General features: G+C 34.8%; 49 protein-coding genes and 5 pseudogenes (2 of these 54 running past the window's edge). 16 read left to right on the forward strand and 38 right to left on the reverse strand.

The features are described from left to right. A protein-coding gene (locus LD272_RS04865) for a TetR/AcrR family transcriptional regulator (RefSeq protein ID WP_226035469.1) crosses the window boundary here: on the forward strand, positions 1-503 show its 3' portion. 43 nt of this gene lie to the left of the window's left edge; only the last 503 of its 546 coding nucleotides appear in the window; its start codon lies off the left edge, out of view; its stop codon occupies positions 501-503. 380 nt (positions 504-883) lie between these two features. Here LD272_RS04865 and LD272_RS04870 read toward each other — a convergent pair whose 3' ends face one another. Continuing rightward, entirely contained in the window at positions 884-1,270 is a 387-nt protein-coding gene (locus tag LD272_RS04870; protein WP_226035470.1) for an MFS transporter permease, read from the reverse strand. A 128-nt stretch (positions 1,271-1,398) separates the two neighbouring features. Between LD272_RS04870 and LD272_RS04875 the strand changes: the two genes are divergently transcribed. Continuing rightward, positions 1,399-1,986, forward strand: coding sequence for a TetR/AcrR family transcriptional regulator (locus LD272_RS04875; protein ID WP_226035471.1), 588 nt, complete (start codon positions 1,399-1,401; stop codon positions 1,984-1,986). A 472-nt stretch (positions 1,987-2,458) separates the two neighbouring features. Here LD272_RS04875 and betB read toward each other — a convergent pair whose 3' ends face one another. Beyond that, entirely contained in the window at positions 2,459-3,931 is a 1,473-nt protein-coding gene (gene betB, locus LD272_RS04880) for a betaine-aldehyde dehydrogenase (protein WP_226035472.1), read from the reverse strand. A gap of 231 nt (positions 3,932-4,162) precedes the next feature. Continuing rightward, on the reverse strand, positions 4,163-5,848 hold the full coding sequence (betA, locus tag LD272_RS04885; RefSeq protein WP_226035473.1) for a choline dehydrogenase: 1,686 nt from the start codon (positions 5,846-5,848) through the stop codon (positions 4,163-4,165). Positions 5,849-6,397: 549 nt separating this feature from the next. Here betA and LD272_RS04890 point away from each other — a divergent pair. Continuing rightward, a complete protein-coding gene (locus tag LD272_RS04890) occupies positions 6,398-6,907 on the forward strand; it encodes a hypothetical protein (RefSeq protein WP_226035474.1) in 510 nt (169 codons plus the stop codon). 236 nt (positions 6,908-7,143) lie between these two features. On the opposite strand, the gene LD272_RS04895 is transcribed toward LD272_RS04890, so the two are convergent. From LD272_RS04895 to LD272_RS04930, 8 genes are all read right to left on the reverse strand, one after another. Continuing rightward, the gene (locus LD272_RS04895) at positions 7,144-7,929 is read right to left on the reverse strand and encodes a DUF4367 domain-containing protein (protein WP_226035475.1); all 786 of its coding nucleotides are present in this window, start codon (positions 7,927-7,929) and stop codon (positions 7,144-7,146) included. Then, positions 7,926-8,501 carry an RNA polymerase sigma factor gene (locus LD272_RS04900; RefSeq protein WP_226035476.1) on the reverse strand — a complete coding sequence of 192 codons (576 nt, stop codon included), beginning with the start codon at positions 8,499-8,501 and terminating at the stop codon, positions 7,926-7,928. The genes LD272_RS04895 and LD272_RS04900 overlap by 4 nt, the downstream gene beginning before the upstream one ends. A 283-nt stretch (positions 8,502-8,784) precedes the next feature. Further along, on the reverse strand, positions 8,785-9,486 hold the full coding sequence (locus LD272_RS04905) for an Ltp family lipoprotein (protein WP_226035477.1): 702 nt from the start codon (positions 9,484-9,486) through the stop codon (positions 8,785-8,787). Between the two features lie 606 nt (positions 9,487-10,092). Beyond that, entirely contained in the window at positions 10,093-15,141 is a 5,049-nt protein-coding gene (locus LD272_RS04910) for an Ig-like domain-containing protein (protein ID WP_226035478.1), read from the reverse strand. Positions 15,142-15,691: 550 nt separating this feature from the next. Then, the gene (locus tag LD272_RS04915; protein WP_226035479.1) at positions 15,692-16,825 is read right to left on the reverse strand and encodes a response regulator; all 1,134 of its coding nucleotides are present in this window, start codon (positions 16,823-16,825) and stop codon (positions 15,692-15,694) included. After that, the gene (locus LD272_RS04920) at positions 16,800-18,764 is read right to left on the reverse strand and encodes a sensor histidine kinase (RefSeq protein WP_226035480.1); all 1,965 of its coding nucleotides are present in this window, start codon (positions 18,762-18,764) and stop codon (positions 16,800-16,802) included. Before LD272_RS04920 ends, LD272_RS04915 begins: the two co-directional genes overlap by 26 nt. A 343-nt stretch (positions 18,765-19,107) precedes the next feature. Further along, the gene (locus tag LD272_RS04925) at positions 19,108-20,874 is read right to left on the reverse strand and encodes a sensor domain-containing diguanylate cyclase (RefSeq protein WP_226035481.1); all 1,767 of its coding nucleotides are present in this window, start codon (positions 20,872-20,874) and stop codon (positions 19,108-19,110) included. Between the two features lie 266 nt (positions 20,875-21,140). Then, a complete protein-coding gene (locus tag LD272_RS04930; RefSeq protein WP_226035482.1) occupies positions 21,141-22,490 on the reverse strand; it encodes a glycosyltransferase family 2 protein in 1,350 nt (449 codons plus the stop codon). A 188-nt stretch (positions 22,491-22,678) separates the two neighbouring features. Here LD272_RS04930 and LD272_RS04935 point away from each other — a divergent pair. Beyond that, positions 22,679-22,866 (forward strand): annotated as a pseudogene (locus LD272_RS04935) (tyrosine-type recombinase/integrase); the annotation flags it as partial. A 187-nt stretch (positions 22,867-23,053) separates the two neighbouring features. Here LD272_RS04935 and LD272_RS04940 read toward each other — a convergent pair. From LD272_RS04940 to LD272_RS05010, 15 genes are all read right to left on the reverse strand, one after another. Next, positions 23,054-24,550 (reverse strand): glycoside hydrolase family 32 protein, encoded by a 1,497-nt coding sequence (locus tag LD272_RS04940; protein WP_226035526.1) that lies wholly within the window; start codon positions 24,548-24,550, stop codon positions 23,054-23,056. A 273-nt stretch (positions 24,551-24,823) separates the two neighbouring features. Further along, positions 24,824-25,273 (reverse strand): DUF3237 domain-containing protein, encoded by a 450-nt coding sequence (locus tag LD272_RS04945; protein WP_226035483.1) that lies wholly within the window; start codon positions 25,271-25,273, stop codon positions 24,824-24,826. 126 nt (positions 25,274-25,399) lie between these two features. Further along, positions 25,400-26,203, reverse strand: a complete 804-nt coding sequence (locus LD272_RS04950) for an alpha/beta hydrolase (protein ID WP_226035484.1) — start codon at positions 26,201-26,203, stop codon at positions 25,400-25,402. A 164-nt stretch (positions 26,204-26,367) separates the two neighbouring features. Next, on the reverse strand, positions 26,368-26,685 hold the full coding sequence (locus LD272_RS04955; RefSeq protein ID WP_226035485.1) for a hypothetical protein: 318 nt from the start codon (positions 26,683-26,685) through the stop codon (positions 26,368-26,370). Positions 26,686-26,807: 122 nt separating this feature from the next. Further along, a complete protein-coding gene (locus LD272_RS04960) occupies positions 26,808-27,026 on the reverse strand; it encodes a Nif3-like dinuclear metal center hexameric protein (protein WP_226035486.1) in 219 nt (72 codons plus the stop codon). 59 nt (positions 27,027-27,085) lie between these two features. Next, entirely contained in the window at positions 27,086-28,078 is a 993-nt protein-coding gene (locus tag LD272_RS04965; protein ID WP_226035487.1) for a LacI family DNA-binding transcriptional regulator, read from the reverse strand. An 89-nt stretch (positions 28,079-28,167) separates the two neighbouring features. Then, on the reverse strand, positions 28,168-28,998 hold the full coding sequence (locus LD272_RS04970; RefSeq protein ID WP_226035488.1) for a carbohydrate ABC transporter permease: 831 nt from the start codon (positions 28,996-28,998) through the stop codon (positions 28,168-28,170). Then, positions 28,998-29,879 (reverse strand): carbohydrate ABC transporter permease, encoded by an 882-nt coding sequence (locus LD272_RS04975; protein ID WP_226035489.1) that lies wholly within the window; start codon positions 29,877-29,879, stop codon positions 28,998-29,000. The genes LD272_RS04970 and LD272_RS04975 overlap by 1 nt, the downstream gene beginning before the upstream one ends. A 62-nt stretch (positions 29,880-29,941) precedes the next feature. Then, positions 29,942-31,315 carry an ABC transporter substrate-binding protein gene (locus LD272_RS04980; protein WP_226035490.1) on the reverse strand — a complete coding sequence of 458 codons (1,374 nt, stop codon included), beginning with the start codon at positions 31,313-31,315 and terminating at the stop codon, positions 29,942-29,944. 370 nt (positions 31,316-31,685) lie between these two features. Continuing rightward, complete coding sequence (gtfA, locus tag LD272_RS04985) at positions 31,686-33,155, reverse strand: sucrose phosphorylase (protein WP_226035491.1); 1,470 nt, start codon at positions 33,153-33,155, stop codon at positions 31,686-31,688. A gap of 15 nt (positions 33,156-33,170) precedes the next feature. After that, complete coding sequence (locus tag LD272_RS04990) at positions 33,171-34,127, reverse strand: carbohydrate kinase family protein (RefSeq protein WP_226035492.1); 957 nt, start codon at positions 34,125-34,127, stop codon at positions 33,171-33,173. 125 nt (positions 34,128-34,252) lie between these two features. Continuing rightward, entirely contained in the window at positions 34,253-35,065 is an 813-nt protein-coding gene (locus LD272_RS04995) for an alpha/beta hydrolase (RefSeq protein ID WP_226035493.1), read from the reverse strand. A 33-nt stretch (positions 35,066-35,098) separates the two neighbouring features. Continuing rightward, entirely contained in the window at positions 35,099-36,034 is a 936-nt protein-coding gene (locus LD272_RS05000; RefSeq protein ID WP_255639642.1) for an alpha/beta hydrolase, read from the reverse strand. Between the two features lie 138 nt (positions 36,035-36,172). Further along, positions 36,173-37,162 carry a LacI family DNA-binding transcriptional regulator gene (locus tag LD272_RS05005; protein WP_226035494.1) on the reverse strand — a complete coding sequence of 330 codons (990 nt, stop codon included), beginning with the start codon at positions 37,160-37,162 and terminating at the stop codon, positions 36,173-36,175. Between the two features lie 178 nt (positions 37,163-37,340). After that, on the reverse strand, positions 37,341-37,517 hold the full coding sequence (locus tag LD272_RS05010) for a Fic family protein (protein WP_226035495.1): 177 nt from the start codon (positions 37,515-37,517) through the stop codon (positions 37,341-37,343). Between the two features lie 946 nt (positions 37,518-38,463). On the opposite strand from LD272_RS05010, the gene LD272_RS05015 reads away from it, so the two are divergent. The 3 genes from LD272_RS05015 (at position 38,464) to LD272_RS05025 (ending at position 40,559) form a co-directional block, all read left to right on the forward strand. Continuing rightward, complete coding sequence (locus LD272_RS05015) at positions 38,464-38,658, forward strand: hypothetical protein (protein WP_226035496.1); 195 nt, start codon at positions 38,464-38,466, stop codon at positions 38,656-38,658. A gap of 46 nt (positions 38,659-38,704) precedes the next feature. Further along, positions 38,705-38,836, forward strand: a complete 132-nt coding sequence (locus tag LD272_RS21775; RefSeq protein WP_226035497.1) for a TetR-like C-terminal domain-containing protein — start codon at positions 38,705-38,707, stop codon at positions 38,834-38,836. A 211-nt stretch (positions 38,837-39,047) separates the two neighbouring features. Beyond that, a complete protein-coding gene (locus tag LD272_RS05025; protein ID WP_226035498.1) occupies positions 39,048-40,559 on the forward strand; it encodes a phytoene desaturase family protein in 1,512 nt (503 codons plus the stop codon). A 258-nt stretch (positions 40,560-40,817) separates the two neighbouring features. Here LD272_RS05025 and LD272_RS21585 read toward each other — a convergent pair. Together LD272_RS21585 and LD272_RS05035 are read right to left on the reverse strand one after the other, a co-directional pair. Then, positions 40,818-40,925: pseudogene (locus tag LD272_RS21585) on the reverse strand (zinc ribbon domain-containing protein); the annotation flags it as partial. A gap of 543 nt (positions 40,926-41,468) precedes the next feature. Further along, positions 41,469-43,979 carry a FecR family protein gene (locus LD272_RS05035; protein WP_226035499.1) on the reverse strand — a complete coding sequence of 837 codons (2,511 nt, stop codon included), beginning with the start codon at positions 43,977-43,979 and terminating at the stop codon, positions 41,469-41,471. Between the two features lie 414 nt (positions 43,980-44,393). Here LD272_RS05035 and LD272_RS05040 point away from each other — a divergent pair, with 414 nt between their 5' ends. After that, positions 44,394-45,794 carry an alpha/beta fold hydrolase gene (locus tag LD272_RS05040; protein ID WP_226035500.1) on the forward strand — a complete coding sequence of 467 codons (1,401 nt, stop codon included), beginning with the start codon at positions 44,394-44,396 and terminating at the stop codon, positions 45,792-45,794. A 591-nt stretch (positions 45,795-46,385) separates the two neighbouring features. Here LD272_RS05040 and LD272_RS05045 read toward each other — a convergent pair. From LD272_RS05045 to LD272_RS05065, 5 genes and pseudogenes are all read right to left on the reverse strand, one after another. Next, on the reverse strand, positions 46,386-46,748 hold the full coding sequence (locus tag LD272_RS05045) for a DUF2513 domain-containing protein (protein WP_226035501.1): 363 nt from the start codon (positions 46,746-46,748) through the stop codon (positions 46,386-46,388). A 62-nt stretch (positions 46,749-46,810) separates the two neighbouring features. Then, on the reverse strand, positions 46,811-47,032 hold the full coding sequence (locus LD272_RS05050; protein ID WP_226035502.1) for a hypothetical protein: 222 nt from the start codon (positions 47,030-47,032) through the stop codon (positions 46,811-46,813). Positions 47,033-47,081: 49 nt separating this feature from the next. Next, positions 47,082-47,366, reverse strand: coding sequence for a hypothetical protein (locus LD272_RS05055; protein WP_226035503.1), 285 nt, complete (start codon positions 47,364-47,366; stop codon positions 47,082-47,084). A 111-nt stretch (positions 47,367-47,477) separates the two neighbouring features. Further along, positions 47,478-47,738 carry a hypothetical protein gene (locus LD272_RS05060; RefSeq protein ID WP_226035504.1) on the reverse strand — a complete coding sequence of 87 codons (261 nt, stop codon included), beginning with the start codon at positions 47,736-47,738 and terminating at the stop codon, positions 47,478-47,480. A gap of 138 nt (positions 47,739-47,876) precedes the next feature. After that, positions 47,877-48,116 (reverse strand): annotated as a pseudogene (locus LD272_RS05065) (BRO-N domain-containing protein); the annotation flags it as partial. Positions 48,117-48,213: 97 nt separating this feature from the next. Between LD272_RS05065 and LD272_RS05070 the strand changes: the two are divergent. Continuing rightward, positions 48,214-48,378, forward strand: a complete 165-nt coding sequence (locus LD272_RS05070) for a YjzC family protein (protein ID WP_226035505.1) — start codon at positions 48,214-48,216, stop codon at positions 48,376-48,378. A gap of 165 nt (positions 48,379-48,543) precedes the next feature. Here LD272_RS05070 and LD272_RS21380 read toward each other — a convergent pair whose 3' ends face one another. Further along, positions 48,544-48,675 carry a hypothetical protein gene (locus LD272_RS21380; protein WP_255639644.1) on the reverse strand — a complete coding sequence of 44 codons (132 nt, stop codon included), beginning with the start codon at positions 48,673-48,675 and terminating at the stop codon, positions 48,544-48,546. An 80-nt stretch (positions 48,676-48,755) separates the two neighbouring features. Further along, complete coding sequence (locus LD272_RS05075; protein ID WP_369413932.1) at positions 48,756-48,926, reverse strand: XRE family transcriptional regulator; 171 nt, start codon at positions 48,924-48,926, stop codon at positions 48,756-48,758. 164 nt (positions 48,927-49,090) lie between these two features. Between LD272_RS05075 and LD272_RS05080 the strand changes: the two are divergent. The 4 genes and pseudogenes from LD272_RS05080 (at position 49,091) to LD272_RS05095 (ending at position 51,931) form a co-directional block, all read left to right on the forward strand. Then, positions 49,091-49,525, forward strand: a pseudogene (locus tag LD272_RS05080) (helix-turn-helix domain-containing protein). Positions 49,526-49,607: 82 nt separating this feature from the next. Continuing rightward, positions 49,608-49,980: pseudogene (locus LD272_RS21735) on the forward strand (ImmA/IrrE family metallo-endopeptidase). 78 nt (positions 49,981-50,058) lie between these two features. Further along, on the forward strand, positions 50,059-51,498 hold the full coding sequence (locus LD272_RS05090; protein ID WP_226035506.1) for an SNIPE associated domain-containing protein: 1,440 nt from the start codon (positions 50,059-50,061) through the stop codon (positions 51,496-51,498). Between the two features lie 121 nt (positions 51,499-51,619). After that, the gene (locus tag LD272_RS05095; RefSeq protein ID WP_226035507.1) at positions 51,620-51,931 is read left to right on the forward strand and encodes a hypothetical protein; all 312 of its coding nucleotides are present in this window, start codon (positions 51,620-51,622) and stop codon (positions 51,929-51,931) included. A gap of 22 nt (positions 51,932-51,953) precedes the next feature. On the opposite strand, the gene groL is transcribed toward LD272_RS05095, so the two are convergent. Both groL and groES read right to left on the reverse strand, forming a co-directional pair. Then, positions 51,954-53,600, reverse strand: a complete 1,647-nt coding sequence (gene groL, locus LD272_RS05100) for a chaperonin GroEL (protein ID WP_226035508.1) — start codon at positions 53,598-53,600, stop codon at positions 51,954-51,956. 54 nt (positions 53,601-53,654) lie between these two features. Continuing rightward, positions 53,655-53,939: a co-chaperone GroES gene (gene groES / locus LD272_RS05105; RefSeq protein ID WP_226035509.1), complete on the reverse strand. Its 285-nt coding sequence runs from the start codon at positions 53,937-53,939 to the stop codon at positions 53,655-53,657. A 266-nt stretch (positions 53,940-54,205) separates the two neighbouring features. Here groES and LD272_RS05110 point away from each other — a divergent pair, with 266 nt between their 5' ends. After that, the gene (locus LD272_RS05110; RefSeq protein ID WP_226035510.1) at positions 54,206-54,910 is read left to right on the forward strand and encodes a CPBP family intramembrane glutamic endopeptidase; all 705 of its coding nucleotides are present in this window, start codon (positions 54,206-54,208) and stop codon (positions 54,908-54,910) included. A gap of 7 nt (positions 54,911-54,917) precedes the next feature. Continuing rightward, positions 54,918-55,124, forward strand: coding sequence for a YdiK family protein (locus LD272_RS05115; protein ID WP_226035511.1), 207 nt, complete (start codon positions 54,918-54,920; stop codon positions 55,122-55,124). A gap of 56 nt (positions 55,125-55,180) precedes the next feature. Here the strand turns inward: LD272_RS05115 and LD272_RS05120 are convergent, their stop codons facing one another. Next, positions 55,181-55,831 carry a redox-sensing transcriptional repressor Rex gene (locus LD272_RS05120; RefSeq protein ID WP_226035512.1) on the reverse strand — a complete coding sequence of 217 codons (651 nt, stop codon included), beginning with the start codon at positions 55,829-55,831 and terminating at the stop codon, positions 55,181-55,183. Between the two features lie 316 nt (positions 55,832-56,147). Here LD272_RS05120 and LD272_RS05125 point away from each other — a divergent pair, with 316 nt between their 5' ends. Beyond that, positions 56,148-57,671: the 5' portion of an ABC-F family ATP-binding cassette domain-containing protein gene (locus tag LD272_RS05125; RefSeq protein WP_226035513.1), read on the forward strand. It continues 405 nt past the right edge of the window; 1,524 of the gene's 1,929 nt are visible here — the first part of the coding sequence; its start codon is at positions 56,148-56,150; its stop codon lies beyond the right edge, outside the window.

The raw sequence follows: 57,671 nt of genomic DNA on the forward strand, positions 1-57,671 counted from the left end.
GTTTATTGAAGGAAGCTGTTAAGTCATTATTAATTGAATCACAAAATTTACAGGCGTTAACTGTTCAAAAAGTAACAGTAATAGCAGAATTAAATCGTGCTACATTTTACTTACATTATTTAGATATGCACAATTTAATAGAGCATGTAGTTTCTGATATTTTCGACGACCTGTATAAGAAATTGTCACCGTTATTACAACTAGAACCTGTTGATTTAGATGAACAGATGCTTACCTTTTTAGATTATTTTTATCAACATCGAAAATACTTATCAGTGTTATTCGAAGAGAAGGCGTTTCAAAAGAAACTGCATAACTTTATCGTGGATTTCGTTCAAGCAAGGCGCGATCTACAAAAAATAGTAACAGAAAATACTGTTTCAAAGGATATTATCGCATCTTCAATTCTAGGTATTTTAATGTGGTGGATTCGTGATGGAAAACATTATAGCTCTGAATATATTGCACAACAAATGTCGGTATGGATGACTAGGGGACGTTAAGGATGTCTTAACAGTACAATAATATCAGTCGCGTTATTTATCGCTTGATTGCAATGTCTTTAATTGAAGCATAGTGAACCCTTTGATGAAGACACTTCTAGACATTTTAATTGCTGATGAACCAAAGAAATGAAAAAAGAGGCCTCTCAAAAATTTGGATAATTAATGAGAAACCTTCACTAAGAATTTTGTGACCATTGTGACCAATTCACAACTTTTATATCAAGGGTTGGAACAGCTTGTCAATCTAGCTATAACTCCAGATTCTGGCTTTTTCAGATTACAATGATGTCCAGCTTTCATTTTTTGGCAAGCGGAACAATCAGTGACGGCACTCTCCTTGATATACAGGATACACCCAATAAAAAACGAAGCATTCTTTATTTTTCCACATTCTTTAATTGAAACTTATTCAATGCAAAACCAAAGAAAGTAGTCATAAATAGCATACCTACAACCATAATAATGATGCTTCCTGTTAGATATGCTGAATCCATTGTAAATAAAACTTCATTTCTAAACCAGGACTGGAACGGCAACCCTAAACCTAATAAAACTGCAAAGAATAATACTTTCACTTTCCAATCCTTTCCTTTCATCTTTTTAATTGAATTATTGACAAATAGACGCAATAAGCCTAATCCTGCACCTATTGAAAAAAAGATGAGCAAAAACATTTTAATAGCTTCATTTAATATAAACGCCTTCGAAAGCATTCCAGCAGCAATAAAAAGCATAACCCACATAATAATATTCGACTTTTTCACTTAGATCACCTATCTTGTAAATTCCACTCAACAACGTGTTGAGTGGTGTACGTTTAGTATAAGCGCCTGCTATAATGAAAGCAATAAACAGAAGATGTTTAACTGTTGATTGGTCCGGAGGAAATAAGATGACTGCAATTTACGATGAAATGAATGAAAAGACAAAAGAAAAAATTCAAAATAACTTTTTACAATTACTCAAGGAAAAGAATTTCATGAAAGTATCTGTCCAAGATATTTCAATAGCCACGAATATAAACAGGGGAACTTTTTATCTGCATTATCAAGACAAATATGATTTGCTGGACCAAATGGAGGAGAGCTTATTAACTGGACTTGAAATGCATTTAGAGCGCCTCCAACCAGATATTTTATTAGTAGAAGCAGAACAAGGAAATATCTCTATGCATGCGGTTGAAGTATTCCGCTATATTCAAATGAATACAGCATACTTTCAAGTATTTTTAGGGGATAATAACCGCGTTGGCTTCCATAAACGGCTTAAGCTTTTTTTTGTTGATCATTTTATAGAAAAAATGATTAAAAATAAAGACTTTTTTAAAGGCTTGGCAGTTCCTCAAGACTATTTGTCTTCATTTGCTACATCTGCCTTTTTAGGCTTGATCGAACAATGGCTTGACAATGATTTAGCCGAATCTCCAAGTGAAATGGCTGAGATGTATATTCAGATTATCTTTTTCATAAGAAACTTATGATTAAGAAGCCCTGTTAACAATCCATTCATATCATTTAAATTCAAATCACGATCAAAAGGTAATTGCATGCTTAATCCCTTGATACATCAGGTGAAGATTCAGACTTTAGTGGTTCAAAATAAATCAACAGATTTAACAAATGTCACTGTTATTTAGGCGATAAACCAGAAGAATAATCGAACTATATATTTAGCCAACGCAAGACTCGTCCAATAAAGAAAAAAACAGAGAAAACACAATGATCGCATAGTTAGTCAATTTCATAATACTTTGCAATTATGAAATGGATTCAAGTAATAAATAAAAAGAAGCTCACATAGTGCGGACTACACACTTGTGAACTTCTTTTAAAAAAACCAGAAATATAGTAGTATTTCACGCTCATCTTTCTAAAAAACCATTCATATCAAGGTTGGAACGTGCATGTCAATCTAGCTATACCACTTTTATCATTTCTTAATAGTAAATTAGCTTAGAACCAGTTGATAGATTCAGGTTTAAGGTTTTGGAATATATGCTTTGTTTCTGTATATTCTTCAATACCTTGTTTTCCGAGTTCTCGCCCAATACCAGATTGCTTAAATCCACCCCAGGGTGCATGCGGGAAATAAAGGTTGAATTCATTAATCCAAACAGTACCCATGCGCATCCTTGCTACACAACGTTCAGCTTTTACAATATCGTTTGTCCAAACGCCACCAGCAAGTCCGTAGATAGAGTCATTAGCAAGCTTTACTGCTTCCTCTTCTGCACGGAATTTCTCAACCGTGATAACAGGACCAAACGCTTCCTCTTGAACAATGCTCATGTCTGTTGTACAGTCTGTGAAAATAGTTGGTAGGTAGAAAAATCCATTTTGTAGTTCTGGATCTTCTGGACGGCTACCACCAACTGCTATTTTAGCACCTTCTTTAATACCCGTTTCTACATACTTTTCTATTTTTGCAAGTTGCTCTGCTGAAATAAGCGGCCCCATTTGTGTATCTTCGTCAAAACCGCTTCCTAGCTTAAATTTTTTCACTCGCTCAACAAGTGCGTTTACGAACTCATCGTGAATACTTTCTTCCACAATCAGTCTTGTACCAGCAGAACAGATTTGTCCTGCGTGGAAGAATACCCCATTTAATGCTTGGTCTACAGCTACCTCAAAATCAGCATCAGCAAAGATAATGTTAGGGTTTTTCCCACCGAGTTCAAGTGCAAGCTTCTTCACATTAACGCTTGCTGCTTGCATGATTTTCTTCCCAGTAACAATTCCACCTGTAAAGGAAATAAGGTCCACATCAATGTTACTAGATAGCTCTGCACCAACTGTATGACCAGCACCAAGTACTAGGTTAGCAACACCAGCAGGCACTCCTGCCTCTTCCATTAGTTCGAATACTTTGATCGTAGTAAGTGGTGTGATTTCACTTGGCTTCATTATTAAAGTATTTCCAGTTGCAAGAGCTGGAGCTAGTTTCCAAGACGCTTGAAGTAAAGGATAATTCCACGGTGTTATTTGACCACAAACACCAACCGGTTCCCGAACCACCCTACTAATAGAGTTTGGTACTGGTGAGTCAATTAGTTCCCCGCCATCTTTACCCGCAATCTCTGCATAATAACGAAATACTCCAGCGATATCATCCATGTCTCCACGGCTTTCTTCTACTGTTTTGCCAGTATCTAATGATTCTAATCTAGAAAGCTCTTCTTTATCTCTTTCTATTAATTCGGCAATTTTCCTTACGATAGTCCCACGTTCTGTTGCTGAAGTAGAGGACCATTCTCCATTATCAAATGCTGCTCTTGCTGCTGCGATTGCTTTTTTTGTATCTGTTTCATCAGCTTCTGGAACAGTAGCAATAATTTCCTGGTTAAATGGATTAATAATATCACGCGTATTACCTAAGTGCGCATCTACCCATTTACCATTAATGTATTGTTGTTTTTTTAGACTCAAATCCATCAACTCCAATTTTTCGAATAAATTAAGTTCGTTCAAAATTTATTTAATATTCTTAACATGTTAACATCTATGTTTAAGGCTGTCAAAGATACATGCCAACCCAAAAATTTAGAATGGCTTGGGCTATTTTATAGTCAAAAAAGAGAAGACACTCTTTCATAACATGTAAGCTTTGACTAGCAAATACATGTTGAAAGAGTTCTTCTTTTTAAAGAATTATTTGGCTTATGATTTTATTGCGCCTGCGTCGGCTGGATGTACTCCATGACGATAAAAGTCTGCATTAATAGGCTCCATGATTTTACCACCAAGAATGATGTCCGCTGCCTTTTCAGCCAACATCAACACCGGTGCATGAATATTGCCGTTAGTAACATAAGGCATGGCAGACGCATCAGCCACTCGTACATTGTCTAGCCCATGGACCTTCATAGTAAGCGGATCTACAACAGCCATTGGATCTGAAGCTGGACCCATCTTTGCTGTACAACTCGGATGAAGTGCAGTCTCGGCATCTTTCGCCACCCAGTCCAAAATCTCCTCGTCTGTACGAACGGAAGGACCAGGTGAGATTTCTCCTGAATTATAGGGTGCCATAGCTGGCTGAGACATTATTTCACGTGAAACCTTTATCGCTTCCACCCACTCGCGTTTGTCCTGCTCGGTTGAAAGATAGTTGTAGACCATGCTTGGGTACTCTTTAGGATCTTTCGAACGAATCTTTAATGACCCTCTGGCATCAGAGTACATAGGTCCAACGTGTACCTGGAATCCGTGCTTAGTATCCGCTTTTTGTCCATCGTACCTTACCGCTACAGGAAGGAAGTGGAACATCAAATTCGGGTAGTCGACTTCTTCGTTCGAACGAACAAAACCTCCACCTTCAAAATGGTTTGTTGCTGCTGGACCTTTACGTCCGAGCAACCATTGCAAACCGATCCAAGGCATCCGCGCTTTACTTAAGCTAGGCTGCTCTGAAACAGGTTCTGGACAAGAGTATTGGATATAGGTTTCGAGATGATCCTGAAGGTTTTCGCCTACACCTGGAAGATCAACTACTGGTTCGATACCAACAGAGCGTAAGTGTTCAGCATCGCCAACACCTGACAGTTGAAGTAGCTGCGGCGTATTGATTGCACCACCAGCGAGTATAACTTCCCCTGCAGCGACTTGATGAGTCTTCCCGTTTCGTTGATAGGTCACGCCACGTGCTCGGGTACCATTGAAGTCAATACTTGTAACAAAAGCACGAGTTTTTACTGTGAGGTTCTGACGCCCCATATTCGGATGAAGATATGCGCGTGAAGCTGAAAATCTTCTACCTTTATATACATGCTTATCAAACGGACCAAATCCCTCTTGACGAAAACCATTTACATCAGGTGTTCGCGTGTAGCCAGCCTCGACAGCTGAGTTAAAGAAGGCTTGGAATAAAGGATTAGTTGCTGGCCCGCGTTCCAATTTGAGAGGACCATCGTGGCCACGAAACTCATCCTCTGGATCCGCAGCTAACGCATTTTCCATCCGTTTGAAATAAGGAAGACAGTGTGCAAAGTCCCACGTTTCCATACCTGGATCGGCTCCCCAACGTTCATAATCCAATGGATTGCCACGTTGAAAAATCATGCCATTGATTGAGCTCGAACCTCCGAGTACCTTTCCACGGGCATGCTTGATACGTCGTCCATTCATATATGGTTCAGGATCAGATTCGTATTTCCAGTCGTATAAACTTTTCCCAGCAGGGAACGGCAAAGCAGCTGGCATTTGGATTAATAGGTCCCACGCATAATCACTACGTCCTGCCTCTAAAATAAGCACACTGCGTTTCCCATCTGCACTTAGACGGTCGCCTAGTACAGAACCCGCACTACCGCCACCTATAATTACTATATCATATGTTTCTTTCATCTTAAGTACCTCCTTGAATGTTCAAAACTTATTCAGTGATTAAAACTATATTAAAAGCATTCATCAAAAACTCACCTTCAGTGATTGAAATTAGTTAGTAGTTTGATAGTTTTCAATAAAATTTAATGTAATTAAACTAATTCAATGGCTCAGGTTCGCCCTTTGTTAAATTCGTTAAATTTTTATTTAATATATTTAATATATTTAATATACCATAATGTATTTTTTTTGTAAACCGGCGTCTATTTTACATAAATTATAAAATAGAATCGAAGAGATAACGTTAATTTTAATAAGCTACTATTTAAGAAACGCGAACAAAACAGTGTACCAAAATGCGATGGTAAGTAATTTCTTGAAATATGTATCTATGCTTTTTGGGATAAGCCTCGGAGGAGCGCAAACTCTTGTTAGGACTTATTCCTTCCTTTTTTAAAAATTAGTAGATTAAAAAGAATTCTATACCTCACACAACATATATTCCTCTTTATTTGAATCTTTTTTTAAAAAATTACGTCTATCTATTGAAAAATAAAAGGGGGATTACATATGTATCATTTAATTAAGATTATAGTTGTTTCGGTTACGTTGTTATGGGTATTCTGTTACCAACCGGCTAATATTAGTGCCACGGAAATTTCAAAGGAACCAACTCAAGGTGTGCAATCAAAAGATCCTGAAAATGGATATGGGGATATTTCACAAAATAAGATAAATGAGATTAGCATAAAATCTAATCAATACATAATGGACGGGGAAAGTTTTATAAGTTCTAATGGAACAACGGTAAGTGTTAGTGGTAATACACGTTCATTTATCGCTGTAGACATTATAGCGGTTGATGTTTATTTACAAAGGTGGGATAGCAATAAAGGTAGATGGATTGACGTTAAAGCGGTTGGTAATTTTCGCGGATACTATAATGCAGCAATCAGCGGGGGCAAAGATATTGTAGTTGTACCTGGATACTCTTACCGCACAAGGTCCCATCACTGGATAAATGAGAACCAAACTACAGAGAATGAATATAGTTATTCCACTTATATTTATGTTAAATAAATGAAAGTATTAAAGGCTGTTAATATAGAGTAAATCATTTATCGTAGACATTAGATTATCAAAAAACAGCTAAAGATAGAGTATCAGAAATCGATACTCTATCTTTTTTTCTTATATTTGTTATATACCAATGCTTACCATGCATTACCTTTTATAAATAGGGACCTTTTGGAGGTTAATCTGTTTTTTATTTTCGCGATAAAATAAAGGCTATTTAAAAACTTAAAAGAGCACCCTCACAATGATTTAGCAACATTTATTATTTCTTCTTTTGATAGTTGTCCACTAATCGAAAAATAATATGACTGGTCCAGCCAAATCAAACGCGTGGTTCCGTTTTTGTAATTTAAAAAACTAGCTTCCTTACCATTTAATGAAATTTGTTCGACCTGCGTATCGTCTGAATCAGCAGTAACCCCTGAACCGAATGAACCCTCCTCAAATTTCTCATTTATAATAAATTCTCGTTCGTTTCCAGAATAGTTAAGAACAATTTCATTGCTTCCTTCACTGTTTTTCTTTTTAAGTATTGTGACATCTTTTAAGGAAAAAGGTGATGGGATATCTTTTGGTATTCTTACCGGGAACGTTGCAATTGTCTTCGCATCTTCTAGTGACACTTGTTCTGAATCGAATGTTGAATTTTCAACAATAATAAAATCTTCTGATGAAGGAGTATCCTGTTGATCTTCCTGGTTTACATCTGAGGAGAAAAATAAATTCACCACTTTACCCTGAGCCTTTTGAAATATATCTGTTACTTTGCTAAAAGCAGACCCATTGCCAGGAGATAATAAGAGCAAGGAGCTAATAATTAAGAGAACGCAAGCTATCCCGATCCATTTACTGTATGAATGAAAATTTATATTACGTTTTTGTGGTTGTTGATTTCTGACATTACTAAATCTACTCCATGCTTCATCAACGGAGAGTGGGGGTGTTGGAGTATTTTTCAGCTCGTCACGAACAATTTCTCTATAAATCTCATCTTCGCTTTTATACTCTAAGTTTGATCGTTTCATAAGATATCACCATCCTTAAACGCCTTGCTGTCTAGTAATATCTCTCTTAATTTTGACTTACCGCGATGAAGGCGAGATTTGGTAGCACTAATTGTTAAATTTAGAGTTTCCGCAATTTGTTTATCAGAAAAATCATATTCATATTTTAAGAGAAGAGCTTCTCTATATTTTGGTTTTAATTTTACAATACTATTATGTAACAACCTCTTAAGTTCTTTATATTCAATTTCTTCTTCAATTAAATGATAATTACTATTCTCATTTGCCAAGTTTCTATTTAGGTGTTTATCTTCTATGGGGATAGTATTAACTTTTAATTTTCTTAAAAAGTCTATCGCTGTTCTAGTAGCAATAGTCCCTAACCACGCTCCTAGTTTATCAACGTCTTTAATTGTATCCATTCTTTGGAATGCTTTTAGGAATGTTTCTTGCACAATATCCTGTGCTATATATTTATCTTGGACAATAAAGTAGGCAGAGTTATATACTCTTTTGTAAAACATCTCGAATATTAGTTTTTCATTTTCCACTTTTTCATTGTTTCTCTTCCTTTGACCTACATGTTCAAACAAAGGCAATAACCTCCTTAGCCTTTTAATTTGCTGTGCTATTATAACTAATTAAGATGTATTACAATACAACTAGCAGTTATATAAACATTTTATTAACTTGTTCTATTGACCAACACAATTATACCACTTTTTTCCACTCGTTATATTTTAACTTGTAATACAGTTCATAGTTTGACGAAATTTGTTTTACTCCAATAAAAAAGACACCCGATTAGGATGCCTATTTCTTTATTTACTCTACTATTGTCGCTTTTGATAATACAAATACTGCCCATTAAAATTTTTAATATCCAACTTCATCTGCAGCGTAAGTAGCATCTTCATTGCTAAACCCTTCATACTCTAACTGTTCTATTAAACCACTTCTTGAGAAACTTGTGTAATCTAAGTAATCTTGAGCCATTAATACTGCTTGCTCTCGCCAATCAACACTTATTTGGTTTACTGCATAAGTAGCGTCCTCCTCATCATAGCCTTCATATTTTAATTGTTCGATTAGACCACTTTTAGAAAAAGCTGTATAGTCTAAATAGCTTTCAGCTGCACCCACTGCATTTTTTTGTGATAATGTTTCAGCTGGGTCACCCGCCTCTTCTTTGACTTTTTCTTCCTCAGCTGCTTTTTTTTCTGTTTCTTCTTCAGCCGCAGCCTCTTCTTCAGCCTCTTTCTGTGCTTGTTCTTCCTCAGCCTTTTTCCTAGCTTCTTCTTCCTTTTGTTTTTCCTCATCGGCATCTTCTTGTTCAATGTTAGATTCTTCGTCGTCATTAGAATTGGCTTCTGTCTCTTCTGCTTTTGAACTAGAAGAATCTTCAGCTACTGGTGCTCTATCATCTAGTGATAGCGCAACAATAAAAACAATAAATGCACCTAATGAACTTAAAAACATCTTTTTGGCTTTTCCATTTTTTCTAATTAAGCCCACAACTCCCAATACAAGAAGTACAAGAGTTACTAAGAAACTAATAATACCTAAAAACATCCACATAAACACATGACCTCCCTTTTATTGCTTATTTCGGTTAAATACCATTAATTTCCTACTAACTAAATTGATAAATTCCGACAACTTTTAAACAATCTTTCTAAACACTCGACCCTTACCATGTTTATAAGTATCGAGATTTATTCATTAGTTCTTCCCAATCAATTTTTTCTTTATTCTTTTGTTTCTTAATCTGTCTAAGTTCGCTCGTTAGAAGTGCCCATCTTTTCTTTTGCCTTAACATATCTATCTAGTTGTTCGTTTAATTTGTTCAGTAAATTAAGTTTCTTTTGAGCTTGCAGTAAAACAGTTTTCCGTGCAAATCTCACAAAAGCACCCACAAATACTGTTTTATCAGCATTTGTGGGTGCTTTATAGTTTGCATTAATGATGAAATCTGTACTTGACGTCATGCATTAGAGATGAAATTTACAAAGCTACTATTCATAGTTCACAGAGTTTTTTTCAACTCCTCTGTCAATTAGATCATTTAAATTGATAGGCTCATTACAGTGGATTAGTTCAAAAAAGGGTATTGGATATTCCACGTGTAGTAAATCAAACAACTCTCACAATAACTTTTAAATATTTTGCACATGTTAAGAATAATTAATTTTCTCGTCTACGTCGTTGAAAGTAATACATAGATACTCCAAACCCGAACAGTAACAAGCCCATAATCAAATACTTAAACATATTTAATGCAGTAATTGGTAATTGGTTTTCTTCTGTTCCATTCGTGTCTTTTTGTGGTTCTTGGGATATGTCTTGGTCATTCTTATGATCATCAGTTCCACTTGTTGCATCTTGATCCTCTTCATTATTATTATCCAAATCATTTGGATCTGTAGTTGAATCATCCACAATTTCGACTTCAAATAATGTGAACGTACTAAACTTATCTACCGAAAATTTATATCCAGTCGGCGTATCATTCTCATAAATGATCGTTCCTTTTTGAACATCAATCGTTCCATCACTATGCTCGATATACACACGCAAGCGATCTAAATCAAGACCATCATGATAAAATTCTCCTATAGGTAAGATAATATCTGTTTTATACCCAGAATAATTCGTTTCAATTTCTTTTGGTGTACCTACTAATTTTGCAGAAGCACTTCCACTTACTTTATTGACCTCTGCTAGTACAGATTGGTCTGCCATCATTCGTTTTGAAACTTCATTTTTATCTCTTTCATCCCTTAATGGTACGATCCTGAAAAATAACTCCAAACCATTGTCAGCCAATCTCTGAACTTCTGATTGATTAAGAACTATTGTTGCTTGGTCCGTTTTCAATTCTAGAATGCCTTTTAATTTATTAAGGGTATCAGCTGTAACTTCTAGTGCTAGTTCATCTGCGATGTTTGCTTGATCATCTGGTAAATAGACCGAGAATGTGCCTGTAGTAACATCAGGAACCATTTCATTATTCACAATAATTTTGTCAATTTTGTTCACAAGTTGGTTATCGTTTGTGAATAGATTAATTCGCTCAATCGATGGAGTAGGCAACGTATTGTTATTCACTCCCACACTCGCATTCCGTTTGGTCGTTTCACTCATTTTTTTCGAAATGTTTTCTTGTTTGACAATCACCAGAAATGTTTTTTCTAGCTTTTGATTACCCTTTGAAATCGTCGCTGTTAAGATTACTGATTTATCAGATCCATGGCGAGTTGTGGTAGCTTTGTAGCCATCTAATGAAATAACCTTAGACTGGCTTGATGACCATGTTATCTTTGTATCATAAGGTCCTTCAGATAACATAAGGAATTTCAATGTAACACTTTCCCACGTGTCATCTTGACTGAATGTAAAAGCAGTATCTCTTGTTAAGAAACGGGCAACGTCCTTCAATTGATCAGAAATCAATTGATCTGTTGCTAGCTCTAAATTTTCTCTATCTTTTTTTAATTCATCAATACGGTACAATATTTTGTCTAAATCTAGTTCAACTGGCTTCTTTTTTAACTCTTCTTCCAATTTGTTTAGTTCGTTATTGACATCTTTGTAAGCATCATCACTTTCAGAACCACCAGCATCTGTATAAACCTTTTTCGTTTTATTAGTTAGTTTCTTTTCTATCTCAGCTTTATCTAGGGCATCTTTTACAGTTTTTAATAGAAGGTCATCGTAAGCTGATTTCAATTCCTTAAGTGCTGAATCAACTTCACTTTGTGTTGAATTTGGATTATTAATCACACCCTCTGCATTCGAATACTTAATTGAATACTCTTTCCATGTACCCTCGGTGTAGAAATTTGCCTTTAATTTTTTGCTATCAATCATATCTTTTAATTTGATTAAATCTTCCTTATCCACTACGGTAAAAGAATGATGCTTGATGACATCTTCACGATCTGCTTCAGATGCCGTCACAACCACTTCATATTCACCCGGCGCAAGTTTTTCCTCTACTTGATATATCCAAGTGCCATCGGAACCGATGGTTAACTCGTCTTGATCTACAACCCTATCTTCACCATTCGGTCCTATAATAGTAAGTGATGCACTGTCAGCACTTTTATCGGCAGTACCTACTATAGATGGTGTAGTATCATCAGTAATTGCATTTGGATTGGATATTTGCAATGCAAGGCCAAAATCATCGCTTGCTACAAATTCAAAATCCTCTACGGCCGTTCCATTTTCTTCATCACCACTTAGATTGGAGTTTCCGTCTAATTCTCTATAGTCTACTTTCACTTCAATTTCACTTAATAACTCTTCACCTTCGGGTAAGGTAAGTTTTAGCTCCTGAGTCTTCCCATCTAAATCTTCACTAATTCTCTCCACCGCTACAATGTCCATTTCTTTGCCGTCCACCGAAAGAATGAATCCCGAGGTTAGATCTCTTTCCTCATCAGTAAACATAACGTCTTTATCAAACACTACATAGATGTTATTGTGTCCATGATAGTAAGATGCACGTTCTACAACTGGTGCATGTTTTTCAAGCGAATTCCTAGTGACCTCAAGATTAGTTATCGCTTGGTCAACGTCATCTTGAAAAGCAGTTGGATCATTTATTACACTTTCCGCATGCTGGACTGCCTCTTCAAAATCATCCCAACCTAACCGATAATCTTCCTCTACAAATCCATCTACAGCATCATATTCTGCTTGAATATTTTCTTTATTAACAATAAAAAACGTTTCTGATTTTGTAACTGTTCTTGGTCCACCATCATCGTTAGTTGCGGTGACCTCAACAGTATAACCACCATAAGCAAAATCATTTGGGACTGTATATGTCCATTTACCTGATTCTAAATCAGCTTCAACATTTTCAAATCCCGCAACAACCTCATGATCCTGATATTTAATAGTTAATCTCACACTGTCTGCATTAGTGTGAACAGAACCATTAAATCTTGGTGTTCTATCATCAGTATTTCCAATAGTATTAACTATCTGTAACCCAGCACCAAATTCGTCTGTAGCAATAATACTAAACGCCTCATCTGCCGAACCGTTTTGTTCATCACCGTAAAGACTACCGGTTGTTTCATCATAATTAACTTGGACTTTTTTAGCGTCACTATCTAGCTCATGATCTACTGTTAATGTAACTAAATTCCCATTCATAACAGCATCTAGAACCGGATAGTTTGTTCCATCCACCGAAACCGTAAATCCTTCTTCAGGATTTGTAGAATTCGTTAATGTAACCGGTTTATCAAATTCAATAACAATTTCATTTCCACCATGTTCATAGGTGGCAGGTACTGTTTCAATTGGTGCATGTTTTTCAAGCGCTGCTACAGCATCTCTAAGTTCCTGTAATACTTGATCAACTGCTGCTTGTGTCGGCGTTGAAGACTCGTTTCCAATCCTATCAAGTAAATCTTGAGAATTGATTAACTTTGTTTGATATTCAGACCAGCCGTTTTGATAATCCTCTTCATCTGTAACAATTCCCGGTATGTCGTCCTCAATATAATTTTCAAGTTCAGAAGTATCCACCAATGTGAAAATTCTTGTAACTGCATCTGACGTCGCGCCACCCTTAGTAGCAGTCGCTATAATCGTGTAGTCACCCTTGATTAAATTTCCTTGATAATCAATTGTCCAATTCCCATCTTCACCCACAGTTGGTTGCCCATTAAATACTTCCTGATTATTTGGATCATCAATTGACACATTCACAGCTGAATATTCTTTAGTGTCTCCAGTGATCGTTACTAATGTGTTGGCATCATACACTAATGTACCTTCATTCGGTGTTAAGATAGAAAGATTAGACTTTAACCAATCAGCTGCTTCTTCTTGGGTCATCATCCTAATTGTTACATCGGGATCTACTAATTCGCTAGTTTCACCGTTTTCCTTCATTAGACTTATGTTAACGTTTCGGTCGCCACTATACAGCGGATTTTGATAATGGACCATTTGCCCAATAGCATCAACAACATCTTTCACAACTTTATTACTAACCACACGTGCGTTATCAATCCATAAAGTAGCTCCTAGTTTTCCACCATCTGTTTGGTCAAACGAACCAGAAACAAAACGGAATTGGTACTGGCCATCTTCTGGGATTTCTTTTTGCACAGTTGTCCATTTCTTATCTTTACCACGACCATACAAGATCTCTGTATGATTGCCCTCGTCATCAACAATAAAGCCATACACTTCGAAATCATCGTAGTTACTTGTATCATTTGGAACTGTGAAAGCTCGCCAATCAAAGTATAATGCATCTCCAGCTTTCGCTTGAAACGGCGTGCTCCATGCTTCTATGCGAAATACGCTCCCGTATCCAGAGGCATTACTATCGATACTGCCGGACTTAAATCCAAGCTCAAGTCGATTATTACCATTATCATCTATCAAACCTTTTACAAGAGTTCCTTGACTACCACTAAATAATACTTCATTACCTTCTATACTTGCAGCTACACCACTTCTTACAATACCACTATAATCAACATCAGTCTGATACGTGTACTCATCATTCGGACCTGTTGCAGTATATGTCCCATCTCCATTATTAGTAAAATTCCGATAAGAGTTTCCTTTTGTTTTAGTCGCTAAATCCCCTAACCAAATTTGATTGATTGTAGTACCCTTGTTGGTAGGATGTTCACTCGTATCATTAATTGTCCAGTCTTGAACCTCATTACCCTCTAATTCTTTTTCAAAATCCCCATTTTCAAGTGGAGCGGATAAATCGATTTGAAGTGCTGTCCCATCTCCATTATTTGTGGCATTCACAGCAGCTACAGGTACACCATCTAATAAAAATTCTCCATCACTATAAATTAATGTTGATCCATCTAGTTGCACTTGAGAATTCTCTGGAATAAAGAACCTTTCTGATTCCACATGTCCATCAGAAATTTCAAAACGTATATTCCCTTCTGAAAAGACATCTCCCTCACCTGCATTAACCTCAAAATTGGGATCTACTTGTACATCCTCACCTAACACCGGATTATAATCAAAATCCCCACTTGTATCACGATCCACAACATTATCTTGCGCAAAAATAGTCGAACTCCCATAACTTGAAGCAAGTGTGGTGAATATAAGCGTTGCAATAAAAAATAGTTTTGCTAATGAATGAGATCGCTTCATGATTCTTCTACGTTTATGTTTTAGTTTACGACTCTCATTTACCATTTCGATTTCAGAGTGATAACTACTCATCATTTTCCCCCCAGTAAAATAAATAGAAATACATTTAAGTTTAGAAAATCCTAAAAAATTACTAATCTATTAAATTGTTAAATCTTTTTCCTTAAATTCATAAAGATACTATTTGTACCTAATGTTTCCTTCACTTAAATAACTCAGATTAAAATGTTTTTTATTTATTTCTCCCCTCAATAATTTTAATAGACCAGTTAAATAAATTTTTGTTTGATTAAGGTGTTACCTGTCATAGGTATTATCAATAACTTTCCTAGTTACAAATATATAACCAAACTCTCTGCACCTTAAATCATCGTTCTTAAACAAATATTAGAAAAATAAAAAAATTCAAAAAATGTAACTGAGTTTTTTCTCCTTTTTTTCTAATTCTTCTGCTTTTTTCTACATTAATTATATTTATTAGCACTTAACATAGACTTAACATAAGTCTAAATCCCCACAAAACACACATATATTTGGCATATTAAAGTTAGTTTAGATAATTTTGCTCATAAAAAATGTAGTCCTACATAACCATAGGACTACATTTTCAATATATATAGGCTTATTCCAATTTTTTCTGCCAATTTCGATACCAACGTTCAATCATCTTACTCATTGGAGTTACAAGCTCTTCTTGATAAATATACTTGACCTCTTTATAGAATCTCTCAATATCGGCATAGCGATGTTTTAGAGCATACAACTCAAATAGCTCGATCATTATTTGCTGATCATAATCATTTAATTGAAATGCTTCTTCATAATATTGTATCGCTTCATCATAGTGCTTTGATTTTGACAGTAAGCGAGCGATGTCAATTAATCGATTCGTATAACTTTTTTCAAGATAGGCTTGTTCATTACTCGCCCAGTTATAATCCAGATTCTGCATATAGCGTCCCTGTTTTATGTGTAGAGCGTCCATACATACTTTCAAATTATCGGAGGTCACAGTAGGATATCGTTTTAAATGTTGATGCCACTGATCAACGTCAACCACAATTTCTGTGCCTAAACTTAATTGATAGGACTCATCTTGAAATTTAATCACTACATTTAATTGGTGTGTTTGTAATAATTGTCGCAATCGATAAATGGTCATATGTAAGTGAGTAAATGCTTTCTTATCTGGAAAATCCGGCCAAATATAATCAATAATATCAAATTTAGAAATCGGTTTTCGGCGAAAATGCAATAAAAGAGCAAATAACTCTTTTACTTTACCAGAACGCCATTTCAAATCGATATCTTGATTCCCTTTTTGAATAATCAAGTTTCCTAGTAAATGAATCGAAAACATTTCAAGAGATTTTGCCAATGTTTTTTTCTCTTCCACTCTAGTATAGATTCGATTTAATGTGGTTAACATTCGCTCGGGGCGAACTGGTTTAAGCAAATAGTCTAACGCATATTGTTTAAACGCTTCCAACGCATATTCTTGGAAAGCTGTGACAAAGATAATTTCAAGGTGAGGCTGAATGGTTTTCAATTTTTCTGCTAAAACCAATCCATTCATTTCCGGCATTTCAATATCCACAAATGCTACATCCACGTGCTCTGTTTGAGCCCACTGTAAAGCGTCGCTTGGTGATACAAAAGTTGCTAAGTCATTCAGTTCCACTTGCTGACTTTTTTCAAGAATTGTTTTTAGGTGTTCAATCGCCATTCGTTCATCGTCTATCATGAGTAATTTCATTTTGGTATATCCTCCGATCAGGTATTATCACTGAAATCGTTGTTCCTTCTCCTAGTGAACTTTCAATTTGTAATCCCTTCCCGAATAAACGATGCATACGATTTTGAATATTTTGCAATCCAATTCCATCCTCATTGGAAAATGTTTGATCTAATATATCTCGTAACTTTTCATTAGTCATTCCTACTCCATCATCACTCACCTTGATAAGATGACCTTGTGTTAATTTCGTAATACGAATGGAAACTGTACCCCCTTCTTTTTTCATATTTACACCGTGCCTAACCGCGTTTTCGACTAATGGTTGAATTAATAACGGCGGTACAACAAAATCTATATCATCTTCCAACTGAACATCGACCTTTATTCGTTCCTCAAAACGAGCTTTTTCAATAGCAAGATAGGAATAGATGAAACCTAATTCATCTCTGATACTGATCCATTTCTCTTTATTATAAAAATCAAATTTCGCACGCAAATAATCACTCAAGGATAACACTAGCTCATATGCTTGATCTGAACGATGTAATATCATAGATGAAATTACATTTAAAGCATTAAACAAAAAATGCGGTTTAATTTGAGCTTGTAAAAACGCTAATTCATTTTCTCGAACCTGATTAGACTTCTCTGTTAATACTTCTAAAGTGCGAAGTAATTCTTTGGAGAGTTCTTCACTTTTTTTGTAGTACAGCGTATATCGATAGATTAGTAGCGAGGCTATTGCGAGGCTAAAAATCGCCATACACCAAAAAGCGATTACCATATCTGCTTTTATGCCAAAACTATAGAGCATAACATCAAACCAAAATAAAAACACAGCAAATATCGCAACAATAAGCGTAACATGCTCAATTTGTTCCATCCCCTTATCTGGTTTTTTAAAGAACATAAGGAAGACTTTTATCCAAATCGATAAAAACATAGCTACGACAAATAACAAATAAAAATTTAATGAGCTCAAATAAAGATTTAACGGTAAAGTTAATACAAAAATAATGAAAAAACCAAAGATGGCAGAAAGAATAGATTTCATTCGGTTCGACAGAAAAGCATCATTAATTTTATTAACAACATTTAATGCAAATATGACTGATAAAGCATTAAGGATATGGCCAAATCGGAAGGTTGAGTTCAATGTGAGGTCTGGAAACATAACAGTAATAATACGTTCACTATACATACTCCCCATCGCACCAAAGCATAAGCAACTTAGCGCTAACACAAAAGTTGCGGGTTCCATCATACGGTAGTACCTGCTTGTAAAGAACAAAATAAGATAAAATATACCAACCATAAACACTACTAATATCATAGCAAATTCAAACATAATAGTTTGTTGCTGATGGCTTACTAATTTTTGCTGCAAACCAAATAGAAGTGGTTTAGCAATACCACCAACAATATATTCATGATTGGATGCATGGACAATAATTTCAGCCGTTTTAGTATCCATTTCAAAATAAATAATTTCCGAATTATTTCCTGGCACACTATCTTCAAAAGATTTTGAAACATGCCCATCCTCTAAAACTACTTCTCCATTTATGTAGACTTTACTCGCATTACGAATATTTGATTTTTTAAAACCGAAATATACTTCATCAGGAATTTCATTTATTACCATTCGGTAAGTCGCAAAACCTTTATCTTCATACTGATTACCATGAAAATCTCGACTCCAATTTCCTGGAACAAGTGTATAATCTATATTTTCATTTTGTTTCTCAAAATCTTCAGGTCTTAACAATTCTTCCCAGTAAAACTCCCATTCTCCATTCAGTTCAATAAGACCATTCTCAAAAAAGTGCGTTTGCGAAAGGTTAACCTCTCCTTTTTTGACTACAGTATCTTCATGTAAAACAGTCCAATAATAAGCGACCAAACCAATAATTAAAACAATCGTGACCAATATAAATAGTTTCTTTGTCCAACTCAAGTCACAACTCCTCTCTAGCGGGGCATATACTCTATCTATTAATAATAAGAATGTTCTCTTTATAGGTCTAACATTAATATTTTAAGTATATTTTAAAGAGTGAATAGGGTCAATATTGTTTATAGACAACTTATGTATCCGTTAAATAGAATTTTACATCGAGTCGAAATAATTTATTTGAATGAAACATGATTAACCATATCTGGGGAGAAAGCGCAGATATATCTCAACCTATTGGTCTGTGGAAGTACTGTGAGAGCTTATGTTAAAGGCATTCGTGAATTCTATCCAATTGAGTTGTGCTGGTCGGTCCAACAGATTAAAAAAATGCGACGATCATTAATCATAAGAGCTTTTGGACAGCGACCAGGTTTCGACCCTTTTCTTTTGCATCATACAACGCTTTATCACAGCGAGATAACAAGGATTTATGTGTATCACCTTCTATGTAAGTGGCTACGCCAAAACTGGCAGTTGTTTGGTCGACTTCATAAAAAGAATGGGCTTCAAGATGTTGCCTGAGACACTCAGCAAGCTCCAGTGCTTCAACTGTTTCTCTATTAGGGGAAATCACTAAAAATTCCTCTCCACCCCAGCGTCCGACCATGTCGGTTTTGCGAATATTTTCTTTTAAGAGGTTTGCTGTTTCCTTGAGTACCATATCACCAACTTGATGGCCAAACTGGTCATTGACAGCTTTGAAGTTATCCACATCTAGCAAAATAAGTGATAGAGGCGTTCCATTTGTCTTGGCCTCCTGTAGCTGTTTATCCAACTCAAAATCAAGACTCATTCGGTTTGAAATCTTTGTGAGGCGGTCTGTATTGGCGAGCTGTTCTAGCCTTTGTTTTGCTTCTTCGAGTTGTTTAGTCCGCTCCTGTACTTTTTCTTCTAGTTTGTTGTTCATTTCTTTTTTCATTAAGTTAATCTTATCACCAAGTGCTAATGAGAGAAAAACCGCTTCAAAGCAGGCAGCGATGGCAGGTAAATTTTCATAGAGACCCGGATGAAACGGAATCCACCCTAAAAAGCCGAAGCCTTGAATTAGCATCGACCCAAGCAATACCGTCCAACCGACCATATAGAAGCGAGCCATTTTGAAACCCTTCAATAGCATAGTTAAACCTGAGAACCAAAGAAAAGCTAACACGATTACGGTAAGAGAGGTAGTCACATTATTTACTGCTTCAAGGTTTGGCACGGTAAAAACTGATAACAGCGCAAAAATGGTGAGCCATAAAAAGATGTTCAGCACACGGTTATGTTTCGGCAAATGTTTTTTTAGCTCTAGAAATTCTTTGCCAAATAAAATCATAAAGAAAGCCAGTAAATTGCAACTCATCGGCAATGTTCGAAACAGTAACCAGTCCGGAAAAACACGGCCAACAAGTTCAAGATCAAATGAATTCATAGTAGCTTGGTACGCCAAAAAGCTGAGCATATATAACACATAGTAAAAATACGCTTTTTCTTTGAGAGAAAAAAACAAGAACAAATTATACAGCATGAGTGCCAACACAAAACCGTAAAATAACCCAATCGAAAACTTATACGTCATGACGCTTTCAAGAAAGCTTTTATTTGTATACAGAATAGAACTGAACATGAGTGGCAATTCACCGGAAAGCGCAATATACACATCTTGTACATCCGGCTCTTCAACAGTAAACAAGTTAGAGCGGTACCGGATTGGTTGGCTATCAAGCCCGGCAATGCCTCCTTCTTGAAAGGTGTAAGTGCCGTCTTCTTTGACAAAATACACATTGACGTGATCTTGTTTGTCAATGCCTTCTATCAAGTAGCCACTCGTGTTTCCTTGAATTAGTTCATTAAGTGGCAGCCGAAGCCAGATCGTATCAGTGGTATGCCAAAAAAAAGCATATTTTTGAGTGCTTGGTATAAAGTTTTGATCATACGTCCCGTCAATCAGATCTTCAATCGTCACTTTATTCGAGGAATCGTGAAACACATCGAAGTGAGGGCCGAGAACGATACGGTTTTCTTCAGAAGATCCCTCGACTGATAGAGGTAACAGCAACAGTATCATGATACAGAAGACAGCACATAGGTGTATTTTATTTAGCTGGCACCATTTGTTGTACCGTATCATTGTTAATCCCCTTCTTCCAAGTTTTCTACTACCCTTAATACTATAATTTCACTATATTGATTACAGTGCCTTTAAAAGTTCGCTAATAGAACTGTGAAAATATTTGAGATGTTAATAATTCTCTATTCAATAATTTGGCCCTAAAATGGAAATAGCCTAACCCATGTTACATGGAAAGCACACTTTTGGTTGAATAAGAACTGTTTCATAACTTAAGGAATATAGAAAAAATAAGGGTGCAAATAGTCCCCCTAAAAAATACTTAATCACTTCCACTGCCTTTTTAATTTAAAAACTTCTTGTATATAACCGTACACGGACACAGGAGACATGATTATTTGATAACAAAGAATGAAAAAAATAAATCCCGCAAAATTTTTTCGGATTCGCAGTTTTAAAGGTTTATATACAAAATTTCTTTGATAGAAATAAAGAATGCTATAACTAACAAGTGTTAAGGGTAAAACCAGAAGTGTCATTGGACCAACAATCCAGTAATAACCGAAAAAAGCCAATATAAGTCCTGGAATCCAACAAAGAGTATAGACGATGTCTAAATAAGGCATAAGTAAATTAATTCCGGTTAAATATTTAACATAAATTTGAGAGTGTTCCCAAGGCTTTATTTCCTTTAGCCCTTCTATCATGCCTCTTGCCCACCTTGCCCGTTGAGTAACGAAGTGTTTTAAGGAGCCAGGAACTTCCGTAAAAGAAACAGCTAATGGTTCAAAATAAACTTTCCACTTTTTCTCAAGTAACCGCCACGTTAAAACAATATCTTCCCCTATGGCATCAGGCCAACCGCCGACTTCTTTCACACATTCTGTTTTATATAGACTATAAGCGCCTTGGGCAACTAAGGTTCCTTGGTAAAGGCCTTGAAGTCTTTTAATAGATGCAATTCCTAAGAAATAATCCCATTCCTGAACTTTTGTCCATAAATTATCTCTGCTGTTTTTCACAAGAACTGATCCGGCAACAGCGCAAACATCTTTTGGGCTAGATTTCATTCGTGATACAAGATAACGAATGGACGATGGATGAAGCAGAGTATCTGCATCAACCGTAATGACATAAGGAGTTGTAACAACCTTCAGTCCACGATTTAATGCATGGAATTTTCCAGGGGCGTTTTCATTAAGTAACTCAATTTTAATGTTTAATTCTTTATTGGCTTTTAATACTTCCTGAACAGTTTGATCGGTTGAACAATTATTGATAACAAATACCTTTATTTTTCCCTTGTAGTCTTGTTCATTTATGTACTTTAAAGTCTGAAAAATTTTGTCTTCTTCGTTGTAAGCAGCAATAAGCATTGTAATCTCATCATTAGGAAATTCAGTTTTAAGAAGAGGCTGGCGATCTAAAATTAAGCTCATAAGTAAAAAGGCATTCATATATCCCGGAATGTATGAAATACCACCAATAATTAACAAGGCGATTGGAAACGATACAATATGCGAGAGATCTTTTAACCAAGGAAGAGCAAGATAAATAGAAAGACTCATCCATAACAAAGAAAATAGATGACTTATCAAAAACTTTATTTTCACTGGAATATAGTGTTTGTTATATTCATGACTTAATTGTGGTTCGGAATTAAGTAAAGGATCCATAAGTTTTTTTACCTTTCTATTTAGTTATAGCATTAATATAGGTGTTACTAACTATGAAATATTACCACATATAAAGGTAAAATAGTAATTAATTGTATATAAAATTTGTATTTTTTTAATAATTCTGCCTATTTATGACAAGAATCCCAAATATTCTGTGATGGAATTTCAGGATTAAATCCTGATTCACACCACATTCTTTACGCCATACGCATACATCACTACTTGCTGAGGCTGGTGTCTCACTCGAACAAATAATGGAACGACTTGGCCATTCGGATGATCAGATTACGAAAATGTTTATCTCCATGTTACGAAAGAATTAAAGAAAGAGGCTTCTCAAAAGTTCGCTGAACTTATGAGAAGCCTCCGTTAACAACCTCTATATTAGCAAAATGTTAGCATCCAACAAAAAATCGATACAGGGGTTGTCTGTCTTATATTAATTTAGGAAATTTAATTAACTTTCTAGCATTTTTTTCCGTTTTTCTTCTTTATTCCTTCCATATAGCTCATTCTTGCAACAAGGGCTAATCTTATACTTATGCCACATCATCCAAACTCTATTCAATCTCCCATTTTATCAATTTTTTAAAAATAGTCTTACCTTCAGAATGAATAACTACCCGCTCCCCTAGTTCTTTTGAAAAAAACAAAGAGGTAAATACTTGTTCACCATCGTTAACAAAAATTTCAATCGATGAAACATCTAATAAAATTGTTAAGGAAATTGGTTTAGATAAATCTATAAACTGGCTTCTAGTACAATCGTTAGCTGTTAAATACTCAATTGCATAATCTGATTTTTTACGATCTAAGGTTAACTCATTGCGATTCTTATCAAAGGTCAATAGCAACCCTTCACGTTTACCTTTGAACAATTCGAAGGCAAGTTTATGACTATTTTGCATGTCAAATTGAATATCTATTCGCTGACTATTTCCATATAGACTTTTATCATCGTATTCTCCATCTAAGGAAAGATTATAAAATTCAATTTTATTTTTTTGATAACCTTCAATTTTCTGATATGGTTTTTGAAAAAGCTCTCCATTTTTTAATGATAGTTCCCTAGGAATTGTCATTGAACCATTCCACCCATGCCCTAACTCATGCAAAATGTACTTTTCATGCCACATATTCATCCAAGCAATTAGGACACGTTTACCCTCTTTTGTTAAAAGAGATTGTGGCGCGTAAAAATCAAATCCCTGGTCCAGTTCTTGCTCAAATTCTACAACAAACTCACCGGTATTATAATTAAGTAATCCGATTAAAGCCATAGTAGTATGGATGTTTTTATTATGATTATCAACGCGATTTACTTCCTGAGGTGAAATTAGTAATACATGCTTTCCTTCCAGTTCAAAAAAATCTGGACACTCCCATACTGTTCCATAATCCTTACCAAGTGTTAACTTATTTAAAAACTGCCAGTTCAATCCGTCTATTGAGGTATAGAATAACACATATCCTACATTCTTCTTACTGCTAGCACCAACCACCATATAGAATTTACTCTTGTACACCCAAATCTTTGGATCACGGAAATCCTCTATTCTAAATTCTAACGGGATCTGATTAGATGAAATTACAGGATTATGTTCATATTTATGATAAGTTAACCCATCTACAGACTTTGCTAGACACTGGACCTGTCTAATAAAGGAATTAGTTTCTTTACCCTCAACAGTGGATGGTTTCTTTTTCAAGTCTGAGTCATATTTAGTATCAAGAAGTGAATCAATATGTCCCGTATAATATAACCAATGCTCTCTACCAATTTGAATTCCTGACCCAGAAAAAACACCATTCTTGTCGTATTCCTCACCCGGTGTCAGAGCAATACCTTTAGGCTTCCATTTTATTAAATCTGTACTGACTGCATGTGCCCAGTGCGCAGGTCCCCATTTCGTATCATATGGATAGTGCTGATAAAAAAGGTGATATTCATTATTAAAATAAGAAAATCCATTTGGATCATTCATCCAACCACGTTCCGGCATGAGATGGTAATTATGTCTATATGTTTTTTTTATGGAATTATTATCAATTGTCATAATGTTCAATCACTTCTCCTTTTTCTCGAATGGACTTCTACCTAAAACTCACCAATTAATAATATATGGTTACTATTTTTATGGTTGGATAGGCTCTCTATTTGTTAACAACGTTGATTTCATTCTAATCTCATTGTTTGCATATAATATTTCAAAATGGTTTTTAAGTGAATTCATAGTTTTTCTTACGAAAGCAGACTGCCTAGCATTCTTATACTCCTAATAGTTTTCCATATTAAAAAAATCCCGGTCAAAACTTCTACTAATCTATAATTAAACTATTCTAAAGAAATGCAATTGCACACCCTTAGGATGAGGTTCTAATGTACCAATAAACATATTAGTATTTAACCAACTATACTTTTCACCAGATACTTCAAAGCTAGGTGTAGTATATATATATACATCCTCTTCAGGAGTACCCATTTTGTCGTTCTTTTTTGTCAATGATTTAATATAACTTTTGCCTTGATTAATCACTGAGATAAGTGCTCCATCATTGGCTTGTAGTGTATATCTTGCCCAGACTTCACCAGTTCCATCAGACCTTGTTAGATTCCAATCCGCTCCTCCAGGTAACACAATTCCATTTACACCTGGCCCTTCGAATGTACCACCAATTATCGGCACTACTCTGCGAACACCTGTATAAGTTTGGCCAATTTCTAATTCTTGATCACAATATACAATTAACTTCATTGCGAGTTCAGTTCTGAAATCCAAATAATATCCACCCTTTTTATTCAATTCCTATCTTTTTTTCATAATGTCTACAAATAATGCCCATCTATCGGAATTGATGGGCATTTGATTACTCTTAATTATTTGTTCATGAATATTTTTATTCATCTAATTTCGAACTGTTGGAATCGCCCATGATAATGCCTTTTCTATATACTCGTTCCAAAACTCCCATGAATGTTCTCCTGGTGATTCCAAATAAGAATGTTCTACTTTTTCTGACTGTAAAAAATCACGAAACTTATGATTAACATCTAACAAGAAATCTTCTGTACCACAAGCCAAATAGATACTAGGTATACACGTATTTGTATTTTTCAAATTATTTATCAATGCCTCAGGATCTTTATCACTCCCCTGAAGCTGCGTTAAATCACCAAAGATACTTTTAAAATATTTATAATTGCCGACACCATCATCATAGTCGGTACTTGCATTATGTATTTTGTATGTAATAAGCGCTGAAGATAAAGCAATAATTCGACCAAAGTTATCGGCATATTTTAATCCATTGCGAATTGCACCATATCCACCCATAGAAAACCCACCAATAAATGTATCTTCTTTACGGTGTGATAATGGAAATAACTCTCGTGTATACTTTACAAGTTCATTTCCAACATACTCTCCGTATAACGCCCTTCTATCTTCATCATCGATATAAAAATGATTTTCTCCTGCAGGCATAAAGACTGCAACAAGATACTTGTCTGATAACTCTCGTATTTTGCTAAAGCTAATCCAATCAGTTAAACCCCCTGAATAACCATGTAACAAATACAGTGCTTTTAAAGGCTCTTGGTTATTTTTTTGTCTACCAGGTATCTCCATAGTATCTATTGGGATAATAGCATTAAATACTACTTCTCTTTGTAAGGCGTTTGAATGAAAATTAACCTGTAACATTGCCATTATGCTCTCTCCTTTTATAAGTCATAGCATTTATATTCTATGTTATAGCTTACTATTACAAATAAATAAACGGTTCTTTTGCATCAACAAAGGTTACAGGAATGTCTTTCACCAGTGACTTAAGCCACTCTTGCATGTATTTCACACCCCATTCTTCACTTCGTTCAATGTCCAAGAACTATCATCCCTTTATTGAGAACTAGCATTTTAGCATCATTAATATATGCACAAAGGGTCCACTCTAATATTTCACCACAAACCACTACGTCTACATTATGTTCACGAATCCATGCCACTATTTGTATAACGTCCATTGATAATTTTTCCTTGAATAATCTTGCCAAATCAGACAAAGTTTTACACTCAATCTCATATATTGATAGTTTATCTTTCATCGATCTGTTTAGTTCTGATGGATTACTATTAACAATTGAAATAGCAGAGTTGTCACTTTGTTGTGGTGCTTTATCCTCCGAGTTCAATTCTTTATTAATCCATCGTAGATTTTATCAGCTTTGCCTAAATGCATGTATTCATGATAACGCCATATAGCTATATTGTTATCTTCTATTAATTTCTTCTTCGAAAGGTATAAAGGATCATTTTATAACCAATCTAGTTCATCATTACCAGTATAAAAGGTTGGTTCATGTGTAATAATTAAATTCGCACCTATTTCTATTGCCTGTTTAATGACATCAACCGTAGCCATAAATGTAGTAACTATTCCCTTTACCTCAGTATTGTAGTCACCACATATGAGCTTGTCCCCAGTATTTTGAAGTCTAAGATCATCACAATTGTGACTTATTGCAGTCTCCATAACTTCTTTGAGGATTCATTTATTTTACTCCATATCTTCAACTTACTGTCTGACCATCATCAGGTAGTTTCCCTTTCCAATAATTTTACCGGTAAAATTGTTTCCAAAGGAGGGTTTGTATCTAATATTTGTTGTACTAGATTCTCTACTGCCCTTTGACCCATTTCTCTAATAGGTTGTTCTATTGTTGTAATCATATAATTTCGAATATATCCTTGTGCAATCCCATCGTACCCAACAACCTTTATTTGCTCGGGGATTAAATACCCTAATTGATTACATTCATTAATAACTTGCATTGCTATAATATCACTGCTTGCAAATACTCCATCTAAATCAGGATGCTCAAGGAATAACTTATGCACTAAATTTTCACAATCTTTTAAATCAAAGCCATTAATATCAGTTTCTACCACAACATATTCAATTCCATTTCTGACCACTTGATCTACAAAGGCCTCATGTCTTTGTTTTGCTAATAGATTTAATTGTAGATTACCACTTATATGTGCGATTTTTTTACATTTTTTCTCAATGAGTAATTCAGTCGCTTTTTTCCCACCATCATAATTATCTGAGCATATATATGGTATTTCATCAGAAATTTTACGGTCAATTGTTATAATAGGTAGATTAATTAGTTCAAAATCTTCTACACTTATTGTTTGGCTCCCCATGATAATCCCATCTACTTGACTCGCCTTTAATAAGTCTATATACTCTCTTTCTTTATCCTTATTCAGCAAGGAATTACATAAGAGTATCTTATAACCTTGTTCATATGCATAATACTCGATATGTTTTGTTAACTCTGAAAAGAAAGGGTGAGATACATCCGGAATTATTAACCCAATAATATTTGATTTTTTTCTAGATAACGACCTAGCCAATTCATTGGGCTGATAATTGAGTTCTTTAATAGATTCTTGTACTCTCTTCCTAAGATCATCACTTATATAACCACGGTTATTTAATACCCTAGAAATAGTAGTAACGGTTACACCTACCTTTTCTGCAAGATCTTTAATCGTTACTGTCATTTTTTTCCTCAATTCTTTATTTTAAAATATTCGGCTGAACATAGAATAGTTAATCTCCAAGCTATGAACTATTTTTTAACACATTCCAGTTTCTCATCTCTTTATTTTAGCGCCCCATCTACAATCCCTTGAATAATATGTTTTTGTAGTCCTAAATATAAAAGTAATACAGGAATCATTGCCATCAGTAATCCAGCCATTAGTGGTGCATAGTCAACAGAATAGGCTGTGAAAAAGTTAAATACAGATAATGGCAACGTTCTAAGTTCAGGTGATTGTACTATTAAACTTGCTAACAGATAATCGTTCCAAATTATAAGAACCTCTAATATAATCAGCGTCACCATAACAGGTTTTAACAATGGCAAAACTACAACAAAGAAAGTTCTTAACCTTGAGCAACCTTCAATAAATGCTGCTTCCTCTAATTCATAAGGAATCCCTTTAATAAAACCATGAAAAATAAATACACCTAAAGGTAATCCAAATCCGACATACATAAACATTAAAGAGGGACGCATATTTAAAAGGTCCATTTCGCCATATAAAATAACAAGCGGAATCATTAATACTTGAAATGGAAGCGCCATTGAAGACAATATACAAAAGAATAGAATACTATTAATTTTCCATTTAAACCGAGCAAATAAATATGCTGTCATAGAAGAAAAAAATACAATGACAATAATACTTCCAACTGTTAATATCAGCGAGTTAGTAATGCCTTGCATAAAGTTCATACTTTGAAACGCTTCAATGTAATTGGAAAAATCAAATGATTTAGGTAATGAAAATGGACTTTCAATGAACTTTTGTGTTGTTTTAAAAGAATTCATTACTATAATGAGAAAAGGTAATAAAATGATGAGAAGAGTGATGTATAAAACTATTATTTTTAAAATCGCTGCAAGACTATTATTCTTTTTAACCATCAAGCCTCTACCTCCCGTTTCTTAAGTATATATGTCTGTGTTATCGCAATAAGTGCTACCGCAAGGAAAAGGACGATTGCTTCGGCTTGTCCTGCACCATAATCGTTAGATAAAAAGGCTTTTTGAACGATATGATAAGACACCATCTGTGTGGAATTATAAGGACCACCATCAGTCAAAGATAAGTTAATATCATATGCTAAGAATGCTCGTGTAATTGTTAAAAAGAAGCATATAATAATTGACGGAATGGAAAGAGGTAATATAATTTTTCGTAAACCCTGAAAATAATTTGCTCCATCAATACTAGCAGCTTCTAAAACATCTTTAGGCACACTTGCAAAGCCTGCCATATATATAATGACAAGATAACCTATTAGTTGCCAAACTGTAGCAACCACAAGTGCCCAAAACGCTTTATCCGGATCTCCTAACCAGGATTTTTCAAACATCGCCCATCCGTATTGGTCACCTAAAAACGGAAGAACGCGAGAAAATAATATTTGCCATAAATAACCTAACACTATACCTCCAATTAAATTAGGTGTGAAAAAACCAGTTCTCAATAAACCCTGACCTTTAATTTTACTTGTAAGTGCTAAAGCTATAAAAAAGGCAAATAGATTAGCAAATATTAAACAAGCTATAACATATTTTATTGTAAACCAGAAGGACGTAAGAAAACCATCGTCAGTAAATACTTCAACGTAATTACCTAACCCAACAAAGGTATTATCTCCTGTTGCAACACTCCAGTTTGTAAAGGTTAAATATAATCCAAAAATAAATGGAATAACGATAACGGCTGAAAAAATAAATAATGTAGGTCCTCCAAATAACAAGAAGGTACCAAAATTTTTGAGTTTTTTGTTTTGTCTCATACAGTTACTCCTTTAACAAAGTGTGGAAAAGAAGTCTTTTCCACACTTTGAAAATTTATATATTATTTAGTAGACTCCCAGTAGTCTTCTATTTCATTAAATAATTCTTCGCGTTCTATATTGTTAGATAGGTACTTTTGCATTGATGCACCTACATTTGACCACCAATCCGTTGGAAAGTGATTAATAACGCCAATATTTATAATATCTCCTCGATCAGCAAATTCTGCAACACTATTAGAGATAACATTAGAACTTTCTGCTTTCAAATCAGTATATGGCATATTCAAGCCCATTTCGGAAATAATCGCTGTTTGCCCCTCTTCACTCGTTAACATCCATTCTATTAGATCCTTAGCAACCTCTTGCTGCGCTTCAGTAGATTCTGTATCATCAATGGCGAATAGTTTGGGCTCACTAAATGCAACCTGACTATTCCCATAATCGTCAGGATTATTGCTAATTGGAACAGGTATTACACCAAATTCGTCGTCTCTTCCCTCTAGTTGACCTATTATAGACCAAGCCCAATCACCCATGAAATAAAATGCTGACTCACCATTAGCAAAATCTGCACCATCCAAGTTAACATCAGATACAAGCGGGTCATCTTTTCTTAAATTATATTCCATTAATAAGTCAAAAGTATCCATTATACCACTAAATTGCGCATTTTCTGATAATTCAACATTTCCATTTTTCAATTCTTGCAAAAAATCTAAATTTTCGTTAATATCTTTAGATTGCAAAGCATAGGCTAGTCCTGAATAATGTGCACCAATTGACCAATCTGCTCCATGAATAATAATCGGAGCTGTTCCTGCAGCATCTATTTCTTCAAATAAACTCTCCAAATCATCACGAGTTCTTATTGTAGATGGGTCAAACTCTCCCCCAATTGCTTCCTCTACGACTCTAGTATTGTATAGTAGTCCATATCCTTGTGAAGTCCAAGGTACCCCTAAAAATTTCCCATCAAGCATAACACGGTCAACAGTTCCTGGTTTTGTTAATTCCTCATACTTCTCTCTTTCAGATTCTAATTCAAGGAATTTATCCTTATATTGTAGAATTGTTCCGGCATCAAGGTTTGCAACAGTAGCAGGAGTTCCGGATGCTAATAGTGACTGGAACTTTTCTATTTGAGCTCCACCTACTGGTGTCGGGATTAATTCAACTGTTACGTTTGGATTTAAATCTTGATATTCAGTAAATAAGTTTTCGAATATCTCATTTACTTCAGCAGATGTGTTAAAGAACGTTACTTTCACTTCTTCGTCTTGTTCTTGATTATCATTTGCGTTATCACCTGTATTTGAGTTCTCGTCCACATTTGAACCATCATCAGAGTTCGAACTATCATTTGAGCAAGCAATCAATAACGATAGCAAAGCTACTACGATTAATTTGAAGATACTAGACATTCTTATTTTCATAAAATAATTCCTCCATTCAAATTATAATTTTTCACCTTTTGACTCCCAATAACTTTCTACTTCTTCAATGAATCAATGAATCCTTGTCAACCTATAATATCTGTCAAATAATTACCCCTCTAAATATTCTTTTGTGTTGACTAAATTCAACACCACTGTTTTAAACTTTAATAACGATCCCCCCCAAAAAATCACTATTGAAAACGCTTCCTATTTTATATGTTAACCGATTGACATATTGGTGTCAACCGGTTAACATATTTAATTTGAAAATTAGAACTACTCAATTTTCTCTATTAATATAAAGAATGGAAAAGTTCTATATTATAGACCATAACCAAGTGTTGTTATAGACTTAAGCAATTTTTAATTACACAAAATACTTAGTAACTTTTCCATTTTCATCTATATATTCTATAATCGTTTCATTAGTATTCAAGTCCACGAACAGCTCACACTTTTTATCCCTAAGTTGCCAACGAAGTCTTACTTCATATTCCACTGAATCTATAACAACAAATTTCCCATTAAATGCCTCATATTCATTACGAAACTTTATTAACCTCATTAATCTTTGAACGACATCTTTTTTAAGTGATTGTTCAATTTCATTTAATGTGAAATTGTGACGGTTAATTTCTCTTCCCTCACCAGTTTCGTTTACTCTTTGGTGATCATTTTCACCTGCTAATAATCCTACATAGTAAACCTGAGGAATGCCAGGTGTGAAAAATTGAATTGCTCTTGCAGCTAGATAAGCATCATTGTCACTATTAAGAACAGAATAGTATGAACAACGAATTTGATGCACATCGAATCCATCTGGATCTTTATGCTCATCAGACAATATAAGGCTAAGATTAGCTCCTCTTTCAACACAAACATCTACTAATTCTTGCGCATCCCTTGTATCTATCAGATCATCCATATCAGGTTTAACTGGTATACCATCGTGACAATCTAGCATTGTAAATTGCTTATGTGGACGAGTTCTTAAATATTGAAGCAAATCTCCACTAGTTTTATTGATTATTGTAGATAAAATTCTATATGGTAAGATGAAATCGTATATCCAAAAGCCATGATCTGCAAGCTTGTATTGAATACTGTGATGTGAATGGACTTCTGGAAGCAATTCAATATCAAACGAATTAGCAGTCTCCCTAATCCAGTTTAAGAATTGATAAATCTCAGGTTCCACAAAAAAGCAGCTTGTCCCAAGCTTTTTCACTATATAACCTACCGCATCAAGCCTGACTATTTTTACATTATGTTCCTTGAAGTTCTTAAAGAATTCTATAAAAAGTTGCTTCACCTTGTCTGAATTTATGTCTAAATCAATTTGTTCTGAAGGATTAGCCTTTCCAAATGTGGTCCATACTGTTTCTTTTTCATCAGTATCTTCAATTTCAAATGTTGAATAAGGCTTCTTTCGACGAAGAAACATCTTATCAATATCTTCTTGATTTGGCTTTCCATCATCCCATATTTTTTCTAAAGTAATAAATAAGTCAGCAAATTCAGATTGTCTTCCTTTCTTAAGGAAGTCCTGGAAATATTCTGATTGTCTAGAGATATGATTAACCATTAAATCCAGTAAAACATCAAATCTTTCTCCTATGTCACTTATATCCTTCCAAGTTCCTAAGTTGGGCTCTATTTTTAAATACGTCAATGGAGCAAACCCCCGATCTCCCGATGAGGGAAACGGAGGCAGTATATGGACTCCACCCTTAAAGGTGTCAGAAAAATATTTAAACATTACATCATGTAAGTTCCTAAGATTACCTCCTAACGAATCTGGATATGTTATGAGTTGTACTTGGTTTTTAACAGCCATGCTATTCCAACCCTCCTACAATTTATAAGCTTCTTTTATTTTTTCTATTACCGGTAAACAGATAACAGCACCTGTGTACTTCAATTTAAAAGCGCTTACTCCAAAACCCAAAGATAGTGATTGTCGAATTGTATACCCTTTTATTAAAGCAGAATAAAACCCAGACCAAAACGCATCCCCTGCTCCTGTTGTATCAACAACATCTGTAGCTAAAGTATTCATTCTGATTGTCTCTTTACCATTTGAAATAATCCCGCCGTGCTTTCCTAATGTAAGAATCACTAGTTTCGCACCAAGATCAAGAAATTTTTCCAATTGGTTTTCCGGAGTATCAATACCAAATAATCTTTCTGCATCATCTTCAGATGGCTTAATAATATCTACCTTACTTACAATGGATTTGACATAATTGACGCCATTTTCACCTTTTTCCCAAATCATAGGATGATAATTTGGATCAAAACCAACTAAAATTTGATTTTTTTTTGCGACTTCAATTACTTTTTCGATTGTATATCTCGCAGGTTCCTTTGAAATCGGCCAACAGGAAAAGTGAATCAACTTTGAATCAAGTAATATTTCTTCAAGGTCTTTTGTATAATCTAAATGGTAATCAGCACTTCTATAAAAAATTGGAGTAGGCGTCGACTTGCTTTTTGTCAGCATAACAAGACTAGTTGCATAATCTACATTCTGTACACTTTCGGTATTAACCTCATTTTCATTTAAGTTATTGATTAAGAATCTTCCAAATCCATCCCTTCCGACTGCAGAAGAAATGGCTGAATTAATACCTAATTTTTTAACATTTATTGCAATATTAGCAGGAGAGCCTCCAAAATATCTTTGATAGGTGTCACATTCAAAGTTATTATCATAATCCGTTGAGATCATATCCACTAGAATTTCTCCTATAGCTAAAACATCATTTTTTTTATTTTGAAATTGTATTCTATTATCAAAATCCAGCACTATCTATCTCCCCCATTCTTTAAATCCCATACACCACTATAACCTTCCTACCGAGCTAAAATCACTGTAAGTATAATAATAGCAATGGGGCATAACGGGATCATTAATATCATTTATAAAATATATTATCTTAGATGTCGTATCCATCTTCCTGCCATTTCAATCCAATTGCTAACTTCATGTAGTACCGTTTCACTATGGTGTTTGGATTTTGTTTCTTCAGTTCCTAAAGCTAACCCATGTACGCCTTCTGGATATATATGCATTTCGATTGATATCTTATTTTTAAGAAGTGCATTAGCAAACAATATACTGTTCTCAACAGGAACTGCCTCATCAGTACCAGTATGCCATAGAAAAGTTGGAGGTGTGTCCTTCGTTACCATATTCTCTAAAGATAGTTCATGTAGAGACTTTTCATAACTCTCATCCAATAACGCCTTAAAAGATTCCTTGTGTCCGTATTCACCAGACGTTATAACTGGATAACTTAATAACAAACCATTCGGCTTAATATTTTCATGTGATAGCCTTAATTGTTTTGCTAGAAATTCCTTTTTCCAAAACACGCCTAAACTTGCCGCTAGATGGCCCCCTGCAGAAAATCCCGCAATGATAATCTTATCCTTATTGACATGCCACTTGTCTGAGTTTTCTCTAACAATAGCTACAGATTGTGCAAGTTCTAAAAGAGAAGTTGGATACGTTTTTGGATAAACGCTATATCGCAATATACATGCATTAAAACCTAAAGCATTCATCTGGATAGCAATTGGCTCAGCTTCACGATCTGAAGTGAATTCATATCCACCACCAGGACAAATAATTACTGTTGGTCGAATCCGATTTTCATCTATCTCTATTGAGTTGTTAAGAATATACGTATGCAATTTTGCATTTGAACCATTTATTTGAACATCCAGTATTTCATGAATCAATAGTCGCTCAACTCCTTATTAATCATTACGTAATTAAGTTTGAAATGCTTTTGCAAGTGCTTTTATATACTCTTCCTTAGCCTGCTTGCTAATTTCTGCATCTGGTGCTATATGCTCAAAAGCATGAAAGCACCCTGGGTATAACTTAAATTCAACTTCTACTCCAGCTCTTGCCAGACGAGCAACATAGTCAATTGTTTCATCACGGAATGGATCTAATTGTCCCACACATGTATACGTTGGAGGTAAACCTTCTAAATTATCCGCTCTGGTTGGAGCAGCATATTGTGGAATATCTTCATTTTCAATTTCACCTAGGTACATTTTCCACGCAGCAATGTTATTAGATTTAAACCATACTGCATGATTATCAGTGATTTCTTGACTGGATGAGGTAATATTTCGATTATCTATCATTGGATATAACGGCATTTGAAAACAAATATTTGGACCACCGCGATCACGAGCTAATAATGCAAGTGATGCAGTTATTCCTCCACCTGCACTTCCACCAGTGATGGCAACTCTTTTTAAGTCAATATTAAATATTTTATAATTATCTGTCATCCATTTTAATGCTGAATAGCAATCCTCTACTGCTGCTGGATACGGATGTTCAGGCGCCAGACGATAATCTGCTGACACAACAATACATTTTCCTTTTTCCACGAAGCTTTCACACAATCTGTCATCACTATTCGGATGACCTAATACATATCCTCCACCATGACTCCAAAGTACTGCGGGTAAAGGTTTGTTATCTTTATGTATCGGTTCATATATCTTAATTAGCATTTCTTGACCGTCTCCACCAGATATGTAACGATTTGTTATTCGGACTGTTTCTGATTGTCCATCAGGAGGAATAGGAGTCTGTCTTGCTGTTTGAAGATCTTCTGGTAACTTTACAATCGGTAACAATTTCAGCGGCTCCCTTAACTCGTCCAATACCTTGTCTAAAAAATTCAACTTAATCCCCCGCAATCTCAAGATGGATAATTATAATGTATGTTAGACAACTTACATTTATGTTAACCGGTGCTTACATTTATGTCAACCGGTTAACATACAAAACATAAATGTCCCTATCAACATTTATATTCCTGCCTATGTTGTGCCACGCTCAACTATTGAAACCGGAAATGAGTTATCAAAGGATACTTTTTCACCTTTTATTTGACGAATTAGAAGGTCAATGGTAAGCTCACTCATTTTTTCTAGAGGTTGATTTATTGTTGTAAGAGGTGGTGTTACTATTGTTGATAACTCAACATTATCATACCCAATAATTTTTATATCATTAGGTATTGCTTTCTTTAAAAGATGACATGCTTGAATAATAGCTGACGCTATGATGTCACTACTCGCAAAGACCCCATCAATAGTAGGGTTCATTTCTAAAAATCCAGCAAGTTCCTCCACCATGTTAGCTGTTTTAGAAGAATTCATTTCTTTGGTTTGTAATGATAACTGATCCTTTCTTGTTTTCATCCCTTCTAAAAATCCCTGGTACCTATCTGTTGCTAATAACGCTGTATGATGAGGACCTCCTATTCCACCATATACATAGGCTAAGTCTTTACACTTTTTCTTTATTAATAGATTTGATGCAAGTTTTCCACCTAGAAAATTATCACTGGTAACAACAGGTATATTTTTAGATAATGCTCGATCAAAAGCTACGATAGGCAAATTTAAATTTAGGTAGTTTTCAACTTCTAATACTTGACTACCCATAATTATTCCCTCTACCTGATTTTGTTTTAACAATTCTATATATTCTTTCTCTTTGGATACATCGCGATTTGAATTACATAATAATAATTTATACTGTTCTTTATATGCGTAATGTTCCAAGTAATAGGTTAACTCACTAAAAAAAGGGTGAGCTACATTGGGCACTATAAGGCCGATAGTATTAGATTTTCTTCTAAACAAAGACCGTGCAAGTTCATTAGGCTGATAATTTATTTCTTTCATTACTTTATAAACTTTATCTCGTGTAGCATCACTAATATATCCTCTATTATTAAGAACACGAGAAACTGTTGTAACAGAAACTCCTGCTTTTTGTGCAACATCAGTTATTTTTGTCATGACCAAATCACCACCTCTAAATTTTTAATATACATATGTACTATATTATTTTACTACGCATTTTTATTAATTGCACTTAAATATAGGTTTAATGAATCCTCTGCTTCGCTCGCGCCTAACTTAATAAAGTCATCATATTCTTTTTGTGTATGAGCTTTATCTAATGCTTCATAATAAGCTATTCGGTTTCCACTTTAATAACGAGCGGGAAACCATCTTTCATGAGTTCTAAATTTAATACTAGACGTGATGTCCGACCATTTTCATCAATAAATGGGTGAATTCCAACAAAAATAGCCTGTAGCATAGCTCCACGAGCAACAGGATGCAGCTTTTTTCGTTTCACCTTGTTCATACCATGCCATCAACTGCTCCATCTCTTCTTTTATAAGGAAGCTGTGTTTTTACCAGAAGTAAAAACTTGATGATCCCGGTACATACCTGCATATTCTTCATTAATTCCTTTTAGGTCAAGTTCATGTGGATTTTTAATTTGCCACGACAAATGTTCACCCTTTTCTACAATCTCCTCTACAAAATGAATCGCAGCCCGATGATTAAGACTTCCAAGTGTTCACTTAGAGTTTCCCCCCCAACAGTAATTACTTATAGATCTACCTTCGTTTTCTTAATACTTAAATTGTTTCCTTTAATTGCATTTGTATTATATATCCATTCGAGAATACTTTTCACGCAAGCTTTTTACTGTATATTTAGGTAATGATCGATTGGCATCACCTCTCTCTGAAACATATACTTAAATTGAGAATACTATTTTCGCTCTGAATATACCTTCTAAACCAAATTTAATCAAATTATTTAGATCTATCAATCTCTTTTAATCTTGATTGAGTTGTTCTCGTTTATCGATAAATGAAAAATTTTGCGTAGTATAATTAAATTCAGAAAAAATATGTTACTAATAATAGGTTAGTAATCAATAACACTCGTTAATCAATACATCTAGAATTATGGAATATATATCATCATATGTAACAAAAGAAATGAAAGAAGGCTTCTCAAAAGTTTAATCAACTAATGAGAAGCCTCTTTTATTAACACTATGTTAGCATTTTGTACAATATAACTTTAAGTAATAAATAGTCATCTAAATTACAAACAAAATAACCCACAATTCTATTTCAGGTGCATTTGGTTATGTAGTGTACGTTTTATGGCTATGAAGCATTTTCTATTAGTGTAGTAGCGGAGTCTTTAAATGTATCAAAGGAAAAGGATTTTATGAAATTTCCGTTCGAGATATTCAAACTGTTTCAACTATTAATAGGGGTACTTTTTATTTGCATTACCAGGACAAATTCAATTTTCTTAACCAAATGGAGGAAAACCTGTTAAATGGACTGGGAAAACAATTAAAGTATCTAAAGCCAGATGTTTTGTTGTTAGAGGCAGAAAAAGGGCAATTTGCCGTTGAGGTATTCCAATATATTCTAATGAATGAAGAACGTTTTCATGTTTTTTTAGGGGGAGAATAATGACTTTCGCTTTCATAAAAGACTCACGCATTTTGTTAAAAAAACAATGAACAACGAATTATTTTTTAAAGGATTGACTATTCCTCAAGATTACTTGTCATCATTTGCCACCTCAGCTCTTTTAGGATTAGTCGAGCAATGGTTAGATGACGTTTATACCAAGTTAAAATATGTATGAAAGAGCCTATAAGGGAAATAATACAATATGTACGAATCACCTTTGTTCAAGTCGCTAATGTGACGCTTCAAAAAGAACTACTAAATGATTCGAACACTAGTATCCAGAAACGTCTCTGGTTATTCAATACTGTAAACATGATAGCAGAAAATCATAAAGAATTAATGCTCTTTCTTAGGGGATCCAAACATACTATACGTGGGGTGAAGGCATGAAAAAGTCAGTAATAATTATAGGTTCAGGCATAGGTGGTTTGTCTACAGCTGTTCGATTACTTAGCAAAGGCTATGATGTGAAAGTGTATGAAAAGGAAACAACAATAGGAGGAAAAACAAACCAATTATTCCAACATCCTTTTACTTTTGACCTAACCGCTTCTATTTTAATGAACCGAAAAACCTATGAAGAAGTTTTTGATGATGCTGGCTTAGATTATAACGATTACATAGACTTTATTTTAATTGATCCAATTTACCGCAGTTTTTATCCTGATGGGACTGTTTATGATTTTTCTAGAGATTTAGTATCATTAATACAAACTCTTGAATCTATTTCAATTGAGGATTCTATCGGATACATGAAGTTCTTAGCAGAGGTGTATGAGAGATATATTATTACAAATAATCACTTTTTACAGCAATCGTTTGAAAGCCCTCTTGATTTCTTGCAACTATCATCTGTAATAAGTGCACTAAAAACAAAAGCATTTTCTACCTCACATCAATTAATTTCAAAATATATTAAGAACGATAAGCTTCAAAAATTCTTATCCTATCAGTCATTATACGTGGGAATATCTCCCTACGACGGACCAAGCATCTATACATTAGTTCCTGTAATATCTCAATTGTATGGACTATGGCATTTAAAGGGAGGTATGTACTCCTATGTTAAAGCTTTAGAAAAGGCTATTTATCAGCTAGGAGGAACGATCGAAACGAATTATACTGTAGACGAAATTATCATTTCAGATAACAAAGCAATTGGTATAAAATCGAAAGAAAAGGAAGCTGTTTTTGCTGATAAAATTATTAGCAATGCTGACTTTCCTTATACGATGGATACTTTATTAAAAAATGATAGCCATAAGGGTAAATATACAACGAGTAAGTTGGAAAATTTAAATTATACCTGTTCTACCTTTATAATTTATTTAGGTTTAAAGAAAAAATATCCTCTGCTTTCCGTACATAACCTATACTTAAATAGTAATTTCAAAGAAAATATTGATGCAGCTTTCACTGGACAACTGCCCACAAATCCTTCTTTTTATGTTTATTGTCCAACTAGAGTAGACGATAGTATGATAGCAAATGATGGTGACTGTATAAGTATAGTAGTAAGGGTTCCAAATTTATTTTTTAAAAACATAACTTGGAATAAAGATACAGTGCAATTTATGAGAAACATTACTTTATCAGCCTTAAAAAGCATCCCAGGTTTAAGTGATATCGAAGAAAATATAAGTTATGAAAACTACTTAACACCTGAAGATCTAAAGAATAGATTCAACTCTTACGGTGGTACCGCTTTTGGATTGAGTCCGAACCTAACACAAACAAATTACCTTCGACCTCACTTAAAGTCAGATAACGTAAAGAATCTCTATTTTGTTGGCAGTTCTGTCCATCCTGGTCCCGGCGTTTCTCTTGTCTTGCTCTCAAGTAAACTTGTCGTTAAGGAAATAGTGAAAGATGATTCTATGAACACACCCTCCACTTAATTTTCTCCAAAAATTTGAAGTGGGGGTTTCTCGTCAAAACCCTTTGATCTCTTCGTCGCAGATCAAGGTTTTCTCGAGCAATACGTACGTGAAGTACGGAAGAATACACAAAAGGATACAACAAGAAACACGCACCAACGATGCAAGGGTGCAAGGGTCGTGACAGATCAACTACTACTTCTTGCCATTAGGTAATACGTAGATACGTGATGTATTTCACATTATTTTCAAGGTCACAAATATCTTTATAGATATACTTCATACTATATTTCGAGCTCCGCGGATGTCACGTTGACACTCGTACCTACACGAACATTTGTAATTTCTATAAGAAAATTTCTTTTTCTTCCCCCAAACGGGACACGTTTGCGATGTATTACAATTCTTCTTGTTTCATAATAGACATGCCTTTGGCATGCTAGGAGAACGATTGATCACTAACTCTACAATATTCGCTTCATTTAAGAATTTTTCTGACTAATAATCTAAGACTCTATTTCAATAAATTAAATAATTGCACATAAAAATTACAATATAATGTATTTAATTTCACCATAGAGTAAGGAAATATTTACAATCCAGATAACTTGTTTACATAAGTTATTTTCAGAATAGGAAAATGATTTAAAGAGGTTCAAGGAAGCAAATTGATTTTCCCTTGATATCAATTTGCTGTAAGTTAAAAAGAGGCTTTTCAAAAGTTATGTCAACTAATGAGAAGCCTCTTACATTATGTTAGCAAGTTTTTACATTTATCTTTCTTATTTAACTTACGATTGTTACTGTTGAATAAATGTAAGAATAGAGAGCCTAATAGACGGAACACTCTTGTATATCTTATATTTAATATCCTCATGATTTTTATTCACACTAATATCACTCTATTGCAAAATTAGATATTGTTACATATTAGAATGATGTATCGACAGAAACAAACTCCTCAGATTCCCCCATATCGTTATATGTTACCACATGAATTCTTGTTCCATAAATAGCATCACGTGACAAGGTGAACTGCATATCGGAACCCGTCACACCGAAACCAGTAAATATCCCCAGTCTCTCATTATCAATATTTGACCAATATACTAAGTATCCAAAGATATCTGATTCATCTTCCGCTTTACCAATTCTGAACGTAATTTCATCATTATCAACAGTATATTCTATAAACGAAGGTCCATACTTCGGTAAAATAATTTCCCTTACTGTAACATTAAATGCCGTAGAAGCTAACAATTCTTCAGCATAGTATAGATTCAATGTGATGGTAGCCTCACCAGGATTAACTCCCTCAAACCTTATCCAATCATCCATATTCTCTACTTTCACTGAATCACCACTACTTATTGCCTCAATGCGATACATTTGACCATAAAAGTCGACCTCTTCTCCGAATGGATCAATGAAAATGCCAGATAACTCCAAACCAAAATAGTCATTCTCTATCACTTGGCGATTATTCAATTTCCTACGAATAGAATATGCCTGATAGTCGTCGATAGGAGTATATACGGAAACATGAGATAAACCAAAATTATTTTTAGAAAAAACTAGAATCCCTTTTGCTTCATTAGGTATTTCTATACCCTCTGGTAAAATATAATGAATGTCTTTACCAGTCTTTTCAAGAATCGCGATTGATTCACCAAGTTTCTGCCTTTGTTCATCTGCCCAGAAAAGCACATAGTTAGTCAAATAAGTTTCATCTTCTGCTTTTGTAATCATTATTTCAGGAACTATTTCATTATATAAAGGATTAGTATCAATAAACTCAACTGCATCAGCAGTTTCCGATGGAATACTCATAACAACTTTGATATTAAACGCTTTAACTATCGCATCATTTTCTAGTCTAACTTTAAATAGTAATTTAGTTTCACCAGGGCGAATAGGAGTAACTTGTAATTGTGAATCTTCTATACTTACAGTTGCAACCTTTAAATCGTCCACTTGAACGGTTGCTTCAATCCTCTCATCTATGGCATATAAATCAATTAAATCAATGTTCTCTACTCCTTCTGATAAATCAAGGGAATCGAAGGCCAATGTTTCTAAGTAATCCTCTATCTCCTGTATTAACCCAGCTTTTTCCTCTTCTCGCTGACGCTCTTCTTCCTCTCGTTGATTCGAAGGACGCTCTAGTTCAGGTCGTGGTGATTGTGGCATCGGTCTAACTATTTCAGGTTGTGATGGGCTCTCTCTTTCTCTCTCCTGGGTTCGTTCCTGATTGCTTAATTGTTCAAAATATCTTTTCTCTGCCTCCTGAGCAGCTCGTTCCTGTGCTAAGCGATTTTCTTCCCTTTGTTGTTCTATTCTTTGTTGGAGTTGCTCTTGTAGTCTCTTCTTTTCTTTCAGTCTTTCCTCTTCAAACATTTCCTCCAGTTGCCTATCAGTTAGCTGATTTTCCAATACTAACTGATGCAGCGCAATATCTCTATTCATGTCAATACGATGTCGCTCATCTTCAACCATACTATTATAAGGATCCACTAATAATCGGACTTCTTCTAGAGTAATATTTCCTCTTTCAATAGATTGATTAAGAATATATTCATACAGCATGTTTGTGTTTTCTTTTAAGCTATCAAAATCTTCATCCGTAGTTAATCCATATTCTCCCCTAAGAGATTGGTTACTATTTAATAATTCCAATAATCTTTCATTCTCTTCATCAATTTTCGTTTTATTCTCTATAAAACTCGCTAAAATAGAATGATCCAAATCCATTACAAGGTCCCCTGTTGAAATAGCCCCAGGATGTGTGTCATTCCGGTCTTCAGCAGGTACTCTCAATTGCTGGGATGGTAACACGTTTGTAAATCTATCCGGTTCTGGAATAGAAGATGTCCTCACGATGCCAGAAGCGACAAATAGACTAGTCTCCCCTGTTTCTTGATCTATAGAAATTAAAAAATGTGTACCTATTGGATGATATTGAAAATCATTTATATTCACAAAATACGCTTCGTGTTCTCCCATATGATATACCAACCCGAAATGTTGATTCATTTCAATATGAACACCTTTTTCGGCATCCATTATTTTAGTCATTTCTATAGATGAATTCTCACCAATCATAAACACATCTTGTGAATTCAATTCACCCTTAGCTACAGAATCTTCTTTCGTTTTGATTATATCGCCTGGATATATTTGTATTTCATTTGTTTCAATTGTTTCTTGCTCATCTCTTACAATAATGACTTCCCCGTTAATAACATTTAATGTAATGATCGCATTACTATCCAACTCAGTTTCTTCACTTTCAATTAACTGTTCTGCACTAGTACTATCCAATTCTCCAACATCTTCTACTGAATCATTCGCCTCTTCTTTAGGTGAAAAAAATCCATTTGATATCATTACAATGGTAATCATGAGTACAATGAAAGAACCTACTAAAATATACTTTTTCATACGTGCCTCCTTATAAAATAAAAAAATCTATTTGTCCATGAAAAAAATTGACTATTTTTACTAGTAGTTAATTTACTTTTAGGCATTGTGAATGGCTTTTATCTGCGTTATCTGTTGGCTATACGAGCCTTGACTTACAGTTAAATATTACCCGTCTTAATCTCACCATGGGAAAAGTAGAAACCGGTGTCGCTACCAGTACCAGACTGAATACGATAGCTAACTAGCAATGGTATTATTACATTCCTTTCTGTTTCATTGTATTTAAAGTCTTCTACCTACTGCTAGTTCATTATAATTAATCAGGGGTAACAAAACGGTAACAAAAAGAAGGAAAATAAGTATTATTGTCGAAATAGTAAATCATTATTGTCGAAATAGAATGGAACGACTATGTAAACAGGAGGAGAAAACATGCCTTTAGAACCAGTAAATGGATATAACATGCATTACGAGTGGATTGATAATAGGAGTGGGAGTAAGGAAGTACTTTTGCTCATTCACGGACTCGCACTTGATTCCTCATGCTGGGGGCGTTTTATTGAATTACTTGTTACAGATTTCTCCATTGTACAGTACGATATTCGAGGGCATGGACATAGTCATTATGAAGAGGCGCCGATAACATGGGACGTTTTGTGTGAGGATTTAAATAGACTCATTACAAGGTTAGAGCTAACAGAAGTCCATATAGTCGCATTTGGTTATGGAACACATGTAGCTGTGAAGTACGCCCGCGCGTATCCCGATTATGTCAAAGCCCTTACACTCATGTCACTTCCGTATATGTCGACAAATAATACGCACTCTTATTTAGCTCGACACGTATTTCCACATATGAAAGAAACGCTGGAAGCGGGGCATCCCCACTTTCTCCAGCAGTATGAAGAACTGTTAAAAGGATATACGACACTTGGTCCGGATAATTTAGATCTTAGACATTATTTCCAAGTATTGCTCGGCTACCCAGAAGGGCATTTTTCTAACATGGTTGAGCTAACATCTAATTCAGCACTGCTTCTAGAACTTGCAGATCTATCGTGTCCGGTCCTGCTATTAACAGGCGAATTGAATAAGACAAGTCCGAATTCATTTCTTAATGCAAGTTCTTTTCTATTGCAAAACAGCACGCTTATAACCGTGCCCAATGCATCGTTTCTTCTATTTATAGAGCAACCTGAACTAGTGGCGGAATGGATCAGGTTATTTGCAACACGGATAAGTGTTGATAATTTCTCCCGAAAAGACTCACAACAGTTTATACAAATGGTATTTCAGCCAGAAGAGCAAATAGAATCGCGAAGAGTTCCCATTCTTGACATTCATCTATTACACAAATTCAGTGTCAGTATTGATTCAATTCCAATTGAATCCGGTTGGAATCAGCGCCACGCCAAGAGACTACTTACTTATTTAGCCTTTCACCCGGTAACGACACGCGATATATTGTGTGAAGAGCTTTTTCCCCACCTTACTCAGGACAAAGCAAAAGCAAATTTGAAGGTATGTCTTCATTATTTGGCAAAATTGCTACGGCATCCTATCGAATCTATGAATGGATTATTGTCTCAACAAGGAACCGTTTCAATCCAATATAAAATCAAATGTGATTTAGTCGACTTTGTTGCCATTGTCCGTCAAGCATGTCTCGAAAAAGACCCGACGATTCGATACAAGTTGTGCAAGCAGTTACCACCCTCTATTCCCGAAACCATATTAGTAGACAACTACGATGATTGGGCAGTGTCGTTGCGTCATCAAATCGATGCGCAGTTAAGTCACTTGAGTGAATGGATGGAAATGCAATTATTTTGAGAATCATCTTCATATTTGCATATTGATTCTAAAATATAATCGTTTTTATTTACTCCATAAAATTTCAAAATAAAGATGAGTCATTTTATTATGATAAAGCCATTGTTTTTGAGTTTTGGGATGGAACAAAGCTTTGTTTTTTTGCCTTATTTGATAGAGGATTTGAAGTAACTATTGATACGTTAAAATTAAATAACCTTCTAAAAAATTGTTCTGAACGTATTTAAGTAAATAAAAACAAGTATAGATATAATAGAGCAAATATTGTTGTTAGCTTCATAGACTTTCCAGGTTGTGAACCTCTAAAGCCAAGAAAAGAAAGAAGTTGAGTAAATCTTGTACTCATCTGATGGGACTTTCAATAATTAACAGCTCGCTAGTAATACATAGAACAAAAGCACAGGCGCCTTGCTCACCACCGACAAGCTTAAGACAAGCCTCGGCGTGACGTTCTTTGCCACAGAGAGGATTGATTTAAGACCTCGAGGTGGTAGGCGCCGGATCTGGACGCGGCTAACATTGTCAAAAAATTATCCACACGAAACCAATTTTATAATTTCCTAAGCTAAGAAAAAGCACCTCAATAGGTGCTTACTCTATTCCAAATACACTTTTAAGTTGTAATTTAGCGTATTCTTTGATTACGTCTAGTGGTACAGAGCCAATTTCAAGACCTTTAGCTTTAATACCTGCCTTCGTTTTTTGCCATATACTATTATCCTTAATTGAATCTAAAAACTCATGACCGTCCCATGTTAACGAAGCCATTAACCACATCGGAGAATTATCTGCCCACTTAGTATTGTTATCAACATATTCAGCTTGATCTAATATTTTCAGGTGGTAAGCGACTACTTCCCTATTCCAATCCTCCGGTATTACAAGTTCTTGTCTATCATTAGTACTTTCTATTAACAACAACAATTCCCTGACTAATTCCATATCTCTTTCCAATCACATAACCTCCCTTCTCACCAATTCCAACAAAAAGTATGGGTTTTCCTTGTGTATTTAAACTATTTTTCAGAAGCCATGCCCCTAATAATTTTATACTTTTCATCACAATCTTTACAGTCACAACTAACATCTGATTCTCTAAAGCCAGGGATATCGTCTTTTTCGTATATAACGACACCCTTTCCACAAGGACATTTAAATTCTTCTCTGATTATTCGACCACTTCCTGCGCCATAACCTGGATGAGGTGTTGAACTACTATCTATTAATTCTAAATTCACAATAATCCCTCCTATCAAACTATTTCGACAAAAAGGAAGTAATTTCCTGTTAACTTATTAAAACAGTTTGGTACCAAATATAAGCACCAATTAAGGAACTTATAGCTATAATAAATTGTTTCAATTTTGAGGGAATAGGAATAAATCGGAATATAATAGCAACTAATAATGATGCGATAAACATGTATAATCCTAACAATACAATTTTTAAGGCTAGCCCATTCATTGAGTCTTGTACTGATTTAGTAACTATATCCATATCTTCACCAACTTTCCATGAAGACATTATACTACATAAAGAGACACCAGAAAGGGTGTCCCTACTATCTAACATATTTAGACTATATCCAGCAATAGAACTTCGTTCTTAATTACTAACTCTCTCTAGATAAGTGCTCTATTAGACCACCTCATCAAATTTAAAATTGTTAATGTTTACTTTGAATTAAATTGCCATTTCTTTAATAACTTGGATGTAAATTTCAACTAGACGTTTTTCTTCAGCGATGACATCTAGCTTATTTATTTTTTGAACATATGATTTGGACATGCCTTGCGCTATCACTCGTTCTTTACGGTTGTTTAGTCTGATTTCCAACCTGCAACCTGCGCGCTTTTCAAAACGTTCATACGATAGGTTGATAACACTTCGATATGGCTCAACACCTGTCCAATTCCTAACAATCTTTTTTAGGATAACAGTCACTTTTCCTCGCCAATCGACGTTATTTAATGAAACAATGTTTGATATGTTGCTAACTTCGCCTTCCAGTTGAGATACTCACTTATCTTGTTGGACCAATTGATTAATGGTTCCTTGTAGTATTTCTAATTGTGATTTAGGTTATTCGACCTGATAAGAACCTGTTTTTCTAATAGAAGGAAGTACTTCATGAGTCACCCATCTTTTAAATTGTTTCGCTTCTGGTTTTCTGCTCCCAAGAATTAATGAGTAAAGACCAGGTTCATTTACAAATACAACATTTGAGGTTCGATTCGTTTCACCTTGCGTTAAACGCAAAGTAGTTTTTTCGTCATCATCTAAACGTTGTGAAACAGCACTTGAAGAAAGAGCTAAAACATCGCAAACATTTTTGTTAGTTGATTCATTTGTTTCTCCTCCTTATAGGAAATTTTTCCCTTTCTGTCGAATGATATATACATGAAAGGGGGTGAAGCTAGTGTCTGACTATAAAAAACCTGGTACAGATAACCAACCACCTGGAAAATACGTAGAAGTTGGTCCTCGCGGCGGTGAAGTTCCTAAAGCTAGAGAGGTAAAGATAGACCGCGGTGATCGATTACCGCCCACTCAAGAAAAAGGTCGTAATTGGAAAAAGAAGTGATTTTTCAAGTAGCCATTGTTAACGCAATGGCTTCTATAACTCAATTTTCTTTTTTAAAAAACACCAATTAAACCAAAGGAATTTTAGTTGGAACCACGCTTCTGCATATTAAATTCCGTTTTCTTCGTATTTTGTGATGTAGTGATGAAACATTTGATTACCTCCTTAGATATAAGTTTGAATTTCAAGTAGCTTTAGTAGATCTTGAGCTGCATCTTCTTTGGTGTAGTTGGAATCTGTTTCTAAATCGTTAGCAATTCGTAACACTTCAATTGTTGAGATTGAGCGTTCTAACAATTCAGCAGTTTCTATTTAGATCGCCTCCTTCGTTGCGGTTTTAGCAACGTATTTGTTAAAAAAATCTAAAATCTTGTAATTTAATGTTTTTGCCAAAATAGGCAACTGGTCTGCTTTAAATGAAATGTTCCATTTTCATATTTCATATAAGTTGAACCGTTCTTTAAACCTAGGTAACTCGCCATTTCTTGTAAGGTAATCCCTAATTCAATTCGCCTGTTCTTGATGTAATTTAAATTTAAAGTTTGCATTTTCAACCTCCTTTAATTTCTATTTTAGAAACGTTGTATTTTTGTAATACATCGTTATTTTATAAATATCAATACGTTAGCGTTTCTTTTTTAGAAATAACCATTTTTTCCATTTTGGAAACGTGATACTATTGTGTTGCTAATATAGAAAGTGGTGAGTTTCCATGTCTATAGGAAAAAGAATTGTTAAATTACGAGAAACAAAAGGGTGGAGTCAAAGAGAACTATCACGACGGGTTGATTTGAATCCTAGTGTAATGAATAGAATTGAATTAGGCGACCGACCGATCAAGGACCATGAACTATATAAATTTGCAGATGTCCTTGAAGTAACTGCTGATTATCTTTTAAGTAGAACGGATGATCCTGGACCTAAGTCATCGAAAAAAGAATTAACAGAAAAAGATGAAAAAGACATATCGAAACGTATTGGGAAAATGAAAGAAGATCTACAAAATTGAGACGGTCTTAGTTTCTCTGGAGAACCAATGAGTGAAGAGGCGATTGAATCTCTTTTAGAAGCAATTGAATATGCAGAACGTCAAACAAAGAGAATCAACAAAAAATACATTCCTAAAAAATACAGAGAAGATAACTAAATGGGGTGATTTCTTGGAGTGGATTAAAACTACCATGTAGGAGTTAAAAAACAAATACCAAACCAATGACCCTTATGAACTCATTTCTTTAATGATTCTTTAATGAATATTCATTTAGTCCCTTGGAACTTACATGAAGATATACAAGGTTTTTATAAAAACAACAGACGGAACAAATATATATTTTATAATACTAACTTAAATACAGAAAGACAGGTTTTTGTATGCTCTCACGAATTATGTCATGGGCTGCATTGCACCCAAAGGCAAATACGCCTTTTCTGAGAAGGCATACATATTTTTCTATAGATAGAATTGAGGTTGAAGCGAATACATTCGCTGTAGAACTATTACTTCCTGATAAAACAATTCATCAATATCAAAACACTGGAGTTACAATTCAAGAAGTAGCTTCACCCAATGGCATCCCAGAAGAGGTTAGACATTTAAAATAATACTACCATTTAATGTCTTCACCTTGAGTACACACTTGATTTAGGTTATTTATTTATAGAAAAACACGGGAGGTTTACATGAAAAAATTCAAATGGTATTTATCCGTATGGTTCATTAGTATTTGGTTTACACTTTCAATTCTTATTATTCCGTTTATAATTGGTGTTATTTTATTAATTTTTAGGATTATTGAGGAAAAGAAACTACAAAGGTATTGGGAAGAAAGTGGTTTTAACGAAATAGTAGACGTCAAAGAGGAGAAAGAAAAAATACAAAAAGAGACCCTAAAGCATAAAGAAAGTATTGAAAAAGAAATAAGTAAACTCCAAGAAGAAGCAAAAAAAGCAACAAAGGATATGGAAAAGCAGGTTAATAACTTCGAAGTAACCATAGAGGAACTTCAAGCTGAAAAACAGCAAAAGCAAGAGGAAATTATAGTAATTGATGACGAACTGCTATATCAATCTTTTGGTTTTTACGACCCTAAATATGAATTAGAAAACTCAGAACAATATAAAGAAAAGCTTGATGAAATACGAGATAAGCAAAAAGAAATGGTGAAAAACAAAACTGCTACAGATCATTTGGACGAATGGATTTTAGAAGGAAGCAAACAAAAAGGAAAAGTCATGAATAACAATAACATTAAATTAACACTACGTTCCTTCAATAACGAATGTGATGCAGCTATATCTAATGTTAAGTTCAACAACATAAATGCAATGGAAAAGAGAGTGAAAAAAGCTTTCGACCAATTGAATAAAACCAACAAAAATAATCGGATTGAGATTAAGACAGAATACCTTTCTCTAAAAATAGATGAGCTCTATTTAGCATTTGAATACGCTCAGAAAAAAGAGGAGGAAAAAGAAGAACAACGACAGATCCGCGAACAAATGAGAGAAGAAAAGAAAGTACAGCAGGAGATAGAAAAGCAACGGAAGAAGTTAGAAAAGGATGAAGAACATCACAAACAAGCTCTTGAAAAATATCAAGACCAGTTAGAAAATGCTAGCGATGAAATGAAAAAAGATCTAGAAGATAAAATAAAGGAAGTTATGGAAAGAATGGAAGAATTGAACAAAGAAAAAGAATCTGTTGATTTTAGAGAACAAAACGCAAGAGCTGGATATGTATATATTATTTCCAATATTGGGTCGTTCGGAGAAAACATATATAAAATTGGAATGACTAGAAGATTGGAGCCTAACGAACGTGTTAAAGAATTAGGTGATGCGTCAGTCCCATTTACTTATGACATTCATGGAATGATTTTTTCTAACGATGCACCGACATTAGAAAATACGTTGCATCACGAATTTAATGATAAGAGGATGAATTTAGTAAATTTACGTAAAGAATTTTTTAAAGTTAGTCTTAAAGAAATTGAAGAAACTGTAAAGGCTAAGCATAATAAAGTAGTCGAGTTTACTAAACTTGCAGAAGCTGAGGATTGGCGCAAAAGTGAACAGATAAGAAAAAAATCCGAAGATAAAACAGAAGAAGTTATAGCTTAAAAAGCTAATTGTGAAAGTTTATATTGCCCCAGGTTTTTGGGCTTTTTTTTATAAATAAACAGAACATACATTCTTATCTGGTGTGTATTTAAAGAAGGCTTATCAATAATGGGGCTATGTAGTGCATTGCTATACGACAAAAACTAAAGCAGGAGCAGTTAGATGGGTTTGTATAGAAGATGGACCTGCTGACCCAGTAACAGGAAAAAGAAAGCAGATTGTTCGCAGGGGTAAATCTAAAGGGGAAGCAAAGAGACGTGTCGAGCAAGTCGAAAATTTATACACACGTTACGAAGAAGATGAAAAAAGACGCTTCCGTAAAAGTCAGAAACCTTTACGAAAACGCTCTTTCAGAAATAAATCTATAAAAATGTTATTTTTTCGTTGCTTTTTTGGTGAATTAAGCGCATATAACCTCCATAAACGTTGTTAAATCAATGTTTGTCAGGGGTTTTCTACATCATGCCGCCCATTCCACCCATGCCGCCCATGTCTGGCATACCGCCGCCAGCGCCACCAGCGTTTTCTTCTGGTTTGTCAGCTACAACAGCTTCTGTTGTTAAGAACATTGCCGCAACAGATGCTGCGTTTTGTAATGCAGAACGAGTTACTTTGGTAGGATCAACGATACCAGCTTCAACCATGTTTACCCATTCGCCAGTAGCAGCGTTGAAACCAACACCAACTTTTTCACCTTTTAGGCGTTCTACAATAATAGAACCTTCTAGTCCAGCGTTGTGTGCAATTTGACGAACTGGTTCTTCTAATGCACGAAGAACAATGTTTGCACCTGTTGCTTCATCGCCATCTAGGTCTAATCCTAATTCTTTCACTTTTGTATAGACGTTAACTAGTGCAGTACCACCACCAGCAACAATACCTTCTTCTACAGCTGCACGTGTTGAGTTCAGTGCATCTTCAATACGAAGTTTACGCTCTTTTAATTCTGTTTCTGTAGCAGCTCCAACTTTGATTACTGCAACTCCACCAGAAAGTTTTGCTAAGCGCTCTTGTAGCTTTTCTTTATCAAACTCTGAAGTAGATTCTTCTGCTTGTGCGCGAATTTGAGCAACACGAGAAGAAATTTGTTCAGGATTTCCAGAACCTTCAACAATTGTTGTGTGCTCTTTAGTTACTACAACTTTAGAAGCACGTCCTAATTGCTCTAATCCAGTGTTTTTAAGGTCTAAACCAAGATCTTCGGTAATTACCTCTGCACCAGTTAGCATAGCAATATCTTCTAGCATTGCTTTACGACGGTCACCAAAGCCAGGAGCTTTAACTGCAACAGCGTTGAATGTACCACGAAGCTTATTGACAACTAGTGTTGCTAATGCTTCACCTTCAACATCCTCAGCAATCATTAGAAGTGGTTTACCTTGCTGTACAACTTGCTCAAGTACAGGAAGTACTTCTTGAATGTTAGCAATTTTTTTATCTGTGATTAGAATGTACGGATCTTCTAGTTCTGCTTCCATTTTATCTTGGTCAGTAACCATGTAAGGGGAAGCATACCCACGATCAAACTGCATACCTTCTACAACTTCTAACTCAGTATTGAATCCTTTTGATTCTTCAATAGTGATAACACCATCGTTACCAACACGTTCCATTGCTTCAGCAATTAGTTGCCCTACTTCTTCATCTCCAGATGAAATTGCTGCAACTTGTGCAATAGATTCTTTGCTTTCAATTGGATTTGAAATGCTCTTTAATTCATCTGTAGCCAATTTAACAGCTTTCTCAATACCACGACGTACACCTACTGGATTTGCACCAGAAGCAACGTTTTTAAGTCCTTCTTGAATCATTGCTTGAGCTAATACTGTTGCTGTAGTTGTACCGTCACCAGCAACATCATTTGTTTGTGAGGCAACTTCAGAAACAAGCTGAGCACCCATATTTTCAAAAGCATCTTCTAGTTCGATTTCTTTCGCAATCGTAACACCATCATTTGTAATAAGTGGTGAACCATACTTCTTGTCTAGTACTACATTACGACCTTTTGGACCTAGTGTTACTTTAACAGCGTTTGCTAGTGTATCAACACCACGTAGCATTGCGCGACGAGCGTCTTCACTAAATTTAAGTTCTTTAGCCATTTGAAAGCCTCCCTAATTCTTATAATTATGATATAATTTATCGTTCCTCGTTAATTAACCAATAACAGCTAATATGTCGCTCTCACGAAGAATTAAGTATTCATTACCTTCATATTTCACTTCTGTTCCTGCGAACTTAGAGAAAATAATTAGGTTTCCTTCTGCTACTTCTGGAGCGATTTTTTCTCCATTATCTGTTACACGTCCAGAACCAACTGCAACAACTTTTCCTTCTTGTGGCTTTTCCTTTGCGGAGTCTGGAAGTACAATACCGCTTGCAGTTTTTTCATCTTGTGCAACAAGTTCAATAATAACGCGATCACCTAGTGGCTTTAACATTTCGAAACCCTCCTTGGATATAATGTTAGTCAATGCTTAATTTCCATTTTAGCACTCAACGTGCAAGAGTGCTAACACAATTAATATAATAATGAATTCTACGATAATTTGCAAGTATTGGAGTTATATTTTTTTGGTCGTTTACATTATTATCAATTCACTAAACAATCATGGGACTAACTATTTCAATTCTATTCTAAACTTGTGTTAAAATACGTACAATGAATAAGAAATTGAATATTATGCTTAGAAGGGGTCGTTGCTTTTTGCCTAAAAACTATTGGTATGTCATTTTGACATATTTTGCTATGCAATTATCTGGTGTAATTGTTGCACCAATTATTGAAATTATAAATATAGATCCTCTTGTCGCAGTTGTCTCCTGGTCAATGTTTAGTTTCATTGTTGCATTGCTAGTCACAATGTATTTACTTAGAGATGAGATGAAACAAGTAAGAGGAACAACAAATATTGGTTCGATTATTCTTTGGTCGATTTTAGGGATTTTCTTGGCTTTTACAGCACAAATTGTTGCTATTCTTATCGAAACCTTTGTTCTTAATATTAAGCCTGGGTCTCAAAATACAATGGACATTATGAATATTGCACGTGCTGCACCGATATTTATTATCATTGTTTCCGTTATTGCTCCGATTCTAGAAGAAATCATTTTTAGAAAGATCATTTTCGGTAGCATCTTTAAACGAACCAACTTTATTATTGCTGCTTTAGCATCAGCACTCATATTTGGACTTGTTCATAACGATAATCCGCATATTCTGGTCTATACTGCCATGGGAATAGTATTTGCCTATCTCTACGTCAAGACAAAACGAATTATTGTACCGATTATCGCGCATATATCCATAAATACGTATGCAGTAATTGGTCAATTAACACTTGATCCTGAGGAGATTGACAAAATGTTAGAGGAATTTAATCAATTACAAATGATCATTATTGGAGGCTAAGTGTCACATGAGGACTTCACCAATGTTTATGGCATCCCTATATTTTGGTATGGGAGTCGTATTCACTTATATCGCAGTACAATCAGTCGAAGATACTATCTGGAATTTTATGACGATTTTACTCGCATTTTTTGCTACTTTGGATTTTGTTGTTGCTTTTAGACTAATCGGATTGCATTTGCGAGTTAAAAAATCTAAAAGGAAAAAAGAATAAACAAAAACAGTTAACTGATTTAATTCAAGTTAACTGTTTTTTTATTACGAAATTTATTACTGACTTCCATCTACTTCATCGAGCGGATAATGTTTAATAAAATATACTAACGATTGAAGCTCTACAGCGAGATCAATATGGTGAACTCGAACTCCTTCAGGGACCGTAATTCTAGCTGGTGTGAAGTTCAAAATTCCTGATGCACCAGTTTGAACTAATCGGTCTGTAATATTCTGAGCTTCTGAGACAGGAACAGTTAAAATAGCAACAGTAATATCACTTATTTTGTCTTCTAATTCATCGATATGATAAACCGGGACACCACCAATTTCTTGACCGACTTTACTTTTATCTGCATCAAACGCCATTTCGATTTTTGTATTATTGTTTTTGGTAAAGTTGTATTGTAAAAATGCCGTTCCCAAATTACCAACGCCAATTAATACTATATTAGTTACGTCATCTTGATCCAAAGTTTTCCGGAAAAAACCTAACAAGTATTCGACATTGTATCCATAACCCTTTTTCCCAAGTGCACCGAAGTAGGAAAAGTCCCTACGAATGGTGGCTGAATCAACTTTTACTGCTTCACTTAATTCTTTAGAAGAAACTCTAAATTTCTCCTGCGCATGTAAATTGTTTAAAAAACGATAGTATAATGGTAACCGCCTTGCTGTGGCTTGTGGTATTTTGTTCTGTTCACTCATTTTAATTTCCCCTTATTTGACTAGATTACGTTTAGTTTCCCCAATACTGTTACTAATAATATATGGTTGATAATTTTGGTCTGATTTATCTTTCATATCTGTTAACGCGTACATTTTGCATTGTTTCCTACACTTGTCTATATTTTAACAAAAAACAGTCGATATGTCGTGAATATCTTCACTAACTAATATATATATATTAGACTTAAATTGCTAGCATTTTAATTATTACAGAAGTTCCGTCTGCGGCTACTAATTATCAAGCTTGCTACTTACAAGAAAACTAGGATACACTTAACAAATAGAGGTGAATAGAATGATCTTAATGCAAGTAAATAATCTTACAAAACGTTTTGGTGCTGAACTTATATTATCTAATATTAAGCTAGAGATTAAAACCAATGACCGAATTGCAATAGTTGGTAGAAACGGCGCTGGTAAATCTACACTATTAAAAATAATGTCTAACAATCTTTCTTACGACGAAGGTAGTATTCATAAACCCAAAGATGTCTCTCTCGGATATCTTGCACAAAATACTGGCTTAGTCTCCAATCAGTCCATATGGGATGAAATGCTATTGGTATTTAATGATTTGATTGAAAAGGAAGCGGATTTAAGAAAAATGGAACAACAGATGGGCGATCCCAGTCTTACTGATAACGAAAGTGTCTATCAACAACTTTTATCAGACTATGACAAAAAACAGCAAGCATTTAGAACAGAGGGCGGCTATCAGTATGAAGCGGAAATAAAAGCTGTTTTGAATGGCCTTCACTTTCAAGATTACGATTTAAATACAGTAGTGAATGAACTAAGTGGTGGTCAAAAGACGCGCTTAGCTCTTGGTAAGTTATTATTATCTAAACCTGATGTACTAATACTAGATGAGCCCACTAACCATTTAGATATTGAAACATTAACATGGCTTGAGGGTTATCTTAATAGCTATAGTGGAGCGGTAGTTATTGTATCCCATGATAGATACTTTTTAGATAAAACTGTTAACATTGTTTATGAAATTTCTAGGAATCACTCTAGGAAATTCCACGGAAATTATAGTAAATATTTAGATAAAAAAGCTGCTGACTATGAACAAGAAATGAAACAGTTTGATAAACAACAAGGTGAAATTAAAAAACTGGAAGAATTTGTTCAAAAAAATATTGTTAGAGCTTCAACGACTAAACGGGCACAGAGTAGACGAAAGCAATTAGAGAAAATGGACAAAATGGATAAACCTAGCGGAAGTGATGCATCAGCAAAGTTCTCATTTGAAATCAATCGACGAAGTGGAAATGATGTTTTGAAGCTAAAAGACTTGGCTTTTCGTTATGATGAGGAACAAGATTTCATCTTTTCCAACTTAAGCTTTGATGTGTCTAGAGGGGATAGTCTCGCCTTAGTGGGACCTAATGGAGTTGGTAAAACGACTCTTTTAAAGACGATTATAGGTGACTATAAAGCAAACCTTGGCTCCATACAGGTTGGAACAAATGTCCAAATTGGATACTATGACCAAGAACAAACAAAGCTTAATTCCAACAAAACTGTTCTTCTCGAACTCTGGGACGAATATCCGATGATGAACGAAAAAGATATTCGTACAGTCTTAGGTAACTTTCTATTTTCTGGTGATGATGTCCTTAAGACTGTTTCATCATTAAGTGGAGGGGAAAAGGCTAGACTATCGCTCGCAAAATTAATGATGGAGAAATCAAACCTACTTATCTTGGATGAGCCAACTAACCATCTGGATTTAGATAGCAAGGAAGTATTAGAGGCTGCATTATTAGATTTTCCAGGTACAATATTGTTTGTTTCTCATGATCGGTACTTC

This window comes from Aquibacillus saliphilus, from assembly GCF_020404745.1.
Taxonomy (GTDB): Bacteria; Bacillota; Bacilli; order Bacillales; family Amphibacillaceae; genus Aquibacillus; species Aquibacillus saliphilus.

Bases quoted from the DNA above. Each gene is read 5' to 3' on its own strand.
- LD272_RS04875 (WP_226035471.1), top strand. From the start codon at position 1,399: ATGACTGCAATTTACGATGAAATGAATGAAAAGACAAAAGAAAAAATT.
- betA (WP_226035473.1), bottom strand. From the start codon at position 5,848: ATGAAAGAAACATATGATATAGTAATTATAGGTGGCGGTAGTGCGGGT.
- LD272_RS04890 (WP_226035474.1), top strand. From the start codon at position 6,398: ATGTATCATTTAATTAAGATTATAGTTGTTTCGGTTACGTTGTTATGG.
- LD272_RS04895 (WP_226035475.1), bottom strand. From the start codon at position 7,929: ATGAAACGATCAAACTTAGAGTATAAAAGCGAAGATGAGATTTATAGA.
- LD272_RS04905 (WP_226035477.1), bottom strand. From the start codon at position 9,486: ATGTGGATGTTTTTAGGTATTATTAGTTTCTTAGTAACTCTTGTACTT.
- LD272_RS04910 (WP_226035478.1), bottom strand. From the start codon at position 15,141: ATGAGTAGTTATCACTCTGAAATCGAAATGGTAAATGAGAGTCGTAAA.
- LD272_RS04915 (WP_226035479.1), bottom strand. From the start codon at position 16,825: ATGAAATTACTCATGATAGACGATGAACGAATGGCGATTGAACACCTA.
- LD272_RS04925 (WP_226035481.1), bottom strand. From the start codon at position 20,874: ATGATACGGTACAACAAATGGTGCCAGCTAAATAAAATACACCTATGT.
- LD272_RS04930 (WP_226035482.1), bottom strand. From the start codon at position 22,490: ATGGATCCTTTACTTAATTCCGAACCACAATTAAGTCATGAATATAAC.
- LD272_RS04940 (WP_226035526.1), bottom strand. From the start codon at position 24,550: ATGACAATTGATAATAATTCCATAAAAAAAACATATAGACATAATTAC.
- LD272_RS04950 (WP_226035484.1), bottom strand. From the start codon at position 26,203: ATGGCAATGTTACAGGTTAATTTTCATTCAAACGCCTTACAAAGAGAA.
- LD272_RS04960 (WP_226035486.1), bottom strand. From the start codon at position 27,026: ATGGAGACTGCAATAAGTCACAATTGTGATGATCTTAGACTTCAAAAT.
- LD272_RS04970 (WP_226035488.1), bottom strand. From the start codon at position 28,998: ATGGTTAAAAAGAATAATAGTCTTGCAGCGATTTTAAAAATAATAGTT.
- LD272_RS04975 (WP_226035489.1), bottom strand. From the start codon at position 29,879: ATGAGACAAAACAAAAAACTCAAAAATTTTGGTACCTTCTTGTTATTT.
- LD272_RS04980 (WP_226035490.1), bottom strand. From the start codon at position 31,315: ATGAAAATAAGAATGTCTAGTATCTTCAAATTAATCGTAGTAGCTTTG.
- gtfA (WP_226035491.1), bottom strand. From the start codon at position 33,155: ATGGCTGTTAAAAACCAAGTACAACTCATAACATATCCAGATTCGTTA.
- LD272_RS05005 (WP_226035494.1), bottom strand. From the start codon at position 37,162: ATGACAAAAATAACTGATGTTGCACAAAAAGCAGGAGTTTCTGTTACA.
- LD272_RS05010 (WP_226035495.1), bottom strand. From the start codon at position 37,517: ATGAACAAGGTGAAACGAAAAAAGCTGCATCCTGTTGCTCGTGGAGCT.
- LD272_RS21775 (WP_226035497.1), top strand. From the start codon at position 38,705: ATGAACAACGAATTATTTTTTAAAGGATTGACTATTCCTCAAGATTAC.
- LD272_RS05025 (WP_226035498.1), top strand. From the start codon at position 39,048: ATGAAAAAGTCAGTAATAATTATAGGTTCAGGCATAGGTGGTTTGTCT.
- LD272_RS05035 (WP_226035499.1), bottom strand. From the start codon at position 43,979: ATGAAAAAGTATATTTTAGTAGGTTCTTTCATTGTACTCATGATTACC.
- LD272_RS05040 (WP_226035500.1), top strand. From the start codon at position 44,394: ATGCCTTTAGAACCAGTAAATGGATATAACATGCATTACGAGTGGATT.
- LD272_RS05055 (WP_226035503.1), bottom strand. From the start codon at position 47,366: ATGTTAGATAGTAGGGACACCCTTTCTGGTGTCTCTTTATGTAGTATA.
- LD272_RS05075 (WP_369413932.1), bottom strand. From the start codon at position 48,926: ATGCAAACTTTAAATTTAAATTACATCAAGAACAGGCGAATTGAATTA.
- LD272_RS05090 (WP_226035506.1), top strand. From the start codon at position 50,059: ATGAAAAAATTCAAATGGTATTTATCCGTATGGTTCATTAGTATTTGG.
- groL (WP_226035508.1), bottom strand. From the start codon at position 53,600: ATGGCTAAAGAACTTAAATTTAGTGAAGACGCTCGTCGCGCAATGCTA.
- groES (WP_226035509.1), bottom strand. From the start codon at position 53,939: ATGTTAAAGCCACTAGGTGATCGCGTTATTATTGAACTTGTTGCACAA.
- LD272_RS05115 (WP_226035511.1), top strand. From the start codon at position 54,918: ATGAGGACTTCACCAATGTTTATGGCATCCCTATATTTTGGTATGGGA.
- LD272_RS05120 (WP_226035512.1), bottom strand. From the start codon at position 55,831: ATGAGTGAACAGAACAAAATACCACAAGCCACAGCAAGGCGGTTACCA.